Genomic DNA, 56708 nt, shown 5'->3' on the forward strand with positions numbered 1-56708 from the left:
CTCGCCAAACAGCGGGTCGCTGGAGTCATTCGAGACGATCTTCCATCAGGACCTCAACGGCGATGGGACGATCGGCCCTACTTCTGCCTCGGACGCGGCGACTGCACCTGATGCACCCGTTGTGCCTCCCCAATTGCTGGATCAATATTTCCGGAACGACTTCCTTTTTTTTGACGACGCGAGCGCCGGAGCGCTCGCCGCTTCTCAGCCCAGCCAAAGATCAGGCTTACTATTCAATCGCGCTGCGCACGATAGTTTCGCGTTCACGCCGACACTCGACCAAAGCAGCCTCTATCTCGTAGACTCAATGCACGCACTTCAATTCGATAGAGGTGCCGATTTGGTTTCCGTATTGACAATCATTTACGGTGATACGTCTGGAGGAGCCATCATAGACACTCCTGGTGACGCCACCACCCTCCAGCATTTTGCAATTGTGCATTTACTAGCGCATCAAGGCAATTTTCATTTCGTCTAGGGGGCACTCGTCACTATTTGAAGGCTACGCCTTCCTGGGAGGCAGAACCATGTAGGTCAGTCTCTTGAATGAAAGTTGGGAGAGTGCGACGAAAACGGCTCACGACCGCGGGGTTGGACCGCCCGGTGAAGTGGGAAGATTTGCGGGCTGGGTTGGATCATTGGTAAGCGTCGTTCCGCTCCTACCTTTTCTTGGCGTTTGTGATGGGCGAGTACGCGATCTCACTATCGCGGGATGGCCGGTAGTGCGCTTTTACGCCGGCTCGCGCCGGAGGTCGTCACACCTATCAGGTGGGCCGGCGCGAGGTCGATCTCTGCAATCGGGCCGCCGTGTTCAAACTGGTTGATCGGTTCGCTGGAGCCGACCAACGAGCCCTATGCGGCTGCCAAGATTGCGGGCATAAAAATGGCGGAGGCTTATCGGAGCCAGCCAAAACGTGGGACCTATTGAAAATAAGGGATAATTGTCCGATGATGTCGGGTGCGTTTCGTGCAAGTCGGGGCAGTAAACTTCATGCGTCCTGCAGTTTTCTTCGATCGTGATGGTGTCCTCAATGAGGATGACGGCTACGCTTGCGACCCGAATAAAGTGAGGTGGGTGGAGGGAGCCCAGCAGGCGGTCAAAGCAGTCAATGATGCCGGATATTTTGCCTTTGTCGTGACAAACCAATCAGGAATCGCCAGGGGGTTTTACGAAGAGCGGCATGTCCGAAATCTGCACGAATGGATGTCGTACGAGCTCGCCATTATCGGCGCGCACATCGACGCATTCGAATTTTGCCCTCACCACCCCGAAGGCCGGATTGCGCATTTTCGGACCCTCTGCAGCTGCCGCAAGCCGAAACCGGGAATGATCCTGACGCTGCTCGATCGCTATCCAGTAGACAAGCACATTAGCTTCATGATTGGCGACAAACAGAGTGATCTTGACGCGGCAAAAGCAGCCGGCATCGCTGGTTACCTGTTCGACGGACTGGACCTCCGGGCGTTTATTACTCCGCTCTTGGCATAAGATGTCGTTCCAACGCGGCCGGACGCGTTGAGTGATGCTCGCGATCGCGATCGTCCCTCCCTTTTGTAGCGATGTTCCTCCCTGACGAGACATAAGCTCGTCCGTGGGGATGTTGAAGAGCTCCGCGCTGGGATAGGGCCGATTTCGCGCTTCTTCGCGGAGCTAGCCGGCTATCGTAGTGAGCTGACGTTCGACAACTTGCGTCCGGACGGTACGGCGCAAGAGTTCTTTGATGTCCGTTGTCTCGAAGAACTGGGCTGACGCACGATGGCCTGACTTCAAGAGGCTTCAAGTCCAGGCACGACGAAGTCGGGCGCCTCATCCGAGAGCTAATAGTCGTAATCGCCTCGAACTCTGAATTTCCGCGCCAAGGCGGAGCGATTTGCAAACTCAAGCGTATTACTTGAGCGCGCGAGAATCCTTTCGCAATCCGCTTTCGGCCCTCGGCGATCTCATTGAAGCTATCCTGAGCGAAAACCCAAATGGCGAAGCTCGCGCTCGGAAGCTCAATCTTATTTTTCAGAGCGGCCAGCGCGGAGGTCCACCTACGAAGCGTTGGCTTCTGATCTCGCGAAGGAGCAACGTCCGTTTGGTTTGCGCGGCATTGAGGCCTTCGAAGAGGACCAAGATTTCGCGCGCCTGGACGTAGATTTCGGTGCTGATGGCGTTTTGATCGAAGCCATAGGCTGAGGCGCGCGTCACTTTCACTCGCGGCGATGGGATCAATCCGCCAGCTAAGGGCATTTTGCAGCGTATAGTATTCGGCTTGGTCTTCGAAGTCCGGATCGATCCAGACCATATCGATGCGCCGTAGGGCCGCTTCAATTGCCTTTTGGCGATAGGTTTCGAGCAACTTGTGCCGCAATGCGCGGTGGCGTTGGATTTCCCAGGACAGCTCGGCGACATCGATCGCAAGCAGCCACTCGATGGCGCATCGTGGCGCCAGATCTAAGAAGATCGCCTGCCGCAGGTCGTGGTAGTGGTCAAAGCTCTCGCCCGGCAGCAGCAAGGGCGGAGATGCCAACACCGGAAACTCGGCCGGTAGCGTATTGGCGGTCAGCTGCGGCGCGGTTTGGAACGGCCTACGTCATGTTTACCTCCGGATCGACGGGAGAACCCAAGGGCGTGGTTAAACGATTAAAAAAGCTCATAGTAATCAGCTGATCAGCGCGCGCTACAACACTGATGGTGATGACGGCATGGTCCTCTTGCAGAACGGGCGGCGCTTGCGCTTGTTTGGCCGTGGTTTGAGGTCGGGTAGATGAGTAGCAGTTCGCAACAGCCGCATCAGAATAAATAATGCGGACGACGTTAGCTGGCAGTTTTCTGCCACTTGGGGTCCCGGAAGCCGAGAGTGGTCAGGCCTTTGCGAAGTGTCTCGATCGAGATTTTGCTCGGAAATGGCATATAGCGTGGCGCCAGATCGCCAGGCTGGAAATAGCAAATGTCGTGCCGCTGGCCGCTTTCATTAAGCTTTTGAAGGCCTTGATTGACCCGGTAAATGGCTTGCTTCAGCGGGGGGAATGAGCGAAATCAGATACTCATACTCCTGCGGGGATCGATTGTACCGATGCTCACCGAAGGCTCCGAACAGCAAGTCTACCGCAAGCTCTTGGAGTGGCATTCGTCTGGGTATGCGCTGCGGCAGCTGCTTCGACAATTGGGGCACTCCGCGGATGATAGATCTGGAGTGGTAAACGCACCTTCGTCATCTCCAGATCACGTCGCCCTTGGCCTGACACGCTGATCCGGATCGCCCCCGGGAATTTTAATGCCCAGTTTGATACGCGCAAAATTAACACAATCGTCCGTAGCTTTACGGTCCTGTCGAGACCTCGCTCGCTCCGATGCGGCGAAAGAGGCCCGATCTTTGGTGAACACCAGCAAGGACAGCGCCCCTTCAATCAACGGTGTCATTGATGCTCCCGTCCATCCATTTGCTTCGGCGAGTATGGTCACGGACGTTTTGGGCGCAGCGATTGCCTCCGCACCCCGAAGAAGGGAAGAGCCGGGACTCTTAGCGAGCCTGGGGTCCATCGATGCTTCCCAGTTCGCGTCGCGCCCGCTCCCTGATCACATCCGGAATTTCCCTGTTATGTCCTCGCGCATCCGCTGCCGTAAGGGACAAGATTCGCGGGCATTTTTGACTTTCCCGCCAGAGCCGTTGCGGCTTTAACGACCGTTTCCCTGCAGAATTCCTGTTACGAGGGAATTGGGGTTTGAGTATCACCGCTCGTCTGCGATTACCTTGCCGTCGTTTGGCAGCGCGCCGGGGTTGACCAGCTGGACATTGCCGCCGAGTTTCGTCACCGCGCGCAAGGTGCCGGCGATCTCCGCCCGTAGCGCATCGCTCGCAGCCGCTGTTTCCGCGTGCAGCGTCATCGCATCGGCCTCGCCCTGGCGCGTGACGACGAGACGCAATCGTCCGAGCGCGGAGTGGCGCTTGCCGATCTCGGCGACTTGCTCGGGACGGACGAACATGCCCTTGACCTTCGTGGTCTGGTCAGCGCGACCCATCCAGCCCTTGATGCGCATGTTGGTGCGCCCGCATTTGCTCGGTCCCGGCAGCGCCGCGGTGAGGTCGCCGAGCGCAAGCCGGATCCAGGGATGGTGCGGATCGAGCGAGGTCACCACGATCTCGCCGACGTCGCCCGGCGCAACGGGATCGCCGGTGCCGGGCTTGACGATCTCCATGATCAGGTCCTCGTTCACGACCATGCCGTCGCGCGCTTCGGTCTCGAAGGCGATGAGGCCGAGATCGGCGGTGCCGAAGGCCTGGTAGGCGTCGATGCCGCGTGCCTTGATTTCGGCCTGGAGCGAGGGCGGGAAGGCCGCACCCGAGACCAGCGCGCGCTTGATCGATGAGACGTCGCGCCCCGAGCTTGCGGCGGCATCGAGCAGGATCTTCAGAAAGTCCGGCGTGCCGCTGTAGCCGACGGGACGGTAGGCCTCGATCAGCTCGAACTGCTGCTCGGTGTTGCCTGGCCCGGCCGGGATCACCGCGCAGCCGAGCGCGCGCGCCGAGGCATCGAAGATGAAGCCGCCGGGGGTGAGGTGGTAGCTGAAGGTGTTGAGCACGATGTCGTCGGGGCGGAACCCCGCCGCGAACAGCGCCCGGGCACCGCGCCAGGGATCGGCCTGCCGTCCTTCAGGCTCGAAGATCGGGCCGGGAGAGGTGAACAGGCGGGCGAACGATCCCGGGGCTGCCGGCACGACGCCGCCGAAGGGCGCAGAAGCCTTGTGCAGGGCGGGGAGTTCCGACTTGCGCAGCACCGGCAGACCCGCCAGCGCCGCCCTGGAGGTCACGGCGGCCGGGTCTATGCCCTTCAGTCGCTCGGCATAGGCGGGCGCGGCCATCGCGCCGCGCAGCACGTCCGGCAGGCGGGAGAACAGCTCCGTCTCGCGCACGGCCTGTTCGCGCGTCTCGAGGGCGTCGTAATGGGCGGTCATGGCTGGTCTTTCCGGGTTGGCATCCGTTGCGCGCCGCCGCCGGCATGGGTATCAGACGGCCAGTGTCGAGGCGTGGAGAGGACGCGATGGCAGACGAAGGCATCATTGCGGCGGGTGAGGCGGTGGACGTCGTCGCGCGCCTGAAGCGCCGCATGATCGACGAGGCGCTGCCGCTGTGGTCGTCCGTCGGCTGGGACGATGCGGCAGGCGGTTTCATTGACCGGCTGCAGCTTGACGGCACGGCCGACACGTCTGCGCCGCGGCGCGTGTTCGTGCAGGCCCGCCAGATCTGGTGCTACGCCAAGGCGGCGCAGATGGGTTGGTACCCGGAAGGGCGCGCCATCGCGCTGAAGGGGTTGCAGCACCTCTTGGCAAAGGCGAAGGCTCCCGACGGCAAGCCCGGCTATGTGCACCGGCTGACACCGGAAGGCGCGGTGCTTGATGCCCGGCGCGACGCTTACGACCACGCCTTCATCCTGTTTGCGCTCGCCGCCGTCTACGCGCTCGACCAGGACGCGCAAATTCGCGCCGAGATCGACGCGCTGCTGGCCTTCCTCGACGGCCACCTGCGCTCGCCGCATGGCGGCGTCCACGAGAGCCTGCCGGTCTCGCTGCCCCGGCGGCAGAACCCGCAGATGCATCTGTTCGAGGCGATGATCGCGTGTTTCGACGCAACGCACGACCTGTCGTTCCAGAACCGCGCCGGTGAGTTCTTCGCGCTGTTCCTTGCCAATCTCTATGACAAGCAGAAGCGCATCCTGACCGAGTACTTTGAGGAGGACTGGTCGAAGATCGAGCCGGTCAGCGTCGAGCCGGGCCATCAGGCCGAATGGGTCTGGCTGCTGAAAGGATTTGAACGCATCACGGGTTGCCCGACCGGACAGCGGCGCGCCGAGCTGCTGGCGACCGCGCTGCGCTATCGCGATGACGCCACCGGATGTGTCGCCGACGAGGGCGATGCCAACGGCAACATCCGCCGCGGCACGCGGCGGCTGTGGCCGCAGACCGAGATGGCAAAGGCGTGGATCGCGCAGGCCGAGTCCGGCGAAGCCGGCGCGGCGGATGAGGCGCGCGCGGCGCTGGTGCGGCTCGAACGGCATTATCTCAGCCATCCCGTGAAGGGCGGCTGGTACGACCAGTTCGATCGCGATGGCAAATCGCTGGTCGACACCATTCCTGCGTCGTCGTTCTATCATGTTCTGTGCGCAGTCACGGAAGCGGAGCAGGTGCTGGAGTAAGACTCTTTTGTTTGACGCGTTTTCTTCACGCGAACCGGTTCCCACTTCGCTCGAAAACGCTATGTCTAGAGCCACCGCTTGCGCCGCTTGAAGCTTTTGAGGTTCTTGAAGCTCTTGCGCTGATCGCCGGCGCCGCCGAGGTAGAATTCCTTGACGTCCTCGTTGTCGCGCAATTCGTCCGCGGTGCCGTCGAGCACGACCTTGCCCTGTTCCATGATGTAGCCGTGGCTCGCCACCGATAGCGCGGCGCGGGCGTTCTGCTCGACCAGCAGGATGGTAACGCCGAGGTCGCGGTTGATCTTCTGGATGATCGAGAACACCTCTTTCACCAGCAGCGGCGACAGGCCCATCGACGGCTCGTCCATCAAGATCATCTTCGGGCGCGCCATCAGCGCGCGGCCGATCGCAAGCATCTGCTGCTCGCCGCCTGAGAGATAACCGGCAAGCCCGGTGCGCTCCTTCAGGCGCGGGAAATAGCTGAAGACCATGTCGAGATCGGCATCGACCTCGCGATCCCTGCGGGTGAAAGCGCCAAGCTTGAGATTTTCGAGCGACGTCATGTCGGCGACGATGCGTCGGCCCTCCATCACCTGGAAGATGCCGCGGCGCACGATCTTGTCGGGATCGATGCCGGCGATAGGGGAGCCCTCGAACAGGATCTCGCCACGCGTGACCTCGCCGTCCTCGGTCTTGAGCAGCCCCGAGATCGCCTTCAGCGTGGTCGACTTGCCGGCGCCGTTGGCCCCCAGGAGCGCCACGATCGCGCCCTTGGGCACGTCGAGGCTGAGGCCGCGCAGCACCAGGATGACATCGTCGTAGACGACCTCGATGTTGCGCACGGCGAGGAGGGGCGGCGCGGGCACGGCGGTCGGGCTGGGGCGGGATGCTTCAATGGTTTGGGACATGAGTTTTCATTCTCCGCTGTCGTCACCCCGCCTTGTGCGCAATTGCGCACTGGGGCGGGTGACCCAGTATTCCAGAGACGCTCGACGTTCCCCGAGAGGCCGCGGCGTACTGGATCCCCCGCTTTCGCGGGGGATGACAGTTGTGCGTGCAGCGAGAGCTAAGCTCACCACCCCAGCAGTTCCGGCTTGCGCGGCAGCTCGATGGTCTTGACCTTCTCGAGCTTGATCGTGCCCTTGGCCATGAGATCGTTGAGGTCGCCGTCGGTCGCGCCCGAGATCTTGGTGCGATAGAGGTCGACCTTTAGCGTGCCGCGATGGTCCTTGTCGGTCCAGGTAGAGGGACTGCAGACGCCCTCCATACCTGCCGGCACCCAGTCCTTCTTCTGGTGGAAGCCCTTGGCGACATTCTCGCCGGTGGCGCCGCCGTTCTTGGCGGCCCAGTCGAGCGCTTCCTTCATGTAGAGCGCCGAACAGACGGCGGCGATGTAGTGCACCGGACGATACACCTTGCCGGTGGGGTCGGACATCTTCGAGATCTCCATCACCGTCTTCATGCCGGGCGCGTCGCCGCCCCAGCTCACTGCGGTGCGCAGCGGGAAGATCACGCCATTGGCGGCATCGCCGGCGGTCTTGGCGGCGTTCTCGTCCATGCCCCAGACATTGCCGAGGAACTGGATCTCGACGCCGGCGGTCTTGCAGGCCTTCATCACCGAAATGTTGGAAGCGGCGGTGTTGCCCAGATAGGCGTAGTTGGCGCCCGAGGATTTGAGGCTCAGGCACTGTGCGCTGTAGTCACCCGGCGCGAGCGCGAACACCAGCGGCGGCAGCACCTCGAAGCCGAGTTCCTGCGCCATGGCTTCGCCTGCGGCCTTCGGCGCGTTCGGATAGGGGTGGTTGGCGCCCATGTGCACGAATTTCGGCTTGCCGGCCTTGCCCTTGGCCTTCCAGTCCTCGGCCGCCCACATCAGCATCGCGCGCAGCGAATCCGAATAGCTCGGGCCGTAGAAGAAATTGTAGGGTGCGGGCTTGGCTTTGCCGCTGACGCCTTCGGGATCGGTGAGCGCGGCAGCATAGGAGCCGGACAGGTCGGGGATCTTGTCCTGGGCGAGGAAGCCGGTCAGCGCTTCTGTGTCCGCGGTGCCCCAGCCCATGATCGCGGCGACCTTCGAGTCCGACGCCGACCATTTCTTGTAGAGCGCGATCGCGCGCGGCACCTGGTAGCCGTAATCGTTGGTATCGACGTTGAGCTGCTTGCCGCCGACCCCGCCGTTCTTGTTGACCCAGGCGAAGGTGTCGGCGACGGCCTGGCCGTAGGGCGTGCCGACGTCGGAGGTGCCGCCGGAATAATCGGCGAGATGGCCGATCGCGATCTGCGCCTGCGCGCTCGCCGAGAATGCGGCGATCGCCAGCACGAGCGATGCAGGGCTCAAAAGGGATCTTGTCTTCATTGGTTGCCTCCTCCTGTTTATTCGTTGGTTAGAGAGTTGCCCGGGCTCAATGCGAGAACGGGTAGAGTTTCCAGTACGCCTTGATCTGTCGCCAGCGATGGGCGAGCCCGTCCGGCTCGAACATCAAAAACGCGATGATGATCACTCCGATCGCGATCTCGCGCAGGAAGGTGATGTTGGTGTTGAGGGACAGCGCCTTGTCGATCGCGCCGCCCTTCAGGTAGAGGCTGATGAATTCCATCGTCTCAGGCAGCAGCACAACGAAGGCGGTGCCCATCAGCGTGCCCATGATCGAGCCGGTGCCGCCGATGATGATCATGGCGAGGAACAGGATCGAGCGCTCGATGCCGAAACCTTCCTGCGAAACCACCAGCTGGTAATGCGCATAGAGCGCGCCGGCGATGCCGGCGAAGAAGGCGGCGAGGCCGAACGACAGCGTGCGGTATTTGGTGAGGTTGATTCCCATGATCTCGGCGGAGAGATAATGGTCGCGGATCGCCACCAGCGCGCGGCCATCGCGTGTGCGCATCAGATTGGTGACGAGGACGTAGCTCGCGATCACATAGGCCAGCACGACATAGAAATATTGCCTGTCGCCGCGCAGGGCGAAGCCGAAGATCGAGAACGGATTGGCGCTGGCCGGTACCGAGCCGCCGGTGAACCACTCCGCGCGGGAGAAGAAGTCGAGCAGGATGTATTGCGCCGCCAGCGTTGCGATGACGAGGTAGAGCCCCTTCAGTCGCGCCGCCGGGATGCCGAAGATCAGCCCGACCAGCGCGGTGACGACACCCGCAAGCGGGATCGCGAAGAACACCGGGATCGGCGCGTTGTTGGAGATGTAGGCCGAGGTGAAGGCGCCGAGCAGGAAAAAGGCGGCATGGCCGATCGAGATCTGGCCGGTGAAGCCGACCAGGATGTTGAGGCCGAGCGCCGCGATCGAGAAGATGCCGATCTGGATCAGGATGCTGAGCCAGTATCCGCCAAGGAATTGCGGCACGAGGCAGAGCAACAGCACACCGATGATCGCAAAGTTGCGGCTGGTCGTGGTCGGGAAGATCGTGGTGTCCGCCGCGTAAGAGGTGCGGAAATCACCAGCAGGGATGAGGGCAGGGCCGGCCATGGATCAGATCCGCTCGATGTCGTGGGTGCCGAACAGGCCGTAGGGCTTGATCATCAGCACGATGATGAGGACGTAGAACGGCGCGATCTCGTAGAGATTGCCCCAGTGCAGATACTCGCTGTCGACATATTGCGCGATGTTCTCGAGCAGGCCGATGATGATGCCGCCGAGCACGGCGCCACCAACGGAATCGAGCCCGCCGAGGATCGCCGCCGGGAACACCTTGATGCCGTAGGCCGCAAGCCCGGAGGACACGCCGTTGACGACAGCGACCACCACGCCCGCGACCGCTGACACGGTCGCAGAGATCGCCCATGCCATCGCGAACACGCTTTTGACGGAGATGCCGAGCGATTGCGCGACCTGTTGGTTGAACGCGGTGGCGCGCATGGCGAGGCCGTACTTCGAGGCGCGGAAGAACCAGGCCATACCGATCATCATGGCGACCGAAACCACGAGGCTCATGACATAGACGGTCTGGATCTGAAGCCCGAACAGGCCGACCGACTGGCTCTCGAACACGCGCGGGAACGGCTGCGGGTTGACGCCGAACATCCACTTCAACGTGGCCTGGAGCACGGTCGAGAGGCCGATCGTCACCATGATCACCGAGATGATTGGTTCGCCGATCATCGGTCTCAGGATCAGGACCTGGATCGCGATGCCGAACACGAACATGAACACCAGCGTCATCGGCATGCCGATCCAGAACGGCACCTGGTATTTCGCCAGCAGCGCCCAGCACACCCAGGCGCCGACCAGCAGCAATTCACCTTGCGCGAAGTTGACGACCTGCGTCGCCTTGTAGATCAGCACAAACGACATCGCGACCACGCCATAGAGCGTGCCGACCACGAGGCCGTTGACCAGGAGCTGGATGAGGAAGGCGGTGTTCATGCCGATGTCCGCGCAAAATGCCGAAGCGATGACGGTGTACCCTCTCTCCTTGTGGGAGAGGGTGGCTTCGCGAAGCGAAGCCGGGTGAGGGATTGTCTCGGCAGTGACGGTGTGGAGAAAGGACCCCTCACTCGAGTGAGGGTGTGGCTGATTGCGGAGATGCCCTCTCCCACAAGGGGAGAGGGCGCGTCGACGGGCGTCGCGCTCGTGGCTGACAAGAAACTCATTCCGCGGCCTCCGCCATGTGGCCATGTTCGCCGAGATCCACCACCCGCAGCGTCGTGCGCACGCGCTGCGTGGTGCCGTCCTGGAAGCGGATCACGGTGTCGACGGGGATGTCGGCGTCGCCGCGGTAGATCGCGTCGATGATGCCTTCGTATTTCTCGTTGATGACGCCGCGGCGTACCTTTCGGGTGCGGGTGAGCTCGCCGTCGTCGGCGTCGAGCTCCTTGTAGAGCAGCAGGAAGCGCGAGATGCGCTGGGCCGGCGGCAGCGTGGCGTTGACGGTCTCGACCTCTTTCTGGAGCAGCGCATAGACCTCCGGCCGCGAGGCGAGGTCGCTGTAGGTCGTGAACGAGAGCCGGCTCTTCTCCGCCCATTTCGAGATGATGGAGTAACGGATGCAGATCATCGCCGCGAGCGCGTCGCGGCCGGCCCCCAGCACCACGGCTTCCGCGATATAGGGCGAGAATTTCAGCTTGTTCTCGATGAACTGGGGCGAGAAGCGCTCGCCGCGCGAGGTCTCGGCGAGATCCTTGATGCGGTCGATGACGACGAGCTGCTTGTCATCGTTGAAGTAGCCGGCGTCACCGGACAACATCCAGCCGTCCTTGATGTCAGCGACGCTCGCCTCGGGGTTCTTGTAGTAGCCGAGGAACATATTGGGATGCCGCACCACGATCTCGCCGACGCCGTGGACGTCGGCATTGTCGATGCGGATCTCGACGCTGTCGGCCATCGGCACGCCTGTCGTGTCAGGGTCGACCTTGCCCTCGGGATGCAGCGTGTAGGCCCCTAACAATTCCGTCTGGCCGTAGAGCGTGCGCAGCGGCACGCCCATGGCCTGAAAGAACTTGAAGGTATCGGGGCCGAGTGCCGCGCCGCCGGTCGCGGCCGAACGCAGGCGGGTAAAGCCGAGACGGTCACGCAGCGCGCGGAACAGGATCGCGTCGGCAAAGCTCGAACGTCTGCCGTCTGCGAGCGCGGCGAGGCCGTTTTTCATGCCGATATCGAACAGGCGCTGCTTGAACGGCGTTGCGTCCATCACCTTGGCGCGGACGTCGGCGGCGATGGATTCCCAGACCCGGGGGGCGAACAACACGAACGTCGGCGCGATTTCGCGCAAATCGTTCATCATCGTATCAGGCTCTTCGACGAAGTTGATCTTCATCCGGCACAGCAGGCCTTTGCCGAGCACATAGACCTGCTCCATGATCCACGGTAGCGGCAGCACGGAGACGTATTCGTCGTCCGGCCCCTTCGGATCGAAGGCGAGATACGTCGCGCAATGGCCGAGCACACGGCCGGCGGCGAGCATGGCGAGCTTCGGGTGCGAGGTGGTGCCCGACGTGGTGCAGAGAATCGCGACATCCTCGCCCTTGGTGGCGTCGACGAGGCGATCGTACAGCTCCGGCTCCCGCGCGGCCCGGGCGCGGCCGAGCTCGGCGAATGTTTCCGCCGACATAAGCCGCGGATCGTCATATTTCCGCATGCCGCGCGGGTCGGAATAGATGATGTGCTTGAGCCGCGGCACACGCTCGGCAAGCGCGAGCAGCTTGTCGACCTGCTCTTCGTCCTCGGCGAAGACGAGCTGCGCCTCGCCATAGTTGAGGAGATAGGAGGCTTCCTCGTCCAGCACGTCGCGATAGAGCCCGAGGCTCAAGCCACCGATGGCGTGGGTCGCAACTTCAGCCGCGACCCAGTCCGGTCGGTTGTCGCCGATGATGCCGATGACGTCCTCGCGCCCCAAGCCCAACTCGATGAGGCCGAGCGCAAAGTCGCGTACGCGGGTGTGGTAGTCATTCCAGGTGAAGGCGCGCCAGAGGCCGAGATCCTTTTCGCGCAACGCGATTTCGTTGCCATGCTCCCTGGCATTGAGCCGCAGCATCTTCGGATAGGTGTCGGCCTGCGCGACCCGGCCCGCGTAATCCATCATGCCGCGCTCTCCTGCGCTGGCGGAGCATCGTCCGGATCGACCAGCACCTCGTCCTCCTCGCCGAGATAGGCGCGCCTGACGTGGGGATCGGCGAGCACGGCGGCCGGATCGCCCTCGGCGATCTTGCGGCCGAAATCGAGCACCATGACGCGGTGGGAGATGTCCATCACCACGCCCATGTCGTGCTCGATCATCACGACCGTCATCCCGAACTCCTCGTTGAGGTCGACGATGTAGCGGGCCATGTCCTCCTTCTCCTCGAAGTTCATGCCGGCCATCGGCTCGTCGAGGAGAATGAGGCGCGGCTCCAGCGCCATGGCACGGGCGAGCTCGACGCGTTTGCGCAGGCCGTAGGCGAGGGTGCCGGCTTGCGCCTTTCGCACTGACTGGAGATCGAGGAAGTCGATGATCTCCTCGACCTTGCGGCGGTGCTCGAGTTCTTCCTTGCGCGCGCCGGTGAGCCAGTACAGCGATCCCGTGAGGAAATTGTTCTTCAAGAGGTGATGGCGTCCGACCATGATGTTGTCGAGCACGCTCATGTGGTGGAACAGGGCCAGGTTCTGGAAGGTGCGGCCGATGCCGAGCGTGGGGCGCGCGTTCGGCGTCAGCCCTGTGATGTCGCGGCCGCGGTAGAACAGCTGGCCTTCGGTCGGCTTGTAGCGGCCGGAAATACAATTCACGATCGAGGTCTTGCCGGCGCCGTTGGGGCCGATGATCGAGAACAGCTCGCCATCATTGATGGCAAAGCTGACATCGGTCAGCGCACGGACGCCGCCGAATCGCAAGGACACGCCGCGCACTTCGAGACTGGTAGCCACCAACAAATCCCTCCCGGTGATGGCGCATTCAGCGGCGCTCTTCGTCCGTTCCCGTCGGGCGATCCTAGTACGGCCGTGCCGGTGAGGCCATGCAGCAGATGGTCTCCACCGGAGCCGCGCCGCTCTCGTTCCCGTTTGGGATCAAAAGCCGCATCGCCCGAGGTGGCCCTCAATAAGGGAAAGCGCTATCTTGAAATGTCTTCCGGCTGACAATTCTGCGACAAAGTTTTTCGGGTGGCCGGGGCCTTCGTCTTTCGTCGGATGGCTGTCGAAACGATCGTGTTGCAGTGCAGCAGAGGGATGGAGTGACGAGACGGTGCGGCTGGCTTCGGGGTCATGATTTCAGAGGATCAACTGAAGCGCGTCGCCGCCTGGTCGCGCGAGCTCACGGAAGCAGAGATCGAGGTCGCTCGCGCCGGGATCACGGAACGGTCCTACCGCACCGGCGAGACCGTGTTCATGCGCGGCGATACGTTCGGCTATTGGGCGGGCATGGTGAGCGGCCTGGCACGCATGGGCGGGGTCTCGCGCGACGGCAAGGAGACGAGTCTTGCGGGGCTGACGGCCGGGGCCTGGTTCGGCGAGGGCAGCGTGCTCAAGAACGAGCCGCGCCGCTACGACGTGGTCGCGCTGCGTGACAGCCGCGTCGCGCTGATGGAACGCAGCGCCTTCATGTGGCTGTTCGAGAACAGCGTCGGCTTCAACCGCTTCCTGGTGCGGCAGCTCAACGAGCGGCTCGGCCAGTTCATCGGCATGCTCGAGGTCAACCGCACGCTGGATGCCACCGCACGCCTCGCGCGCAGCATCGCCTCGCTGTTCAATCCGATCCTCTATCCCGAGTCGACCGCACATCTGGAGATCACCCAGGAGGAGATCGGGGCGCTCTCCGGCATGTCCCGCCAGAACGCCAACCGCGCGCTGAACCGCCTGGAGAAGGAGGGGCTGCTGAGGCTCGAATATGGCGGCGTCACCATCCTCGATGTCGAGCGGCTGCGCGGCTACGGGGACTAGAGCGTTTTCGAGCGAAGTGGATACCGGTTCGCGTCAAGAAAACGCGTCAAAACGAGAATCTAGAACGGGGCTCTAGCGCGCATTGGCGGGTGCGTGAACCGGCCAGAGGTCGGTGCGCCAGCGGATCGCGATCGCCAGCATCGCGATGAAGCCCGCGGCTGCATAGAGCGAACCCGTCGCGGAGTAGCCGATGATGTCGATCAGGCTGCCCGCCGCGAGCAATCCGATCGGCAGGCCGTAGATCACCATCATGCGCACGCCCATGACGCGTCCGCGCAGGTGGGCGCTGGCCGTCCGCATCAGGATCACGGCAGCCGAGATCATCGACATGCTCTGGGCGATGCCGGCGAGAACGAGGCAGGCCATCGCCACCGGCATGGTCCTGATCTCGACGAACACCAGCAGCATGGCGTACCAGGCCAGCGTCGCGCCGATGAGAAGCCGGGCAATGCGCAGTCCGCTGACCAGGCTGAGCGTGATGGAGCCGATCAGCGAGCCAACGGCGAAGCTCGCCGAGAGATAACCGAGGCCGGTCTGGTCGGTATGAAAGATTTCGCGTGCGATGTATGGCAATAATCCGCCGGTGAACGGGAAGGCCGTGAGATTAGCGAGGAAGGCGACGCACAGCGCCGCGCGCATTCCCGGGCCGCTCCAGGCGTAGACGATCCCTTCCTTGAGGTCGCCCAGCAATCGCGAGACCGCGTGGCTGTTGGCCGGAAGATCGCTCGTGGAGACGACCCGCTTCGGCCGGGTCAGGCAGAGCATGAGAAGCGCGGCCGCGAAGTAGAGACAGGCGATCGCGACATAGACGAGCCCAATGCCGAGGACGGCGAACAGCCCGGCGCCGGTCAATGCTCCGGCGATGCGCGCGCTGTCCTGGGTCGTGCGCGCAACGCTGATGGCGCCCACCAGTTGCTCGGCCGGCATGATCTCGGCAAGCAGCGCGCCGCGGACGCCGAGATCCGAGGGGCGGATCAGACCCATGATCGCGACGATGATCATCACGCTCAGTGGCGACAAATGACCCGTCAGCGCCAGAACCATGATGGTCGATGAGAGCACCGTATAGGCAAGACGCATCACGACCAGGAGATCGCGATGACCCATGCGGTCGCCGATCATGCCGAACACCGGCGCGACCAGGGTCCCGACGAACTGGAGCGATGCTAGCACGGTGAGCAGCAGCACCGAGCCGGTCTCGACCATGATGTACCAGCCGAGCACCAGCGTCTCCACTTCGAACGCCCACGAGGTGAGCAGATCGGACGGCCACTGGAAGCGATAGTTGCGGATGCGGAAAGGCGCGAGCGCGGATGGTCTTGCGGATGTGCTCAAGATGCGATGACGGGTTTCACGGCGATTCCCTGCCCTTTATTTTTATTGTTCTGTTCGACAGGGTAGCCCCGGCGATGCCCCTGTCAATTGGCGCTACCGCATGCCGCCATGCTTGCCGACGACGTACGGTGCGCCAGTACGCCGGTAGCATCGCTTCGTTGCCCAGCCGATACGGAGAGGTAGATTAGCCGCCGCTTGCTCTTCCGGCGCGCAGAGCCCATTCTGGTCTGCGCCCTGGACCCATCCGGGCGGTCCAGCAGATCGCGCCGTCGCGGCTTCCGCGAGGTCTTGGCCCATGAACTGCTCTTGCTGTGGTTTCGAGGTCCAGAGCGGCTTTGCCTTCTGCCCGAAGTGCGGCACGAAGCAGCCGAACGCGTGCCCGGGCTGCGGTTTTCCATGCGCGCCGGATTTCGCCTATTGCCCGAAATGCGGCGCCTTCGTCTCTGAGGTCCCGGCAGGCGGCGGGCAGGCATCGGCGCCGACGAGCCCGACGACGCTCCCGATCCGGTCCTCCTCTCCGCCGCTCGTGCCGGCGGAGGAGGCTCAAACCGCATTTCGACCTCAGTCGGATAAGATCGACAGCGAGGCGAACCGCCGCACCATCACCGTGCTGTTTGCCGACCTCAGCGGCTTCACCGCGATGAGCGAGCGGCTCGACCCCGAGGTCATGCAGACGCTTCAAAACGAATTGTTCGAGGAGTTGACGGCCGCGGTGCAAAGCTTTGGCGGCTTCGTGGACAAATTCATCGGAGATGCGCTGCTTGCTCTGTTTGGTGCGCCGGCGGCGCACGAGGACGACCCGGAGCGGGCGGTGCGCGCTGCGCTCGACATGATCGGCCGGACGGCGCGCCTCAGCGAACGCGCGAAGGCGTATGCAGGTTCACCGCTGCTGCTCCATGTCGGCATCAACACCGGGCACGTCGTCGCGGGCGGGCTTGGTGTGGGCGTTGCCAAATCCTATTCGGTGACCGGCGACACGGTGAATACCGCCCAGCGACTACAGTCGATGGCGGCTCCGGGCGAGGTGCTGGTCGGGCCGTTGACCCACCGTCTGACGCGGCATGCGTTCTCCTATGACTCGCTTGGCGAGGTCTCGCTCAAGGGCAAGATTGGCAGCGTACTGGTTCACCGCCTGAAGGAGGCGCTCGACACGCCACGTGCGGCACGAGGTCTCGACACGCTGGGCCTCAATGCGCCGTTGATCGGGCGCGACGCCGAGCTTGCGCGCATCATCGGCAGCCTTGATCGCGCGTGCGGCGGCGCGGCTCAACTGGTGCGGCTGGTCGGTGAAGCCGGCATCGGGAAAACGCGCCTGGTCAGCGAATTCGCCGCCCGCATCCGCGACCAGGATCGATTCGCTGGCGTGGCGATCCGGCAGGCGGCGTGCTCGCCGCTCGGCGAACAATCCTACGGCACTCTCGCCGCCGTGCTGCGCAGCGCCTATGGCATCGCGCAGAAGGCCGGCGCCGCAGAGGCGGAGGCGAAGGTCGCCGAAGCGCTGTCGGAGCTTGGCCTCGCGACCGACGAGGCCGAGCGCCTGATGCCCCTCTATCTGCACGTCCTTGGCCTCGGCGACCCCGACGACGTGCTCAGGCATGTCGAGCCCGAACAGCTCCGCCGGCAGATATTCTTCGCGATTCGCACCGTCTTCGAACGCCGCCTGGCAATGTCGCCGCTGCTGATCATCGTCGAGGATCTGCATTGGGCCGACGCGGTGTCGCTTGAAGCGTTGCGGTTCCTGATGGACCGACTGGAGCGGACGCGGCTCATGCTGCTGTTTACGCATCGGCCGATGCTGGAACTGGACCAGTTCGGTTCGAGCAGGATCAGTCACACAACCCTCCGGTTGCCACCGCTTGGCGACGCCGACGGACAAAGGCTGCTCGCGGCCTATTTCAGTCACGGTTGGGCTGAACCACCGGGACGTCTGTTCAGTCGAATCCTCGATCGTGCCGGCGGCAATCCGCTTTTCCTCGAGGAGATCATACGCGGCCTGATCGAAGCCGGCACCCTGGAGCGCGACGGCGCGCAGTGGCGGATGAAGTCGGATGAAGCCGCCGCCGATATTCCGGCAAGCATTCAGGCGTTGTTGCTGGCGCGCCTCGACCGGTTGCCGCATCAGGTGCGCCGCCTGGCACAGGAGGCCGCGGTGATCGGTCCGCGTTTTGATGGGGCCCCTCTCGCTGCGGCGGCAACCGAGCCGGCAAGGGTCGAAGCAGGGCTCGAGCTTCTGTGCGACGCGGAGATCATCGCGGAGATCGCGGGCTCGAACTCGATTTCGCTGCGGACCTACCGCTTCACGCAAACCATGCTTCAGGACGTGATCTATCAAAACCTGCTGCTGCAGCGCCGGATCGAGCTTCATGGGCGGATTGCTGGGGTGCTCGAGAGGCTCTATGGCAACGAGCCCGAGCGCCTCGAAGATCTCATACTGCTCGGACATCACTTCAGTCTGAGCGCGAGCAAGCCGAAAGGCGCGCGCTATCTGCGCGTGGCCGGCGATCGCGCACGCGCCAGCTATGCCAACGACGATGCCATCCGTCTCTACCAACAGGCCCTTGCCGTCCTGTTGACCGGCGGCGAACGGGAGCCGGAACGTCTGGTCCTGTACGAGCGGATTGCGGACCTCTGTGGCGCGGCTGGCCGCCGGAACACGGCAGAGGAGCACTATCAGAGCGCGTTGGAGGGCCACCGCGCCATACAGGACCGGATCGGCGAAGCGCGAATTCTTCGCAAGCTTGGCCGATTGCTGTGGGACGCCGGCAAGCGGATCATGGCAGAGACGCATTACGCCGAGGCGGCCAAGCTGCTCGGAGGGACCGACGCGCCAATCGAGTGGGCGCATCTCTTGCAGGAGCGCGGCCGTCTCGCGTTTCGGACGGGCGATCACGTTGCCGCTGCAAGATGGGCAGACGAGGCGCTCGGCTATGCACGGTCCGTACCGGTGGACGCGGACGAGCAGGCCGGGCTCGAGGCGGCACGTGCCATTGCGGAGGCCCTCAACACCAAGGGGGTTGCGCTGGCGCGGCTTGGACGACACGAGGAGGCGGTGCGCGAGGTAGAGCAAAGTGTTGCGACCGCCGAAACAGCCGGTCTCCTCAACGTAGCCTGCCGCGGCTACACCAATCTCGGTGTGCTCTACACGATTGTCGACCCGGCGAAAGCGGTCGAGGTCTGCCGGCGTGGACTCGATATCGCGCGTCGGATCGGGGATCTCGGTTTCCAGGCGCGTCTTCTCGCCAATTTTGCCGTTGCCTGTTGCACCTTCACGGATAGATGTACCGAAGAAGGGGTGCCGGCTGCCGAAAAGGCGATCGAAATCGACCGTGCGCTCGATCAGCGCGAGCATCTCTCCGTGCCCTTGATCGTGCTCGGGCAAATCCATCAATGCCATTTCCGCCCCGATCTGGCCACCCTCTGCTACAATGAGGCAATCGAGGTGGCGAACGAAACCGGCGAACCGCAGCAGCTCTTTCCATGCTATGATGGTCTCGCGACGCTGAGCCTTGATCGAGGCGACATGCCCGAGGCCGACCGATATTTCGCGCTGGCCCATGATGTCTGCGCCCGCCACGGGCTTGATCCCGCCGGGCTGATCGTACTGCCATTTCTTGACTAGGTCATATGAAGGAGTTCAACCATGCCGGAACTTCATGTCGATGGACCGCTTCAACCGGGCGATCGCGCACCGAACATCGTGCTGGACGCCATCACACGCGATGGAACGATCGCGCTCCAGGATTTTCGCGGGCATAGTCCGATATTGGTCGGCTTGTTTCGAGGGCTGCACTGCCCGTTCTGTCGGCGCCATATCGCGGCACAGGCTCAACTTGACGGCGCGCTGCGCGGAAAGGGCATCGAAAGTCTCACGGTCGTCAATACGCCGATTGACCGGGCGCGGCTCTATTTCCGCTATCACCCATTGCCCAACCTGCTCGCAGCGTCCGACCCCGAGCGGCTCTCGCATCGCGCGTTCGGCCTGCCCAATATCGAGTTCACGGAGAACGAGACCGAGTGGCCGCGCAAGGTCGGCATGGACGTGATCATGAACATGCAAGTCGACATTCCTGGAGAGTTGTCGGGGCCGATGAATCGTTTGGCGGCCGCCGAGCAGCTCAACAAGAAGGATGGCTACGAAATGATGGAGGCCGATCAACGCATGGCGGCAACCGGCCAGGGCCAGTTGTTCGGCCAGTTCCTGCTCGATCGCGAGGGGATCGTGCGCTGGACCTTTACCGAGGTTCCTGAAGGCGGCCATCGCATGTTCGGAGCTCCGAGCCCTCAGGAGTTGATGTCGGCTGCCTCGCAGCTGACTGGCTAGGCATCGTCGCCTGGTTGGCGGTGCAAGTGCTGCGCTCAACGCGCTGCAACCCGCGGGTTCCTTTCCGCCGGCGTTGTCGCCATCGCGGAGATCCGTAGCCGCGTGAAATACGCGTCAGTTTGAAAACGCGCCATTCCAGCTCATGACCCTGCAATGACTCAGGCACACGATGACCAACATCCAGGAGCGGCTCCTCGAAAGCAAGATGACCGAGATTGAGCAGGCCCGGTCCTGGAGCCCACGCGTCATCTCGAAATTTGAAACGCTTATCAGGAACGGTGACGATCTCTCCCTCTACCGGATCAATCCCCTGGCATTCGCGCGTGATCGCGCCATTACTGAGGCGGAAAGCATCGACCTGTTTCTCCATGCGACCAGGAGTGGGCTGTTCGAGATGAGTTGGGACGTTGTTTGTCCCCAGTCTGGCATGGTGCTCAATAGCTTTGGCGCTCTGCGCACCCTGAAGACCCATTACGTTTGCGGCCTCTGCGACGTCGGCGGTGAAACCGACCTCGACGATTTCATTGAGGTTACGTTTACGGTCTCGCCGCAACTCCGGCGGATTCCATTTCATGATCCTCATTCCCTCTCGATCGAGGATTTCCACTGGAAGCTTCGTTTCTCGGGCGAGGCGCGCATGCCCGGTCAGCAGGTCCGATTTCTCGATTTCCTGCATGGATTGGTTCGCGGACTGGCTTTCTTGTCGCCGGGCTCGACCACCTCTCTTCGCGCCGACCTCGGTCCCGGTGCCCTGGCCGGCGTCAACATCCAAACGCAGGCTGCATTCGTGGTCCCGGTCGCAGGCGAACCCGCAGCCGCGCCGACCGTCCTGCGAGTCGGATATGATGCGCGGCGCTTTTTGCCTTCGCTGTCCGTAGTCCCGCCTGGCCCCGTTGTGATCGACGTGGAGAACTCCGGCGCAGTGCGTGGCTCATTGCTCCTGATCAATTGGCCGCCTGAAGTCCTGGCCCAGACGACCAAGCCGACGCTGGAGTTCGAACCGTTCATGTCCGGCGGCATGTTACTTGCGCGGCACACCTTCCGCCGCCTGTTCCGCTCGGAACGCGTCGACGAGCGGGAAGGCCTCGGCATCCGGCAGGTGAGCTTGCTGTTCACGGATCTCAAGGGGTCTACCGCGATGTACGAGCGTCTTGGCGATCTGAATGCCTACGCCTTGGTCCGCGAGCATTTTGCCTTGCTGGGCGCGACCGTCCAGGCGCATTCCGGAGCCATCGTCAAGACGATCGGGGACGCCGTGATGGCGGTCTTCTCCCGCCCGACAGACGCGGTCTCCGCGGCGTTGCATATGCTCGGAGAAATCGAACGCTACAACAGCGAGCATGGTGACCCGAGCATCATCCTGAAGATCGGAGCGCATTGTGGCCCGTCGATTGCCGTGACCCTCAACGAAAATCTGGACTACTTCGGGCAGACTGTGAATGTTGCGGCGCGCGTGCAATCGTTGGCCGATGCCGGCGAAATCTGTCTCTCGGAAGCGCTTTATTCGGCGCCGGGCGTCAGCGACCTCCTTGCAGGTTACGCCATCGTTGAATTTGATGCGCCTCTCCGCGGTGTTGAAGGAAATGCGTGCGTCTATCGTGTCGTGCGTAGTTAGGATCTTGCTCCGGCAGGACCTGCTAGAGATTTCACGTCACCGGTACTTTGGGCTTCTTCTCCGCCAGCGCCACGGCCATCGCCGAGATCAGCGGGCGCATGAAATAGTGATCTTCCGCCGGTGCGATGTCCGTGCGCAGGCCATGCGCGGCGAGCTCCCCTGACACCGCAGGGCCCACCGACGCAATCAGCGTCCGCTCCAGCCCTGCGCGCAACTTCGCCTCACTGCCATGTGTCTTCGCGGCCTCCAGGAGGCGGCGGACCTGGCCAAGATTGGTCAGCGCGATGGAATCGATCCGCCCCTCGGCCATGTCGTCGATGGCGGCGACGATGTTGGCATCCGCTGCCTTGGAATCGTAGGCATAAGGCAACACGGCATCGACATCGGCGCCTTGCGCGGCAAGTGCGCCGGTCAGTGCGCTGTGGTCCTTGTCCGGATAAAGCTGAAGGCCGACGCGTCGTCGCTTCAGGTCGAGCCTGCCCAGCATTTCGATCACGCCCTCGGTGGTCGGCTTCTCCGTGGTCTGCTGCGCATCGAGGGAGATCTCGCGCAACGCCTTGCCGGGCTTCGGGCCGCGGGTGAATTTTCGCGCACTGGCGAGCGCCGCGATAAGGGGCTGGTCGAGCCCGCGGGTCCGCGCGAGCTTCATGATCCGCCGCAGCCCTTCGCCGGTCATCAGCACAAGGTCGTCGAGGGGCCTGTCGATGGCGCGGCGGATCCAGGCCTCGACCGGAGCGGGGTCCGGTGCATCGTGAATGGTGAACATCGGGCATTGCACGACCTCGGCGCCTTGCTCGGCCAGAAGCTTGGAAAACTGTGCCTCCTCGCGCGTCTCCAGGATCAGGATGCGGTAGCCGTTCAAGCGGTCGGCCATGGGTGTGCTCCGGTGATAAATTGCAATGGTCCGTTCATCCTGACTCCGCGGTCGGGATTGGCGCAAGGGCGGGGTCGGTGATAGAGCAGGGCGCAAATCGCGGGTCGTTCCGCACTCGCTGCACGAACCTTCATCAAGAGCCATGCCCGATCATCAATATGTCCTCACTCTGTCCTGCCCGGATCGCCCCGGCATCGTCTCGGCGGTGTCGACCTTCCTGGCCCACAATGGACAGAACATTCTCGACGCCCAGCAGTTCGACGACGTCGAGACCAAGAAGTTCTTCATGCGCGTGGTGTTCACCGCCGCCGACCTCGCCGTGGAGCTGTCGGCGCTGCAGACCGGCTTTGCCGCGATCGCCGAGCGTTTCGGCATGGAGTGGCAGATGCGCGACCGCGCGGCGCATCGCAAGGTGATGCTGCTGGTGTCGAAGTCGGATCACTGCCTGGTCGACATCCTCTATCGCTGGCGTACCGGCGAACTGCCGATGACGCTTGCCGCGATCGTCTCCAACCATCCGCGCGAGGTCTATGACGGGCTCGATTTCGGCAGCATCCCGTTCCACTACCTGCCCGTGACGAAGGAGACCAAGCGCGAGCAGGAGGCGCAGATCCTCGATCTCGTCGCGAAAACCGGCACCGATCTCGTGGTGCTCGCCCGCTACATGCAGATCCTTTCCGACGATCTCTCGGCAAAGCTGTCGGGGCGTTGCATCAACATCCACCACTCGTTCCTGCCGGGCTTCAAGGGCGCAAAACCCTATCACCAGGCCCATGAGCGGGGCGTCAAGCTGATCGGCGCCACCGCGCATTACGTCACGCGCGATCTCGACGAAGGCCCGATCATCGACCAGGACGTCGAGCGCATCAGCCATCGCGACACGCCGGAGGACCTCGTCCGCAAGGGCCGAGACATCGAGCGCCGCGTGCTGGCCCGGGCGATCCGCTACCATCTCGACGACCGCGTCATTCTCAACGGCCGCAAGACCGTCGTGTTCATGGATTGAGCTGTTTCACCTCGCCCCGCTTGCGGGGCGAGGGCGCGCATCGCCTCAGCGCACCGCGTTGCCCGACGTAGTCCCCGTCGTGCCCTTCTGCGCCTGCTCTTCCTTCTCGCGATCGGCCGCCGGCAGCAGCCGCTTGCGCTCGCGCTCTTTCATGTAGGCGTCGTATTGCGGCGTGCCCGGGCGCGGCGGAGCGTCGGCCGGCAGTCCGCCGGCCCATTGCGGGACGTAGTCGCCCATGCCGGCCGTGAGTTTTTCGTTGACCGTGCCGCAGCTGGACAGCCCCGCAGCGAGTGCGACGAGGGCGAGGACGGAGCGGAAAGGCTTTGGCATTGTATGAGCACGCGAATTCGGTCGTTGGACGCCAGGTCAGGCCGGCGCGTGAGTAGCCTTCAACAAGGTAAAATAGACTTATTCGAGGTAGGTAATTAGTTACCGATCTGTAGTGAACCGGGGCCTCACCGTTGTCCGAATTCTGTAAAAGAAAGACGAAATCCTCCATCCACGCGGCCGGTCGCTTTTCTAGACTGCGGCAACGGGGTCGCGACAAACTGGCTTGGTCGGCGGAGGGGCTTTTTCGTTGACAGGTCCATTTTATTTGTACAATCGTACAAATAGGAGCGGCCAAGATCGAGGTGCTCGGGTTACCCCGACGTAACTACGGCATCGCTCCCCGTCGTAGGCCAATCGGGACGCGCGGCTTGCGCCGAATGGTCGCCAAACGTCCGATTGACAATGAGGGCGCGAAAGACGCCATGTGACGCGACATCGCGCGCGCGTGAGCTAAGGTTGAGCCAAGGACCGGGCACTCGGTCCGGCGCATAAGAGGTCAGGAATGAAGGGGAGGGACATCTGATGTTCGAACGCAAGACATTTTCTTACAAGGTCTCTTGGACCGCAGCAGCGGCCGCCATCGCCGGCCTCACGGCCATCGTGCCGGCCAACGCCGAGGACACCGTCAAGGTTGGCCTGATCCTGCCGATGACCGGCGGCCAGGCCTCGACCGGCAAGCAGATCGAGAACGCGATCAAGCTCTACATGCAGCAGAAGGGCGACACCGTCGCCGGCAGGAAGGTCGAGATCATCCTCAAGGACGACGCGGCGATTCCGGACAAGACCAAGACGGCCGCGCAGGAGCTGATCGTCAACGACAAGGTCAATTTCATCGCGGGCTTCGGCGTGACGCCGGCTGCTCTCGCAGCCGCGCCGCTCGCCACGCAGGCCAAGATCCCGGAAGTCGTGATGGCGGCCGGCACCTCCATCATCACCGAGCGCTCGCCCTATATCGTGCGCACCAGCTTCACGCTGGCGCAGTCCTCCACCATCATCGCCGACTGGGCGGTGAAGAACGGCATCAAGAAGGTGGCGACGCTCACCTCCGACTACGCGCCCGGCAATGACGCGCTGAACTTCTTCAAGCAGAATTTCACCGCCGGTGGCGGCGAGGTGGTCGAGGAAGTCAAGACGCCGCTCGCCAACCCCGACTTCGCGCCGTTCCTCCAGCGCATGAAGGACGCCAAACCCGACGCGATCTTCGTGTTCGTGCCGGCCGGCCAGGGCGGTAACTTCATGAAGCAATATGCCGAGCGCGGCCTCGACAAGGCCGGCATCAAGGTGATCGGACCGGGCGACGTCACCGACGACGATCTGCTCAACAACATGGGCGACGCCGTTCTCGGCACGGTCACCGCGCATCTCTATTCCGCGGCCCACCCCTCGCAGATGAACAAAGATTTCGTCGCGGCCTACAAGAAGGCCTACGGCAACCGTCCGGGCTTCATGGCTGTGAGCGGCTATGACGGCATTCACCTCATCTACGAAGCCCTGAAGAAGACCAATGGCGACACCGACGGCACCAAGCTGGTTGAAGCCATGAAGGGCCAGAAGTGGGAGAGCCCGCGCGGCCCGATCTCGATCGACCCCGAGACCCGCGACATCGTGCAGAACATCTACATCCGCAAGGTCGAGAAGGTCGATGGCGAGCTCTACAACGTCGAGTTCGCGACCTTCGAAGCCGTCAAGGATCTCGGCAAGACCAAGAAGTGACGCGCGAAAGCGCGTCATCCCGGGGCGCCTCAGTGCGAACCCGGGATCTCGCGAGCCACTCTCTGCGTCATGCCCGGGCTTGTCCCGGGCTTCCACGCAAAGCCCAGACAAGAACGTGGATGGCCGGGACATATGTTCGAAGACGCATTTCGTGCTTTAGCCCCGGCCATGACGATAACTCCAAGCTGAGACGATGACCTCTATCCTCACCAACCTGTTCGATGGCGTTGCCTACGGCATGCTGCTGTTCGTGCTCGCTTGCGGGCTCGCGGTCACGCTCGGCCTGATGAACTTCGTTAATCTCGCCCATGGCGCTTTCGCCATGGCCGGCGGCTATGTCTGCATGGTGCTGGTCAACCGGATGGGCTGGCCGTTCTTCGCCGCGTTGCCGCTCGCTTTCGTCTCGTCAGCGGCGATCGGCATATTGCTGGAGCGTACGCTCTACCGCCATCTCTATACGCGCAGCCATCTCGACCAGGTGCTGTTCACCATCGGTCTTACGTTCATGTCGGTCGCGGCCGTCGACTACATCCAGGGCTCGTCGCGGGTGTTCATCAACTTGCCGGCCGCGCTGCAGGGCCAGTTCGACGTGTTCGGCGTCGGCATCGGCCGCTACCGGCTGATGATCATCGTGATCTGCGGCCTGCTCACCGTCGGTCTCCAGCTGGTGCTGGCCAAGACCCGCTTCGGCAGCCGCCTGCGCGCCGCGGTCGATGACCCGCGCGCTGCGAGCGGCCTCGGCATCAACGTGCCGCAGGTGTTCGCTTTCACGTTCGCATTTGGATGCGGCCTCGCAGGCCTTGGCGGTGCGCTGAGCGCCGAGATCCTCGGCCTCGATCCGTATTTCCCGCTGAAGTTCATGATCTACTTCCTGATCGTGGTCACCGTCGGCGGCTCCTCCTCGATCACGGGCCCGTTCCTGGCCTCGCTCCTGCTCGGCATCGGCGACGTTGCCGGCAAATATTACGTGCCGAAAATGGGACCCTTCGTGATCTACACCATGATGATCGTGATCTTGATCTGGCGCCCGAACGGCCTGTTCGGCCGCACGGCCGCGCGTTGAGTTTGCCGATGAACGCTTCTTCCGACGTCGGTTATCACGCCCAGCGACAGGCGCGCTGGCACTATGGCGAAGTGGCCTTCTGGCTCGTTGTGCTGGCCTGCGGCTTCGCATTTCCCACGCGCTATCTGATCATGACCGACATCCTGCGGCTCGCGCTGTTCACGATGTCGCTCGACCTCATCCTCGGCTATGCCGGCATCGTCTCGCTCGGCCACGCCGCCTTCTTCGGCGTCGGCGCCTATGCGGCGGGGCTTCTTGCGCTTCACGGCATCGTCAACGAACCGGTGCTCGCGCTGATCGTCGCAGGCCTTGCGGCGATGGTGCTGGGCTTTGCCACCAGCTTCCTGGTCATTCGCGGCGTCGATCTGACCCGGCTGATGGTCACGCTCGGCATCGCGCTGCTGCTGGAGGCACTCGCCGAACGTTTCTCCAATATCACGGGAGGCACCGACGGGCTGCAAGGCATCGAGATGCAGCCGATCTTCGGCGAGATCCCGTTCGACATGTTCGGCAAGACCGGCTTTTTCTACTCGCTGGCCGTGCTGTTCCTGTTGTTCCTGTTCGCCCGCCGCGTCGTGCACTCGCCGTTCGGCCTGTCGCTGCGCGCGATCAAGAACAATCCGCTGCGTGCCGCCGCCATCGGCATTCCGGTCAACCGCCGCCTGATCGCGATCTACACGCTCGCGGCCTTCTATGCCGGCATCGCGGGTGCGCTTTTCACCCAGACCACGGCGATCGCCTCCCTCGACGTGTTCGCCTTCGAGCGCTCGGCCGATTTGATGCTGGTGCTCGTCATCGGCGGCACCGGTTATCTCTATGGCGGCCTGATCGGGGCCGTGATCTTCCGCATGCTCCAGGAATTGTTCTCCACCATCACCCCGCAATACTGGCAGTTCTGGATCGGTCTCGTGCTGGTCGTGATCGTGCTGATTGGCCGCCAGCGCCTGCATCGTTGGGTGCTCTATGTGCCGAACCTGATCATCAAGCAGGTCGCAGGCCGTAAAGCGGTCGTCGCCGTGCCGGAGAGCGACGCATGACCATCGCGCTCGAAACGCAAAACCTCGAAAAGCAGTTCGGCGGCCTGCGCGTCACCCGCGATCTGTCGTTGAAGATCGAGCAGGGCGCTCGTCACGCGCTGATTGGCCCGAACGGCGCCGGCAAGACCACGGTGATCAACCAGCTCACCGGCGTGCTGAAGCCGAACTCGGGCCGTATCCTGCTCGAAGGCCAGGACATTACGGATTTGCCGGTGCACAAGCGCGTGCTGCGCGGTCTGTCGCGCACCTTCCAGATCAACCAGCTCTACCCCGACCTGACCCCGCTCGAGACCATCGGCCTCGCCGTCTCGGAGCGCCTCGGCCATGGCGGCGACTGGTGGCGGCGGATGGGCACGCGGAGCGACGTCAATGGCGAGATCGCCGATCTCCTGAGCCGCTTCCATCTGCTCGACGTCATGAACGAAGAGACCGTGACGCTGCCTTACGGCAAGCAGCGCCTGCTCGAGATCGCGGTCGCGATCGCCGCCAAGCCGCGCATGCTGCTGCTCGACGAGCCCGCCGCCGGCGTGCCCGAGAGCGAACGCCATGACATTCTCGCCGTGGTCGGCGCGCTGCCGCGCGACGTCACCGTGCTCCTGATCGAGCACGACATGGACCTCGTCTTTTCCTTCGCCGACCGCATCTCGGTATTGGTCTCGGGCGCGCTGCTCACCGAAGGTCCGCCCGACGTGGTCGCGCGCGACCCGCAGGTCAAGGCCGTCTATCTCGGCGAGGAGGCGGTCAATGTCTGACCTGCTCGCGATCGACGCACTTCGTGCCGGCTATGGCGAGGCGGTGGTGCTGCCCAACATGTCCCTGCGCCTCGCCGAGGGGCAGGTGCTTGCGCTGCTGGGCCGCAACGGCACCGGCAAAACCACGCTGATCAACTCCATCGTCGGCGTCACCCGCCGCTTCTCCGGCTCAGTGGCGCTTGCCGGCACCGACGTGACGAACTTGAGGGCGGACCAGCGGGCGCGCGCCGGCATCGGCTGGGTGCCGCAGGAGCGCAACATTTTCCGCTCGCTCACGGTGGAAGAGAACATGACGGCGGTGGCGCAGCCCGGCCCCTGGACCGTGGAGAAGGTCTACGAGATGTTCCCGCGGCTGAAGGAGCGGCGGAGTAATTTCGGCAACCAGCTCTCCGGCGGCGAACAGCAGATGCTGGCGATTGGCCGCGCGCTGACCCTCAATCCGAAGGTCCTGCTGCTGGACGAGCCGACCGAGGGTCTTGCCCCCATCATCGTCGAGGAGCTCCTGAAAGCGATCGGGGCCATCACGCGGGCGGGCGGCATCTGTTCGATCATCGTCGAGCAGAATGCCCAAAAGATTCTGGGGCTCGCCGACCGCGTTGTGATATTGGAACGCGGAACGATCGTCCACGACGCCCCGAGCGCCGCGCTGAAGGCCGACCCGTCGGTCCTGGAGCGCCACCTCGGCGTCGCAGGGGCGGCGGCCCACTAAAAAATCCTCGGGAGTCCAAGAATGCAGCGAACCAAAGCCCCCTTCCGCGCCGACGAGGTCGGCAGCCTCCTGCGTCCCGCCAAGATCAAGGAAGCCCGCGCGAAGCTCGAAAAGGGCGAGATCTCGGCCGACGATCTGCGCAAGATCGAGGACATGGAGATCGAGAAGGTCGTGCACAAGCAGGCTTCGGTCGGCCTGAAGCTCGCGACCGACGGCGAATTCCGCCGCTCCTGGTGGCATTTCGACTTCCTGGCCAAGCTCACCGGCTGCGAAATGTTTCACCCGGACACGGGCATCCAGTTCGCGGGTGTCGAGACGCGGCATGACGCGGTCCGCGTGATCGGCAAGCTCGATTTCCCCGACGACCACCCGATGCTGGACCACTTCCGCTTCCTGAAGAAGTCCGCCGATCAGGCTCACGTCACTGCCAAGATGACGATCCCGTCGCCCGCGGTGCTGCACTTCCGCGGCGGCCGCAAGGCGATCTCCAAGGATGTCTATCCCGATCTCGATGCCTTCTACGAAGACCTCGGCAAGACCTACCGCAAGGCCGTGAAGGCGTTCTACGACGCCGGCTGCCGCTATCTCCAGTTCGACGACACCGTGTGGGCCTATCTCTGCTCGCAGGACGAATTGCAGAAGGCGCGCGAGCGCGGCGACAATCCCGAAGGCTTGCAGCAGATCTACGCGCGCGTCATCAACTACGCGCTGGCCGAGAAGCCCGCCGACATGGTGGTGACGACGCATGTCTGCCGCGGCAATTTCCGCTCGACCTGGATCTCCTCGGGCGGCTACGAGCCTGTGGCCGAGACCATGCTCGCTGGCACCAATTACGACGGCTACTTCCTCGAATACGACAGCGACCGTGCCGGCGGCTTCGAGCCGCTGCGCTTCCTGCCCAAGGGCGACAAGGTCGTCGTGGTCGGCGTCATCACCTCGAAGTTCGGCGAGCTCGAGAAGAAGGACGACATCAAGCGCCGTCTCGAAGAGGCCGCCAAGTTCGCGCCGCTGGAGCAGCTCGCACTGTCCCCGCAATGCGGCTTCGCCTCGACCGAGGAAGGCAACATCCTCTCCGAGGAAGAGCAGTGGGCCAAGCTCAGCCTCGCGGTTGAGATCGCGAAGGAAGTGTGGGGCCAGTAAGGCTCCGCTTGTTCCGCTGTCATTCCCCGCGAAGGCGGGGAATCCAGTACGCCGCGGCTTGTCCGTATTACATCGCGTTCTCTGGAATACTGGGCGGATTCAAGCGTTCGTCGCCACACTCAGCGAAGGAGGTTGCGATGGAGAACCGTATGCGGGCAGGTCGGCCTCGAGAGGTCTTGCGAGAGGATTATAGACCGTTCTGGACTGCGATTGGCTCGGGGCGATGGAGCGCGGATGCTGCGGTTGAGGCCGGGGTGTCGCCGACGGTCGGAGTACGCTGGTTCCGGAGGGCGGGCGGTATGCCGCCAACACATTTATCGCGGTCGTCAAAACCTCTATCGGAGCGCTACTTCTCGTTCGCCGAACGTGAGGAGATCGCCATCTTGCGCGCGCAGGGTCATGGGGTGCGAGCCATAGCTCGTCAGCTCGATCGGCCTCCATGCACGACCTCTCGTGAACTCCGGCGCAATGTGGCGCGCCGCCACGGCGCTCCAGAGTACCGAGCGACCACGGCACAATGGCACGCTGATCGGTCCGCCCGACAGCCCAAGTCGGCGAAGTTGGCAATCAATCCGGCCCTGCGGGATTATGTGCAGGACAGGCTTGCCGGTATGATCGCCAAGCCGGACGGGGAGTCGCTCGCTGGCCCGAAGGTCGTGTGGAAGGGGCGCCGGGCTGTGCATCGGCAAAGCCGGCGCTGGGCGACGGCATGGAGCCCGGACTGGGACGCATGAGGCGATTTCTGATCCGGCTCCTGATCTTTGGGTTGCTTGGCCCCGCGGTTATATACGCAAGCATTTACCTGACCGTGCGCACGGCCGAACGGTGGTGGTGGCCTCAGCCTTCGATCTACTGGGTGGAGCTGACGCCATTTCTGCTCTCCGCGTTTGTTGATGGCGCCTTGCAAAACTTGAGCGCTTCGCAGCGGCTAGTGTTCACGGCAAGCGCCACCTTCATGGCCTCCGATCTGGCATGCGCTCTCGCGTACGGCGGGTTTGGCGCTTGGATGTTTGGCCTTTATACGCCGGTCATTGCTGCTGTGTGTTCTGTGGTCGCATCGGGCACAGATATAGAGGACGGCGGTTTCATCGGCGATTGATAACGTGGCTTTTCAATCGTCCGCTGGGTCAAAAGCTGACCTCGGCAGCTACGGGCCATGTGTGGACATCGCGCTTGGTGTCAATCACAGGATTACTAAAGAAAAGAGAGAGCGCACTGTCACATGCGCCCCCACCGGAGATTTCGGCCGAATCCTTACTGACCCTCTTTATGCTTCAATAATCTCTTGGATCCCTTTCTTCACCGCTTCGAGATTCAAAGAAGCAGGGTCCCGCATCGGCGAATAGTCGACGGCCGTCAACGGTCAGTATCAGTACCGGGGATATCCGCCACAAATGTAGTTGCCGTAGGCGTCGTAGCAATTGCGTTGATTGTAGTAGGCGGCGGAACCGACGGCGGCCGCACCGAGCGCCGCCGCTCCTACCGCTACCCCGGGACGATAGGCGTAGGCGCCACGATAGCCACGATAACCGCCATGGTAGCCGCCCCGATAGCCGCCGCGAACAGCCACGGCCCGACCGCCTCCCGGACCGCGAACCGCGACCGCCCGGCCGCCGCCGGCGCGGTAGCCGCCGCGAGCGTCTGCCGGTTGTGGATCGAAAGTGCTGGCGATCAGCACGAGGCCGGCGATGACAACAAGACCTTTGGCAAGGAGACCTTTACGAAGCATGCGTCTTCTCCGTGGGTTGCGGGGGAACAGGATCGCACGGCGGTTCGCCAGTGTTCGAGTTTCCCTCAATGTCGCCCCCGATGCCGCGTTTCCCGTGTCGATGATGTCGTCGCGACAGGGAGTTGCCAAGCGGAAGTGTCGGCGTGGACTGTGGTCGGGCGCGTAAATCCATAACGATGAACTCGCGTCTTCGTTCGGTGCCGATGGTAGTTTTCCTCCTCGGTCCGACAAAACGGTCCGAAAGATGGGTCCCACCGCCGAGCGCGGCTTTGATATTCGTCGGATCGACGATCTGGGCAAAGCGGTGCTGGGGCGACCGCTGGCGTTGATGAGTACGCGCCATAGATTGTCGCAAGCTGCTCACCTTTGAACACCTTGAGCGCGAGGATCTTGTTGCAGGCGTCGATCATCTGGTCGGCCGGCGTGGTCTCGGTGGTGCAGAGCGGCCCGAGCTGGCTGCGCGCCTGCGCGAAGGCGGGTGCGGCCCACGGGGTTGCGGCGAGCAGGCAGAGCGCGACGAGCAGGCGGCGCATGGCGGTGGTCCCTTGAAGGAGAAGCGCTTGTTTGTTGCCCGGCGGTGCGCCGGGGTTCACGCGCTCGTCATTGGACATGGGGTAAAGCGGGAGGAGGGTATTCCCTCAGTGGGCAGATTTTGCTACGACGCTGGTTCCCAACATCGCTGCCCACCGCTTTCCCACTCATGAAGAACGACGAAATCCTGAGCCAAATCACCGAGTTCTGCCGCAAGGCGGACATGGCGGAATCGACGTTTGGCCGGCGCGCGGTGAACGATGGGAAGCTGGTCCATCGCCTGCGCGAGGGAAAGCGCATCACGATCGACACGCTGGAGCGGATCCAGGCCTATATCGCCGCATCGACGACGGGCGGCCTGCCGCCGCCGCGGGGGCTCCAGGTCCCTCCGGAAAAGCGTGATCCGCGCGGCAATTTCCGTTTCTTCGAGAACCGGCAGAAGTACCTGCTGTTCGTCCACACCTGCAGCGAGAAGCGGGTGGTTGCCGAGCGCGTCGCGCTGGAGCTCGCCAGCATCCATCCTCGCCCACCGGCCCTGCGTATCTTCGACGCGGGCGTCGGCGACGGCACGGTGCTGGCCCGGGTGCTGCGCGCCACGCACCAACGCTACCCGCACATGCCGTTCTATGTGGCGGGCAAGGAGCTCAGCCTCGAGGACTTGCGGCTGACGCTGGAGAGGGTCCCGGACCGCATTTTCGAGCACCCGGCGTCGGTGTTCGTGTTCACCAACATGTTCTACTCCGAGGCGCCCTGGCTCACGCCGGCATCGCCTGCGGCGGCGGCCGCCACCGTCTGGCACGAGGTTCCGCTACGGGGCGCCTCATCGGGAGAGTTCGAGCAGCAGATCGCCGAGCTGAGGCCGTTCCTGGAGCAGAACTGGCGCGCCGCGATCAGCCCGCGCACAGCCATGCCGCTCTATGAGCGGCCCGTCGTCCTGGTGCTCTATCGCGAGGACCACAGGTTCCTGCTGGATTCGACCATTCCGCGGCCGGGCCAGACCGAGGCCAATTTCGACCTGGTCATTGCATCCCAGCCCTACCGCGCCCTGTCCTCGGTCAATTTCCGGGCAAAGCGGATCATTGCACCGCTGGCGCGGGCGCTTCGGCCCGGCGGGCGGCTGATCGGTATCCACTCTCATGGTCACGATCCCGGTATGGAAATGATCCAGGCGATCTGGCCTGGAGAAAATCCTTTCTCGGTCAGCCGTCATGAGCTATTGCGCGCGGTAAAGTATGAGCTTGGGTCGTTGGGCCGCGACCTAAATTTTAATGCTTATGCGGACAACCGTTCGATCTTCAGGTATGATATGGAAGCGCTGCCCAACGAGGTGACGGGTACCATCGGAACCTCGACGGCCTTTGCAGCGTGGAATGCGGCGGTGTATGTGGCGCAGATCGAGGACGACCGATTGACAGAAATGACTCAAAACGGCCGCACTCTGGATGCTGCCCGGGACGTGCTGCGGAAGTACAACGGGCTCTGGTTTCTCGACGAGTCCTACGTCATCTCGCGACGGCGTGATTGACATAATCCAAGGTTAAACATCGCAAACGCCCGCCAGGTTAACGGCGGAACAAGGGGTTACTGATGCGCGCGTCCTATCTCTTCACCAGCGAATCCGTGTCCGAGGGCCATCCCGACAAGGTCTGCGACCGGATCTCCGATGAAATCGTCGATCTGTTCTACCGCGAAGGGCCGAAAGCCGGCATCGATCCGTGGCAGATCCGCGCGGCCTGCGAGACCCTGGCGACCACCAACAAGGTGGTGATCGCCGGCGAGACCCGTGGTCCGGCATCCGTCACCAACGAGCAGATCGAAGGCGTCGTGCGCGCCGCGATCAAGGATATCGGCTACGAGCAGGACGGCTTCCATTGGGAGAAGGCCGACATCGAGATCCTGCTGCACCCGCAGTCCGCCGACATCGCGCAGGGCGTCGATGCGCTGCAGCCGGGCGAGGTCAAGGAAGAAGGCGCGGGCGACCAGGGCATCATGTTCGGTTACGCCACCAACGAGACGCCTGATCTGATGCCGGCGCCGATCTTCTACGCCCACAAGATCCTGCGCCTCATCTCGGAAGCGCGTCACTCCGGCCGCGAGAAGGTGCTGGGTCCGGACTCCAAGAGCCAGGTCACCGTGCAGTACGAGAACGGCAAGCCGGTCGGCGTGCGCGAGATCGTGGTGTCGCACCAGCATCTGGTCGAGGACATCTCGTCGAAGCAGATCCGCGATATCGTCGAGCCCTATGTCCGCGAGGCGCTGCCGAAGGACTGGATCACGCCGAAGACCATCTGGCACATCAATCCGACCGGCAAGTTCTACATCGGCGGCCCCGATGGTGACTCCGGCCTGACCGGCCGCAAGATCATCGTCGACACCTATGGTGGCGCGGCCCCGCACGGCGGCGGCGCGTTCTCCGGCAAGGATCCGACCAAGGTCGACCGTTCGGCGGCTTACGCGGCGCGCTACGTTGCCAAGAACATCGTTGCCGCCGGTCTCGCCGACCGCTGCACGCTGCAGCTCGCCTACGCCATCGGCGTGGCGCGTCCGCTGTCGATCTACATCGACACCCACGGCACCGGTAAGGTGTCGGAGGACCAGCTCGAGAAGGCTGCGGCCAAGGCGATGGATCTCACCCCGCGCGGCATCCGCAGCCATCTCGACCTCAACCGTCCGATCTACGCGCGCACCTCGGCCTACGGTCATTTCGGCCGCACGCCCGACAACGAGGGCGGCTTCTCCTGGGAGAAGACCGACCTGGTCGAGGCGCTCAAGCGCGCGCTCTGACCGCCAACGTCATTCCGGGCGCCGCGACAGCGGCGACCCGGGACCCGTATCCATCGTGTCGAGATTCCGGGTTCGCCTCTTTAGGGCGACCCGGAATGACCAATTCAGCAACAGGACCTCCGCTATGAATGCGAAGCCCGGCTTCACTGACTACATCGTCAAGGACATTTCGCTCGCCGATTTCGGGCGCAAGGAACTCTCGCTCGCCGAGACCGAGATGCCCGGCCTGATGGCCACCCGCGAGGAGTTCGGCCCGAAGCAGCCGCTGAAGGGCGCGCGCATCGCCGGCTCGCTGCACATGACGATCCAGACCGGCGTGCTGATCGAGACGCTGGCGGCACTCGGCGCCGACATTCGCTGGGTCTCCTGCAACATCTATTCGACGCAGGACCACGCCGCGGCGGCGATCGCAGCCGCCGGCATTCCGGTGTTCGCGGTCAAGGGCGAGACGCTGAAGGATTACTGGGACTACACCGCAAAGCTGTTCGACTGGCACGGCGGCGGTCACCCGAACATGATCCTCGATGACGGCGGCGACGCCACCATGTACGTCCATCTCGGCCTGCGCGCCGAGAACGGCGACACCGCCTTCCTCGACAAGCCCGGCTCGGAAGAAGAGGAAGTCTTCTTCGCGCTCCTGAAGAAGCAGCTCAAGGAAAAGCCGAAGGGCTACTTCGCCGAGATCGCCAAGAGCATCAAGGGCGTTTCCGAAGAGACCACCACGGGCGTGCATCGTCTCTATGACATGCAGAAGGCCGGCACGCTGCTGTGGCCAGCGATCAACGTCAACGACAGCGTCACCAAGTCGAAGTTCGACAACCTCTATGGCTGCCGTGAATCGCTGGTCGACGGCATCCGCCGCGGCACCGACGTGATGATGTCGGGCAAGGTTGCGATGGTCGCGGGCTTTGGCGACGTCGGCAAGGGTTCGGCCGCCTCGCTGCGCCAGGCCGGCTGCCGCGTGATGGTCTCCGAAGTCGATCCGATCTGCGCGCTGCAAGCCGCGATGGAGGGCTACGAGGTCGTGACCATGGAAGACGCCGCCCCGCGCGCCGACATCTTCGTCACCGCGACCGGCAACAAGGACATCATCACCATCGAGCACATGCGCGCGATGAAGGATCGCGCCATCGTCTGCAACATCGGCCACTTCGACAACGAGATCCAGATCGCGGGTCTGCGTAACCTGAAGTGGACCAACATCAAGCCGCAGGTCGACGAGATCGAATTCCCCGACAAGCACCGCATCATCATGCTGTCGGAGGGCCGCCTCGTGAACCTCGGTAACGCCATGGGCCATCCGTCCTTCGTGATGTCGGCTTCCTTCACCAACCAGACGCTGGCGCAGATCGAGCTCTTCGCCAACAACAAGGACGGCAAGTACAAGAAGGAAGTCTACGTGCTGCCGAAGTCGCTGGACGAGAAGGTCGCACGCCTGCATCTCGCCAAGATCGGCGTCAAGCTCACCGAGCTGCGCAAGGACCAGGCCGACTATATCGGCGTGAAGCAAGAAGGTCCGTACAAGTCGGACCACTATCGCTACTGAGATCGCATCCAGCTGCGACACGAAGGCCCCGGAGCGATCCGGGGCTTTTTTTGCAGCCTCGTTGTGCTACGCTCGGAGGTAGAGCCAGAACAAGCCCGCCACTTCTGAAGCGGGGGGCCGCGTTTCCCACGTTCATTGTCAAATGCATATGGAGGGAATGCGATGTCCAGCGAAGCCAACGTTCAGTTGCTCAAGGAAGCCTATCATCGGTGGAACGACGCGGCAGCGTCGACTATTGGTTCGACAGCGTCATCGGCGCGCAGATCAAATTCAACTCGCTTCCACAGGGGGCTCCGGCGGTGCCCTTTGCCAAGTGTTATGACGACCGCGCCCAGCTGCGTGGCTATTTCGACGGTCTGCTGGCCGACTGGAGCATGCAGTACTACACTATGAATGAATACGTCGCGCAGGGCGACGCTGTCTTCGCGCGCGGCAAGTGCGCCTGGACCAACAAAAGGACCGGGAGGGTCGCTGAGACCCCGAAGGTCGATTTCTGGCGCTTCAAGGACGGCAAGGCGATCGAATTTTACGAGTACTTCGACACAGCCCTTGTCTATGACGCCGCCACCGCCTGACGGTTGCAATTCGGCGCGCCGCCGCCCATCCTGTGCCGGGGGAAGAACGCCATGACCGAAGCCAAAGAACATTTCGATGTCCTGATCGTCGGTGCCGGCCTGTCCGGCATCGGCGCGGGCTATCATCTTCAGAGCAAGTGCCCGGGCAAGAGCTACGTCATCCTGGAGGGGCGGGACTGCATCGGCGGCACCTGGGACCTGTTTCGCTATCCCGGTGTCCGCTCCGACAGCGACATGTTCACCCTCGGCTATTCGTTCAAGCCGTGGACCGATCCGAAGGCGATCGCCGACGGGCCGCAGATCCTCAACTATGTGCGCGAGACCGCAGCCGAGAACGGCATCGAGAAGCACATCCGCTTCCGCCATCGCGTCAAGCGTGCGGCGTGGTCGACGAGTGAGGCGCGCTGGACCGTCGAGGCCGAGCGCATCACCGGCGAGGGCGCGACCGAGCTCGTGCGCTTCACCTGCAATTTCCTGTTCATGTGCTCGGGCTATTACAAATACGAGGCGGGCTACACGCCGGAGTTCAAGGGCGCGGCGGATTTCGCCGGCCGCATCGTGCATCCCCAGAAATGGACCGAGGACATCGACTACGCAGGAAAACGCGTCGTCGTGATCGGCTCGGGCGCAACCGCGGTGACGCTGGTGCCGGAGCTGGCCAAGAAGGCAGCGCAGGTCACCATGCTGCAGCGCTCGCCGACCTACGTGGTGTCGCGCCCGGCGCAGGATCCCGTCGCCAACAAGTTGCGTCGTAATCTGCCGACGCGGCTCGCCTATCATGTCATCCGCTGGCGCAACGTGATGTGGGGCATGTTCTTCTTCCAGCTCAGCCGCCGCCGTCCTGCGAAGGTGAAGGAGCTGGTGCTCAAGGCCGTGCAGATGGCGCTCGGCCCCGACTACGACGTCGCGACCCATTTCACGCCGCGCTATAATCCCTGGGACCAGCGGTTGTGCCTCGTGCCCGACGGCGATCTGTTCAAGGCGATCCGCGAGCAGCGTGCCTCCGTTGTCACGAGCGAGATCGACAATTTTACGCGCGACGGCATCCGCCTGAAGGACGGTAACGAACTCGCGGCCGACATCATCGTAACAGCGACGGGGCTGGTGCTCCAGGTCGTCGGCGGCCTCGAGATCAGCGTCGACGGTCGCGCCGTCGATTTCGCCAACACGCTGACCTACAAGGGCATGATGTATGCCGACGTGCCGAACATGGCGTCGGCCTTCGGCTACACCAACGCGTCCTGGACGCTGAAATGCGATCTCACCTGCGAATATGCCTGCCGGCTCATCAACTACATGGACCGGCACAATTTCCGTCAGTGCATGCCGCACAATGACGACCCCTCGATCACCGCGCAGCCGTCGCTCGATTTCACCTCGGGCTATGTGCAGCGCTCGGTCGCGAAGATGCCGAAGCAGGGCTCGAAGCAGCCATGGCGGCTGTACCAGAATTACGCGCTCGACATCGTCTCCTTGCGCTTCGGCAAGATCGACGACGGCGTGATGCAGTATTCCTGATCACGTCATCGGCCCGCTTTATGCCTTGCGCGTGGTGAGCGCGAGCCCAAGATCGATCGCAAGCGCGAGCACCACGGCGGCGCCGCCAAGTCCGAACAGGACCAGATAGTCGCCGTCGGTCTGCGCGTAGATCCAGGAGAAGCCGTAGGCGGCCGCAGCCTGGAACAGCGCAAAGCTCGTGGTGGCGTGGCTCCATGTCGCGCGCTGCTGCTCGGTCGAGTGCGGCACGAGCTCGTGAATGCGTCCGAGCACCAGCGGCACGATACCGGGTGTGAAGCCGCCGACCACCACGCTCGACACGATCAGCGAAATCGGCGCGGTGCTGACGGTCGGCAGCAGCACGGCAGCCGCCTCGATCAGGAACGCCGCGCGCAAGGCCGGGCCAAATCCCGAGCGGTCGCCAAGATGTCCGGTGACGAGCGGGCCGATGATGGCGCCGAGGCCGTAGAGCACCCAGTAGCGCGATCCTGCGGCAATGCCCTGGCCGAGGCCGCGCGCCACGAAGTCGATGATGAAGACCATGTGCGGCACCAGGGCCACCGCGTTGAGGCCATACTGGACTAGCAGCGCGCGGACCGCGGGCGAGGCCTGATAGGACTTCGCGTGATGCGAAGGCGAGGCATCGCTCCTGGCCTCCGCAGGCCAGTTCCACCAGCTTGCGATCGTTAGCACCGCCGAGAGCACGCCGAGGCCGTACCAGCTCTGCTGCAAGCCTTGTTGCAGGAGCAGCGGCACCAGCGTGCCCGATGCAGCGACGCCAAGGCCGACGCCGGCAAAGATCACGCCGCCGACGGTGCCGCGCCGAGCGGCCGATACGTGCGGCAGAATGACCGAGGCCGCCAGCACCATGATAATTCCGCCGGTGAGGCCTGAGAGGAAGCGCCAGGCGAAGAACCAGGTGAATGACACCGGGGTTGAGCTCGCGAAGAAGGAGAGGGTGGCAAGCAGCATCATCGCCCGCAGCGCGCAGACTGCGCCGATGCGCGTGGCCAAGGCGCGTGCCGCGAGCGCGCCAGTGAGGTAACCGGCGAGGTTGGCGGCGCCGAGATAAACCACATCGGATGCGCTGAACCACTTTGCGGCGATCAGCGCCGGGATCAACGGCGTGTAGGAAAAGCGGGCGAGCCCAAGTCCGACCAGTGATGCGGACAATCCAGCCACGGCGTATCGCCAAGCCTGCCGCGCGGTCGATTGCGATTCCGATCCCGGCCGCTGATGCGGCCGGGAGTGGTGTCCAGTGTTTGCATTGAGTTCAGTCATGTCATCCTCCTGCGCGCGGTCGCGCACGGATCATCCTGTCTTTGCGGCGCGGCGGCGCCGGAAGTCCTGCACGGGCAGGCCGCCCCAGCCCCAATTGTCGGTGTCGACTTCCTCGATCACGACGAAGGTGGACTCGAGCGGCTTGCAGAGCACGTCGAGCAGGAGCTGGCTCGATCCCTTGATCAGCGCGGCCTTCTCCTCCGCCGTGAGCGACGCCGCTCCCGGCGTCGTTCCTTCGCGGGTCACTTGAATGGTGACGATGGGCATGGTGTTTCTGCGCTCAGTGGCCGGCGCTCTGGCCGCCGTCGACGTGCAGGATCTCACCGGTTACGAAGGACGCACCCTCGAGATAGAGCACGGCATCGACGATGTCGGACATCTCACCCATGTGGCCGACCGGGTGCAGCGCGCCGAGCTGGGCGTGCGTCGCGACCGGATGCATCGGCGACTTGATGATCCCAGGCGACACCGCGTTCGCGCGGATGCCGCGCTTGGCATATTCGATCGCGAGCGACTTGGTCGCGGCGTTCAGCCCGCCCTTGCTCAGCGAGGCAAGCACCGAGGGCACATTGGAATTCGCCTGATCGACCAGCGTGGTCGTGATCTGGACGATGTGGCCAGAACCCTGCTTCTCCATCTCGGCGATGGCGAGCTGCGTAATATTGAAGAAGCCTGCGACGTTGGTGCCCATCACCGCCGCATAGTCCTCGGCCGTGTACTGCGTGAACGGCTTTGCGACGAAGATGCCGGCATTGTTGACCAGCGTGTCGACGCGGCCGAAGCGGGCGACGGCCTGCGCGACCACGCGTTCGGCGGTGCTCCGGTCGGCGATGTCGCCGGGAATGGTGAGGATATCGTCGTCGCCGGACGACTTGACGGAGCGCGCCGTTGCGACGACGCGATAGTTCCGATTGCGAAAACCCTGGACCAGGGCGGCACCGATGCCCTGCGAAGCACCGGTGATGATCGCGACCTTCTGCTCGATACCCATGATAGGCTCCTGTTGTTGGCCTGCGCAGGCCGGCTGCGGCGCAGCGGCTGGCTTGGTCGTTGAGGTACGCCGCGACGGCCCGGCTGCGAATACACGTTGTCCGGCAGACACTGTTACGTGGCGCGAACGAATGCCGGACCGGCCTTTGGCGGCGGTTGTCGCGGCGGGGGCGAACGCCTAGCTTGTCACCGGAATTTGATGGGGCGGCGGGAAGGCATGGATCGTCTGGATGCGATGAAGGTGTTCGTCCTTGCGGTGGACGAGGGCAGCCTGGCTGCCGCGGGGCGCAAGCTCGGCCGCTCGCCGGCGGCGGTCAGCCGCGCCATCGCCTTCCTCGAGAAGCGGGGCGGCGCCGAGCTGCTGCACCGGACGACGCGATCGATCAAGCTGAGCGAGGAGGGAGAGCGCTATGTTGCGATCTGCCGCCGCGTGCTCACCGAGCTGGAGGAGGCCGATGACATCGCGGCGGGACCGCGCACGGCACCGCGCGGCCTGCTCACGATCACTGCCCCCGTGGTGTCGGGAGAGATGGTGCTGCGGCCGATCCTCGATGCATTTCTCGATGCTTATCCGACTGTGTCGGCCAAGCTCCTGTTGTTCGACCGTTCGGTCAATCTGATCGAGGAGGGCGTCGATGTCGCGCTTCGCATCGGTCCTCTCGCGGATTCGGCGATGGTCGCGATGCGGGTCGGCGAGATCAGCCGCGTCGTGGTGGCCGCGCCGCGTTATCTGAAGCAGCATCCGCGCATCACGGAGCCCGGCGATCTCGCCAAGCACCAGATCGTGGCGATGGCGCACCTCCCCAATTCCTGGACTTTTGCGCCGCAGGCCGGCTCATCGGCAGCCAGGACAGTCCAGTTCACCCCGCGGCTCGTCGTCAACAGCACCTATGCGGCGGTGGCGTCCGCTGTTGACGGGCGCGGCGTGGCGCGGATGTATTCGTACCAGGTGGCGGAGCAGGTTGGGCGCGGCGAGCTCGAGATCGTGCTGGCCGGCGACGACGATCCGGAGATGCCCGCGCACTTGATCTGCCCGCAGGGCCGGCTCTCGGTGCCCAAGGTACGGGCCTTCACCGACTTCGCCGTGCCCCGGCTGAAGAAGCAGTTTGCGCTGCTGAAGAAGAGCCTCGGTGCACGCTAGAGATTGCGGCCGTGCGGCGACTGGCATGCGTTGTTTTGCGTATACGGCCGCCGCGCTGAATCGGCGATGGTTCCAAAACGGTTAACGCCGATTTAACGGATGAGTCCTAGCCTGTCTCGGCCGGGGTTACTCGCAAGGCCGAGGTGAGCCCAATGGAAGCCCAGAAGATCGCGGTCGACGCCGTCGTCGCGCTGACCGATTGCGACCGCAGCGCTGTCGTCGCCTTCATCCGCCAGCTCTATCTCGCCGGTGTTACCGACCCCAAGCGCCTGACTTTCAAAGGCCTCCAGGCGCTGTCGCGGGCGTGACCGGCACGCGCGCATTCGAATCTATTGCGCCTTGACGGTCGGATCGCTGATCCGGATCGAGGTGACGCGGTTCTCGCGCACTTCGAAAGAGAAAGGCCAGGGCCTGTAGCCCCAGAGCTCGGTCTTCGTTTGCCGGCGGCAGCTTGCGGTGCAGTTCGCCAAGCACGGCCTTGAGGGACGCCTCCGAGATGCCGACGCCGAGCGCGCCCATGCGCTGGCAGGCAAAGCTGAGTATGTGGGGATCGGGCGGGGTGATGCGCTTACCGGCTTCGACCTTGCAGGCGAACGTCTGGCCCGCTCGTATCCACTGGCCGCGAAGCTCAGGCTCCGGGGTCTTGCCGCCCTGCGGTCGCGACGGAGCGCCTTGGCCGTTCACCGATGCGGACATTCCGAGCAGAAACAGCGCGAGCGCAGAGCCCGCCAACGACCGCCATATCCCCAGACACGCCCCGACTTTCCAGCCCTGAAACCAGGATAGCATGCCGCAAACCGACCGCAACGCCGGGATTGGCGGCGGGTCAGCTACGATTTCAAATTGTGCGCGGCACGGCTCGGAACGTCCCAATCACAACCGGCGGAACAGCCTCAGGATGCACGCCAATATCTTGCAGCTCGGGCCGCGTCGGAGTAGATCACGTCCCCGGCTGGGTCACTGGGGAACGGGGAAATGTTGAAACAGCTTTTTGCGCCGCAACTTGTCATTCTCTATGTGCTTGCGGCCTCGACAATTTACGTTCACTTCCGCGGCAAGCAACGGTTGCGCTTCGCGCGCCAGCTCGGTGATCACTCGACCTATCTCGCGCCCTACAATGTGCTGATGTATGCGGGCTCGGCGGTGCCGAACAGGCCGGTGATCCCCGTCGAGCAGTTTCCGGAGCTTAAGCCCCTCAGCGAGAATTGGGAGACCATTCGCGACGAGGCCGTTCGCCTGTTCGACGAAGGTTTCATTCGCGCAGCAGCGAAGAACAACGACTGGGGCTTTTACTCGTTCTTCAAGAGCGGCTGGAAGCGGTTTTACCTGAAATGGTATGACGACTTCCTGCCCTCGGCGCGCACGCTGTGTCCGAGGACGGTGGAGCTGCTCAACGCGATCCCGAGCGTGCACGGCGCGATGTTCGCGATGCTGCCGCCCGGTGGCAAGCTCGGTGCCCACCGCGATCCCTTCGCCGGCTCGCTGCGCTACCACCTCGGCCTCGTCACGCCGAACTCGAACAAGTGCCGCATCCTGGTCGATGGCGTCGAATGCGTCTGGCGTGACGGCGAGGCCTTCATGTTCGACGAGACTTTTATTCACAGCGCGGAGAATGCGACTGACGTCAACCGCATCATCCTGTTCTGCGACGTCGAGCGCCCGATGAAGTACGGCTTCATAACCGCGATCAACCGCTGGGTCAGCCATCACATTGTCAAGGCGTCGGCGACCCAGAATGTCGATGGCGAGAGCGTCGGCGTGCTCAACAAGGTGTTCGGCAAGCTCTACGAGATCCATCTCGGCAGCCGCAAGGTCAAGGAATGGAACCGCAACGTGTACTACACGCTGAAGTACTCGCTGACGGCGCTGATCCTCGGTCTGATCGTGTTGTCGGCGCTGCGGTGAGCGTGTTGTCACGTTGCAAATGAAAAGCCCCGGAGCAAGCTCCGGGGCTTTGTCTTTACGGGCCTGACCGCACTGTCACGCAGGCTTGGCGCCAGTGTTGATGATCGAGCCGACATGCTGGCCGCGCAACGCCGCGGAGATCCGGCCGGGAACGAGGCCGTTGACGACCTGCACGCGCCCGATGTGCCGCGCATTCGCCATCACCTCGAGCAGTGCAGGATCGAACGGCAGCGTGCCCTTCAGCTTCGCAAGCTCAGAGAAACTCGTCTCCTTCAGCAGCTCTGCCTTCTTGCCATCGACGCCATTAGGATCAGTGCTGTAGACGCCGTCGACGTCCTCCACGATCGTGAGGGCCGCGGCCCCGAGCGCGTCGGCGAGCAGGAACGCGCCGGTGTCGGCGCGATGCAGCGGGATGCGCGCGGTCGGGAATTCGTGATGGTGATAGGGCGGGAAGGCGCTGCCGACGACCGCACGCGCCGCGCTGAGGTGGATCGCGAGCTGGCTCGCGATGGTTGGGTGCTCGACATAGGAGACACCTTCCGGCGCGAGCAGGCTCGCAAGGATGTGACCGTTCTGGCCGGCCTCGCTGGCGGCGAGCGGCGCCAGCGAGCCGACTGGCAGGCCGAGGTCGAGGCCGACACTGTAGAGGTGCCGCGCACGAATGCCGGCGCCGGTCAGGATGAGCAGGCGATGCTCCGGCAGCAGTGCGCGCAGCTCGTCGACGAGCGGAAGGATCGCATCATGACCTCGGTCCATGATGCGGCCGCCGATCTTGATGACCTGCAGCCAGGGCAGCAGCTTGATCGGGCGATTGCCGGCGACGGGGCGGGTGAGATCGCTGTCGAGCAAGGTCTGGCGCGCGAGCGGCGAGGCGACGTGCTTGATCTGGTTGGTGTCAGCCATGACGGTGCGCCCTTCAGCTCGCGGTGATGATGGTGCCGACATGCTCGCCCGCGAGCGCGCGGGTAAGGTTGCCGGGGACGAGGCCGTTGATGATCTGCACCTCGCGGACGTGGCGCGAGGCGTTGAGCAGATCGAGCACCGGGAATTCGAGGATCGAGTCCTGAAGGCCCTTGGCCTTCATCTCCGCCACTGAGATCTTCGGGATGAAGGTCGCGTTCTTCGACGTCTTCGGGTTCGCGGTGTAGAGGCCGTTCTCGTCCTTCACATAGATCATCGCCTTGCAGCCGAATTGCTCGGCCACGAGGAAGCATCCGGCATCGGTGCGATAGGGCGGGATCACACCCTCGGCTGCAGGCCGCATCCACAGGCTATAGGGCGGCATGCCGCTGAAGATCACCGCGTTCACCTCGGCGAGGAACAGCGGCACGGACGACAGTCCGGCGCTGCTGACGGCGGAGATGCCGTGCTTGGCGAGCAGCTGCCCGAGCATCGCGGCGTTCTGGTCGGCGACCGAGGCGCCGAGCTGCGAGAGCACGCCGGCCGGCAAGTGAAGCCCGGCCGCGATCGAATACAGATGCCGCGCGCGGGTGCCTGCGCCGGTTCCGATCAGGAGCTTGTGCGCCTTGCGGGCGGCGACGATCTCCTCGACGACCGGATAGACCGCGGCCCGGCCGCGATCGATCATGCTCTGGCCGCCGATCTTGATGACCGTGGCGTCGGGCAGGATCCGGAAGTCCGCTGCTTTCTCCGCTGCTGCGACCAGCTGCGGGTCGGTGAGCGAGCGCTGCATCAACAGCCCCTCGAGCTCCGTGATCGTGTTCGACATCCGAGACATCCTCTCGCTTCTTGATGCGGTCTCTGCGGCGGACCCTCCGGCCCTCGCGAATCTTGCTGCACTCTTCGGTCCATGGCAACAAGGTCGCCGCGCTTTAGCGGCCAAACATGGAGCAGGCAATGGCCCCGTTGCCAGTTGCGAACACCGAGACCGTGCAATTCTTCCGCGCGTGGCTGGATACCTTCTCAGGCTATGTCCGCGAGGTCGACTACGCCTCGGCGAGACCGCTCTTCCATCCGGATGTGCTGGCCTTCGGCACGCACAACGATGTCATCCCCGGCCTCGACCAATGGGTCTCGACGCAGTGGGACAACGTCTGGCCGAGGACGGCCGACTTCCGTTTCGTGCTCGAGCAGGCCTCGGTCCTGGCCTCACCTGACGGCACGATGGCGACCGTGATCGCGCCCTGGACGAGCACGGGCTACCATCCCGACGGCAGCGCATTTCCACGCCCCGGCCGGGCGACGATGGTGTTTTCGAGGAATGGCGATGGCTGGCTGTGCGTGCATTCGCACATGTCGCTCAATCGCGGTGTGCCGCAGGCGAGCCATGCCAATCGGCCGGTGAAGGCCTGGTAGATCGCGATCACATGTTCGACATGCAAAAGGCCCCGGACACGTCCGGGGCCTTTCGATTTTCAGTCGTTGCGCAGCTTACTCAGGCTGGCCGATGTTCACCTTCAGCGTGCCGACGCCGTCGACGCCGCATTCGAGCTTGTCGCCTGGCTGGAGCTGCGACACGCCGGCCGGCGTGCCCGTCATGATGATATCGCCGGCGGCGAGCTTCACCTGCTGCGAGAGCTGCCAGATGATCTCGGGCACGTTCCAGATCAGCTCGGTCAGATCGCCCTTCTGGGCTTCCTTGCCGTTGACGGTGAGCCAGATCTTGCCCTTGGCGGGATGGCCGATCTTCAAGGCCGGCTGCACTGCGGAGCAGGGGGCCGAGCCGTCGAACGACTTGCCGATCTCCCACGGACGCTCCTTCTTGCGCGAGGCGATCTGAAGGTCGCGGCGGGTGAGGTCGATGCCGACGGCGTAACCGTAGACGTGGTCGAGCGCCTTGTCGGCGGGGATGTTGAGGCCACCGCTCTTCATCGCGACGATCAGCTCGACCTCGTGATGCAAATCCTTGGTCAGCGGCGGATAGGGAATGGTGGCGCCGTCGGGCACCAGCATGTCGGCGTGCTTGGCGAAGAAGAAGGGCGGGGCGCGCTCGTCATTGCCCATTTCGCGGATGTGCTCGAGATAATTGCGGCCGACGCACCAGATGCGGCGCACGGGATAACGGCCGCTTTCGCCAATGACGGGAAGCGAAGCCTGGGGCGGAAGCGGGATGACGTAGGAGGCGGCGTTCATGGAGCGGTCTCGCTGCTCTTGGTGGGGTGAAGGGAACTCTATGCGGTTGCGCTGATCGGCGCCAGAGCACCGGCATCGTGATGCTGCAGGCGGAAGAACGAGGCGTAGCGGCCGCCGCGGCGCAGCAGCTCGTCGTGCCGGCCCTGCTCGACGATCTCGCCGCCCTCGACCACCAGGATGCCATCTGCGTGCATGATGGTGTGCAGGCGGTGCGCGATCACGATCGTGGTGCGGTTCTGGCAGAGATGCTCGATCGCTTCCTGCACCTGGCGCTCGGACTCCGAATCGAGCGCGGCGGTGGCTTCGTCCAGCAGGATGATCGGCGCGTTCTTAATCAGCGCGCGCGCCACCGCGATGCGCTGGCGCTGGCCGCCGGAGAGCTGCGTGCCGTGCTCGCCGACCGGCGTGTCGTAGCCGAGCGGGAAGCCCATGATGAAATCATGCGCGCAGGCGGCTTTCGCGGCATCGACGATTTGCTCTTCGGTCGCGCCTGGCTTGCCGAAAGCGATGTTGTTGCGGATGGTGTCGCGGAACAGATAGACGTCCTGCCCGACATAGGCGGTCTGGGCGCGCAGCGACTTGCGGGAGACCGCGCCGATCGACTGGCCGTCGATCACGATGTCGCCTTGCGTCACCTCGTAGAAGCGCAGCAGCAACCCCAGCACGGTCGACTTGCCCCCGCCCGAGGGGCCGACAAGCGCTGTGACCCTGCCGGGCTCGGCCACGAAGCTCATGCGGTTGAGCACGGTGTCATTCGAGCGATAGGAAAAGCTGACGTCGCGCAGTTCGATGCGCGCGTCGGACAGCTTCAGTGCCGGCTTGTCGTCGTCGGAATACTCGCTGGCCGGGCTGTCGATGATCTCGAGCAGCATGCGCGCGCCGACGAGCTGGCTGTTGAGGTCGATGTTGAGCCGCGCCAGTCGCTTGGCCGGCTCGGTCGCCATCAGGAAGGCGGTCATGAAGGAGAAGAACGCGCCGGGCGTGGCGTTGAGCGCGACGACGCTGTAGCCGCCATAGAGCAGGCAGCCGGCGACCGCGAAGCCGCCGAGCATCTCCATCAGCGGGTTGGAGCGGTTGGCGACGCGGGCCATCTTGTTGGCGTTGCGCTCGACGATCGCGATGTTCTCGTCGATGCGCTTCTGCATGGTGTCTTCGAGCGTGAATGCCTTCACCGTGCGGATGCCCTGGAGCGATTCCTGCATCGTCTCCAAAATGTCGGCGGTGCCGGTGAACTGGTTGTAGGCGAGGCCCTTGATGCGCTTGACCAGCTTGCGCAGCACCAGCATCGCCGGCGGCACCGCGACGAGGCCGATGAACGACATCAGCGGATCCTGCCACACCATCACGCCGATCATGGCGAGCAGCATCAACAGGTCGCGCCCGACGGCGTTGACCAGCATGTTGAGGACGTCGGTGATGGATTTGGCGCCGGCCGTCAGGCGCGCCAGGAATTCCGACGAATGCCGTTCGGAGAAGAAGCCGACGCTCTCGCGCATCAGTTTTGCGAAGAGCTGGCGCTGGTTGGTGGCGAGGATCGCGTTGGAGATCTTGGTCAGGATCACCATGTGGCCGTAGGTCGCCACGCCCTTGATAAAGAGCAGGATCACCGTGAGCCCTGAGAACATCGCGATGCCCGGGACGTTCCTGTCGACATAGGCCTGGTTGATGACCTGGCCGAGCACGTAGGTCGCGCCCGCGGTCGATCCGGCGGCAAGCGCCATCAGCGCGAAGGCGACGAGGTAACGCCGCCAGTAGACGATCCCCTGTTCCGTGACCAGGCGGCGAATCAGGATCGCTGCCGTGTAGGGATCGTCGGTGATTTTCTTTGGAAACTGGGCCATCCGGTGTCCATTGACGGGGCAAGCAAGAGCCTGCCCGCGCGTCAGGGATCGAAGGGCCTCTGTGCCCGCTAAAGCCGCGCTTTTCAAGCCCAATTAAGGGCTTGCGCCGGGATGGAATCTAGGCCGAGGCGGCGTGGCGGAGCTCGCCATGGCGCTCGCGGAACAGCTTGTCCTCCCAGGCCAGCGCATGCGCTGCGATGGTCTCCAGGTCGTCGTATTGCGGCTTCCAGTCGAGCAGGCTGCGGATGCGGCTGGTGTCGGCGACCATGGTCATGATGTCGCCGGGCCGGCGCGGGGCGTATTGCACGGCGAAGCTGCGCCCCGAAACCCGGCGCACCGCGTCGATGGTCTCCAGCACCGAATAGCCGCGGCCATAGCCGCAATTCAGCGTCGTCGAGGCCCCGCCGTTGCGCAGGTAAGCGAGTGCCGAGCGATGGGCCTGCGAGAGGTCCGTGACGTGGATGAAGTCGCGGATGCAGCTGCCGTCCTGGGTCGGATAGTCGGTGCCGAACACGTCGATCTTGGCGCGCTGGCCGGTCGCGGCCTCGACGGCGATCTTGAGCAAATGCGTTGCGCCGACGGTGGCCAGCCCGATGCGCGCCTGCGGATCGGCGCCGGCGACGTTGAAATAGCGCAAGGTCACGTATTGCATGCCGTAGGCGGTGGCGACGTCGTGCAGCATGATCTCGGTCATCAGCTTCGACGAGCCGTAGGGCGACAGCGGCCGCGTCGGCGCATGCTCGGGGACCGGCCCCTGGTCCGGATTGCCGTAGACGGCGGCGGTCGAGGAGAAGATGAAGCGGCCAATGCCGCGCTTGACCGCGACGTTGAGCAAATTGCGCGCGGTCATGAAGTTGTTGCGGTAGTAGCCGAGCGGGTCGCGCATCGAGTCCGGCACCACGACGGAGCCCGCGAAATGGATGATGCTCTCGATGTTGTGTTGGGCGATCACGCCCTCGACCAGGTTCTCGTCGCCGGCGTCGCCAATGAACAGCGGCACGCCCTCCGGCAGATAGGCGGAGAAACCGGTGGAGAGATCGTCGATCACAACGACGTCCTCGCCGGCTTCCACCAGCGCGAGGACCGTGTGACTTCCGATATAACCGGCGCCGCCGGTGACTAGCACAGTCATGATCTCACCCGTCTTCGATCAACGCGCCAAGTTAACGTTTGCGCGGTGAAGAGGGGGTTTCGGCGCAGCTGAACTGGTCACTATGCTTAATGTTGCGTATAGGGGGCCAACGAAGCGGAGCATGACGTGGCGAATTCCCCGGGCGATCTACAGGTGATCGTGCCAAATCTGCACAGGCGCTATTCCGGGGTCACCGCGACCAACCGGATGGTGGCACCGCGGCTGGCCAAGCTGTATCGCGCCGCATGGTTCGGTTCCGATGCGCCGGAGGGGATTGCGCGCCTGAGCGCTGCGGATTTCCTGAAATTGTGGCGCCGCAAGCAGCCCTTGATCTGGCACGCGCGCCGCAACAACGAGATGATCGCGGGTGTCTTGTTGCGCGCGCTCGGCTGGCCATTGAAACTGGTCTTCACCTCGGCGGCGCAGCGGCATCACAGCTGGATCACGCGCTGGCTGATCCGGCGCATGGACGCGATTATCGCGACCTCAGATATCTCGGCCTCGTTCCTGAAAGTGAAGGCGACCGTGATCCCGCATGGCGTCGACACCGAAATCTATGCGCCGCCGACAGATCGCGCCGCGGCGTTCGCTGAAAGCGGATTGCCCGGCGGCTACGCCATCGGCTGCTTCGGCCGCGTGCGTGCGCAGAAAGGCACGGACGTGTTCGTCGATGCGATGTGCCGGCTGTTGCCGCGCTATCCCGATTGCGCCGCAGTCATCGTCGGCCAGGTCACGCCCGAGCAAACTCCCTTCGCCAATGACCTGAAGAAGCGCATCGAGGCCGCTGGCCTGCAATCGCGCATCGTCATCACCGGTGAGCTGCCGATCGAAGCGGTGCAGCGCTGGTATCAGCGGCTGACGATCTATGCCTTCACCTCGCGCAACGAGGGATTTGGCCTGACGCTGATCGAGGCGATGGCCGCCGGCAGTGCGCTCGTCGCTGCGCGCGCTGGGGCGGCCGAGCTCGTCGTCGAGGATGGCGTCACCGGCGTGCTGATCCCGACAGGTGATGCCGATGCGCTGGCTGCGGCGCTCGAGCCGCTGATGCGCGATGTGGCTGCGGCGACGGCGATGGGCGAGCGCGGGCGGGCGCGGGTGCTCGAACGATTCAGCCTCGATGCCGAGGCGGCGCGGATCGGCGAGGTCTATCGTCCGCTGCTCTGAGCCCGCTTCTCGGGGCCGCAAACAAAAATCTCGCAGAACAACCCCATGCACAGTAGCCGGTGCCAGCGGAATCAATGGCTTGGAGACGTGTGCATATTTTATGCGGATTTTACGAAATGAGATTGACTCGTCGGGCAAAACACCGGCATGATGTCATCATCGGCACAGCCTCGACGGCCTCCACCTGGATCGTCCATCCAGGTTTCTTCAAGCTCTGGCGGTCGGCTTCACATTGGGCAGCGCACATACGGCATTTGCACCGGCACCGGCTCCTTGGAGCTGAGCGTGATGTTATTCTCGCCGGAGAATGTCAGATCGAATGTCACGTCTGAAATCGCGACGCCGTCCGAGCACGACGCGATCAGTCGCATGTTCGGCCCGTCTTCGCGCAATGATTTGACGGTGCATTTTTCAAATGTGCCGGTGATTTGCTTTCCCTGGACGATCAAGCCGCCGGCGTGGAGATCAGCATCTTTCTTGAAGGCAAGCCTGTTGTTCTCTTTGGTGAATATGTCGCCACAGGCCGAGGCGTCGATTGACCAGGCTCCGTTCAAATCCGCAGCCTGTATCGAGGCCGATTGCGTCACGAGAAGTAATGCCGTCACCAGGGAATTGAAGGTCTTCATGAAACTCTCCGACTAAATGGGCAATGTCGCTGAATCAGCCTCTTCGACGCCGAGGAGGCGCAGTAAGACGTGGTCCTTCGTATCGGTCCTGAGCAGCGTTTAGTTGCGATGAACTGGCGAACCTGTTGTTGATCCAGGTCAAAGGACCTGCAGAGCACTCGTCCTACGGCCGGGTGCAGCGTAACACGATGGCGAGCGCGCCCTGTTAGAATCAGACAGGTCGCCGAACATATCCGGCGGCCTCCGCGCTTGCCGTGGTTGGCGGGGCGGCGCCCCGGCTGAAGCGCGATGGGATCAGGATAAATCGTCATCGCGCCTCAGGATATTGCTTGAGCACGATGTTCCCGGAAAACGGCTTAGCGCTTTCCGGATCAGGCTTCAGAGATCGATGCTGACGGCGATGTTGCGGCCCTTAAGCTCGGCAATCTTCATTCCTTCAGCCTGCACTTGCGCGAACTCCGGGTCATTTGCCACGGCTTCCTGCACTTTGCCGTAGACTTCCCAATTGGCGTAGCGCGTCGAGACCAGCAACTCTCCTGCCCACTGGCCAGTGTGGAAGCGGGAGAGCCGAAGAAATTCGGCGCCATGCTTCTCAAAGATCTTCTTTGCTTGTCTGACGATCTTGACCATGTCCTCGGGTTTGTCGGTCTTGAAGCGGGCGAATTGAACGATCGGCATGAGTTACCTCCATCGTTGTGTAAACTGTCCAAGAGGCATGTATCGAGCGACGTTTGAGGAGTTAAACCTCCGTTCGCATCTCGATGAGGATTCGTCTTGGCCTACGTGATCCTGGTTCACCCTCGACAAGTGGCAACGACGCTGCCCTTTCTGCGCCGTGCGCTTGGATGTCTTTGCGCTTGGGTGTCTTCATTGCCGATGACCGGGCGTCCGACTGGCACGGCCGTACTCTCCTCATTACAGCCGCTGCCATCGTGCGGCCGCGCGCAATGCCCGGTCGAGACCTCCGCAAGCCATGCCGGCTTCATCAATCGACCAGCCGTTCTTGGAGTTGCGCATCGTCTGGTACTTCGGCGACATGTGCGTGACGATGTGCCGATGCCGTGAAGGCGAAAATCGAGGCGGCGAGAACGACGATGGCAAAATAGGCCGTGTTTGATGATTGTCATGAATGGGACGGCCCGGATACGGGCCGTCCAGCGGCTGAGGCGATGTGCATCAATGATGGCTCAATAGTCGCCTTTCGGGAGTCAAGCGGTCCCGACTAAAGCGCGATGAGATCGCGCTTAGGTTGTTGTTTGAGCATGATCCCCGAGTACCCGCTGCGCAATTCCCACCACCTCGGACGCCGCGATATCCCGCATGCAGCGGTGGTCGTTCATCCGGCAGATCGTGCTCTGGCAGGGCTGGCACGACAGCACGCTCTTGTCCTGGACCACGGTCGCGGCAAGGCCGTTGAGGGGGGCCCAGAGATAGGGGCTGGTCGGGCCGAAGATGCCCATGGTCGGCGTGCCCAAGGCGGCTGCGATGTGCATCAGGCCGGAATCGTTGGAAATGGCGACGCCGGCGGCGGCCATGGCGAGGACGCCATTGCGAAGGTCGTTGCCCGTGAGGTCCCGCACCCCCGGGCCACCCGCCGCGACGATCTCTTGGGTCAGGCCTTTTTCCGCGGGGCCACCGACGACCCAGACTTCCAGCCCACGCTCGACCAGCAAGCGGGCTGCCTCCGGGTAGTAGGGCCAGCGCTTTGAGACACCGACCGAGCCGGGGGCTAGCGCGACGGCGGTGCCGGCGCTGAGGCCATTGGCCTGCCGCCAGCGGACGATCTCGTCGGCCGGGACCCGCAATTGCGGCACCGGCCATTCCGTCGGCAGCGGTGCGCCGTCGGGCTGCGCCAGGGCGGCATTCTTGTCGATGAAGCGGGGGAGCTTCCTTTCGCCCCAGCGCCAGCGGTTGAGCAGGCCGAACCGGAACTCGCCGACGAAGCCAACCCTTTCAGGGATGCCGGCCAGCGCCGGTGCGATGGCAGCCTTCCAGGTCCTCGGCAGGACCAGCGCGGTGCCGTAGTTCCGCTCGCGCAGGAGTTTCGCCAGGCCGAGCTGGCGGCCCACGGCGAGCTGGCTGCGCGGCAGGTCCCAGACGATCCCTTGGCGCACTCCGGGCATGTAATCGACCAGCGGCGCGCACAGGGAGGTGGTGAGGAGATCGACCGGCCGGTTGGGCCAGCGCTCGTTCAAGACCCGGACAACGGTATGATTCCGGACGAAATCGCCGATCCACATGTAGGGGATGATCAGGATCGGGCGCGTGTCGCTCCGATCTGCATCTCCCCTAAATTGCGAATCTTGATTCATTTGTTAATGGGACCGGGGCCGTGCTGATTGTGGCGGTTCGGTTACCTGCTCCAGGCCGGCAGGTAAAGCCGGGACAGCGCCCGATCCAAAACCGCTTACACTTTGGCGGATCATGCGCTAGGGCAGGACCGGGCCGTGAAATCGGGCAGGACAAAACCTGGCAGGGTAGGTGGAATGTTGCTGGTGACCGGCGGGGCCGGTTTTATCGGATCGAATGTCGTGGCTGCGCTGAACGAGGCCGGCCGCAGCGACGTCGTGGTCGGCGACCTGCTCGGCAGCGACGGCAAATGGCGGAACCTCGCCAAGCGCCAGCTTGTGGATATCGTCCCGCCGGCCGAGCTGCTCGGCTGGCTGGAGGGCCGCAAGCTCGAGGCCGTGATCCATCTCGGGGCGATTTCCGAGACCACCGCGACCGACGGCGACCTCGTGATCGAGACCAATTTCCGCCTGTCGATGCGGCTGCTGGACTGGTGCACGGCGAATGCGGTGCCGCTCGTCTACGCGTCCTCGGCGGCGACCTATGGCGACGGCGAGGCTGGCTTCGACGACGACGCCTCGCTGCCGGCGCTGAAGAAACTGCGGCCGATGAATCTCTACGGCTGGAGCAAGCACCTGTTCGATCTAGCCGTCGCCGAGCGCGTCGCGCGCGGATACAAGCTGCCGCCGCAATGGGCGGGACTGAAATTCTTCAACGTGTTCGGCCCCAACGAATACCACAAGGGTTCGATGATGAGCGTGCTGGCGCGCCGCTTCGACGATGTGAGGGCGGGCCGTGTCGTGCAATTGTTCAAGTCGCACCGCGAGGGCATTGCCGACGGCGATCAACAGCGCGATTTCATCTTTGTCGACGACGTCGTGCGCGTGATCATGTGGCTGCTGGCGACGCCATCCGTCTCCGGACTCTTCAATGTCGGCACCGGCAAGGCGCGCAGCTTCAAGGATCTGATGTTGGCTGCCTATGCCGCGCTCGGCACCAGGCCCAACATCGAATACATCGATATGCCCGAGCAGATCCGCGGCAGCTATCAATACTTCACCCAGAGCGAGGTCGATCGCCTGCACCGCGCCGGCTATAACGGCGGCTTCACGACGCTCGAGGATGCGGTGAAGGCGTATGTCGGGGATTACCTCGACCGCCCCGACCGCTTCCGCTGAGGTTTCAGGATCATGGCGACCCCCATTCTCGATTTCGATGCACTTGCGCAAGACATCGCGCGCCGCACGGTGCTGTGCATCGGCGACATCATGCTGGACGAGTTCGTCTATGGCGAGGTGTCGCGGATCTCGCCGGAAGCGCCGACGCCGGTGATCGTGGCCCAGCGCAGCGAGATACATATCGGCGGCGCCGGCAATGTCGCGCGCAATATCGCGTCCCTCGGCGCGCGCTGCATCTTCGTCGGCCTCGTCGGCGAGGACGATGCGGGCAAGCGGCTCGGCTCGGCGCTGGCCGAACATGTCGGCATCGAAAGCGTGCTGGTGTGCGACCCGTCGCGGCCGACGACGCGCAAAGTCCGGTTCGTGTCCGAGCATTTCTCCACGCACATGCTGCGCGCGGATTGGGAGCAGGCGGTGCCTGCCTCCGATGACATCGAGAGCAGGCTGATCGAGGCGATCGTGCCGCAGATCGTGCGCGCCGACATCGTGCTGCTGTCCGACTACGCCAAGGGCGTCCTGACCGCACGCGTGATCCGCCACACCATCGATGCGGCGCGAAAACTCGGCAAGCCGGTGATCGTCGATCCCAAGAGCCTGAACTGGGCGATCTATCGCGGCGCCACGCTGCTCACGCCCAATCGCAAGGAATTCTCGGAGGCCACACGAAGTCGCGCCGACAGGCCGCAGAGCATCGTCGACGCCAGCGAGGACGTGATGCGGCTCGCCGATTGCGAGGCGATCCTGGTCACGCAAGGCGAGCACGGCATGACGCTGGTGCCGCGCCACGGCGAGGCGGTTCATGTTCCCGCTTTCCCGACGAAGGTGCGCGACGTCTCCGGCGCGGGTGACACGGTCGCGGCGGCGCTCGCGGTCTCGCTTGCCGCAGGCGCGGACTGGGATACGGCGCTGCGCATGGCTAACGCCGCCGCCGCCGTCGCCGTCGGCAAGCGGGGCACGGCCAGCGTGAGCGCGGCCGAGCT

General features: G+C 63.6%; 49 protein-coding genes and 3 pseudogenes (1 of these 52 running past the window's edge). 28 read left to right on the plus strand and 24 right to left on the minus strand.

Annotated features, from left to right (window positions below; translation table 11 throughout):
- Both JQ627_RS27925 and JQ627_RS27930 read left to right on the plus strand, forming a co-directional pair.
- Positions 1-478 (plus strand): annotated as a pseudogene (locus tag JQ627_RS27925) (hypothetical protein); the annotation flags it as partial.
- A gap of 513 nt (positions 479-991) precedes the next feature.
- Positions 992-1489, plus strand: a complete 498-nt coding sequence (locus JQ627_RS27930; RefSeq protein WP_212487484.1) for an HAD-IIIA family hydrolase — start codon at positions 992-994, stop codon at positions 1487-1489.
- A 2226-nt stretch (positions 1490-3715) separates the two neighbouring features.
- Here the strand turns inward: JQ627_RS27930 and JQ627_RS27935 are convergent.
- Positions 3716-4939 carry a phenylacetate--CoA ligase family protein gene (locus tag JQ627_RS27935; protein WP_212487485.1) on the minus strand — a complete coding sequence of 408 codons (1224 nt, stop codon included), beginning with the start codon at positions 4937-4939 and terminating at the stop codon, positions 3716-3718.
- Positions 4940-5025: 86 nt separating this feature from the next.
- Between JQ627_RS27935 and JQ627_RS27940 the strand changes: the two genes are divergently transcribed.
- Complete coding sequence (locus JQ627_RS27940) at positions 5026-6177, plus strand: AGE family epimerase/isomerase (RefSeq protein ID WP_212487486.1); 1152 nt, start codon at positions 5026-5028, stop codon at positions 6175-6177.
- 65 nt (positions 6178-6242) lie between these two features.
- Here JQ627_RS27940 and JQ627_RS27945 read toward each other — a convergent pair whose 3' ends face one another.
- From JQ627_RS27945 to JQ627_RS27970, 6 genes are all read right to left on the minus strand, one after another.
- On the minus strand, positions 6243-7082 hold the full coding sequence (locus tag JQ627_RS27945; protein WP_212487488.1) for an ABC transporter ATP-binding protein: 840 nt from the start codon (positions 7080-7082) through the stop codon (positions 6243-6245).
- 164 nt (positions 7083-7246) lie between these two features.
- Positions 7247-8530: an ABC transporter substrate-binding protein gene (locus tag JQ627_RS27950; RefSeq protein ID WP_212487491.1), complete on the minus strand. Its 1284-nt coding sequence runs from the start codon at positions 8528-8530 to the stop codon at positions 7247-7249.
- A gap of 46 nt (positions 8531-8576) precedes the next feature.
- Positions 8577-9650 carry a branched-chain amino acid ABC transporter permease gene (locus JQ627_RS27955; RefSeq protein WP_212487493.1) on the minus strand — a complete coding sequence of 358 codons (1074 nt, stop codon included), beginning with the start codon at positions 9648-9650 and terminating at the stop codon, positions 8577-8579.
- Between the two features lie 3 nt (positions 9651-9653).
- Positions 9654-10547, minus strand: a complete 894-nt coding sequence (locus tag JQ627_RS27960) for a branched-chain amino acid ABC transporter permease (RefSeq protein ID WP_212487495.1) — start codon at positions 10545-10547, stop codon at positions 9654-9656.
- 223 nt (positions 10548-10770) lie between these two features.
- Positions 10771-12702: a long-chain fatty acid--CoA ligase gene (locus tag JQ627_RS27965; RefSeq protein ID WP_212487497.1), complete on the minus strand. Its 1932-nt coding sequence runs from the start codon at positions 12700-12702 to the stop codon at positions 10771-10773.
- On the minus strand, positions 12699-13520 hold the full coding sequence (locus JQ627_RS27970; protein WP_212487500.1) for an ABC transporter ATP-binding protein: 822 nt from the start codon (positions 13518-13520) through the stop codon (positions 12699-12701). The genes JQ627_RS27965 and JQ627_RS27970 overlap by 4 nt, the downstream gene beginning before the upstream one ends.
- 336 nt (positions 13521-13856) lie before the next feature.
- Between JQ627_RS27970 and JQ627_RS27975 the strand changes: the two genes are divergently transcribed.
- Positions 13857-14531, plus strand: a complete 675-nt coding sequence (locus JQ627_RS27975; protein ID WP_028160237.1) for a Crp/Fnr family transcriptional regulator — start codon at positions 13857-13859, stop codon at positions 14529-14531.
- Positions 14532-14603: 72 nt separating this feature from the next.
- Here JQ627_RS27975 and JQ627_RS27980 read toward each other — a convergent pair whose 3' ends face one another.
- Entirely contained in the window at positions 14604-15866 is a 1263-nt protein-coding gene (locus tag JQ627_RS27980; protein WP_212487502.1) for an MFS transporter, read from the minus strand.
- Positions 15867-16161: 295 nt separating this feature from the next.
- Here JQ627_RS27980 and JQ627_RS27985 point away from each other — a divergent pair, with 295 nt between their 5' ends.
- The 3 genes from JQ627_RS27985 to JQ627_RS27995 all read left to right on the plus strand — a co-directional run bounded on the left by JQ627_RS27985 (position 16162) and on the right by JQ627_RS27995 (position 21802).
- Positions 16162-19485 carry an adenylate/guanylate cyclase domain-containing protein gene (locus JQ627_RS27985; protein WP_212487504.1) on the plus strand — a complete coding sequence of 1108 codons (3324 nt, stop codon included), beginning with the start codon at positions 16162-16164 and terminating at the stop codon, positions 19483-19485.
- 21 nt (positions 19486-19506) lie between these two features.
- Positions 19507-20187: a redoxin domain-containing protein gene (locus JQ627_RS27990; protein ID WP_212487506.1), complete on the plus strand. Its 681-nt coding sequence runs from the start codon at positions 19507-19509 to the stop codon at positions 20185-20187.
- Between the two features lie 169 nt (positions 20188-20356).
- Positions 20357-21802, plus strand: coding sequence for an adenylate/guanylate cyclase domain-containing protein (locus tag JQ627_RS27995; RefSeq protein ID WP_212487508.1), 1446 nt, complete (start codon positions 20357-20359; stop codon positions 21800-21802).
- A gap of 31 nt (positions 21803-21833) precedes the next feature.
- On the opposite strand, the gene JQ627_RS28000 is transcribed toward JQ627_RS27995, so the two are convergent.
- Complete coding sequence (locus JQ627_RS28000; protein ID WP_212487510.1) at positions 21834-22676, minus strand: uroporphyrinogen-III synthase; 843 nt, start codon at positions 22674-22676, stop codon at positions 21834-21836.
- A gap of 142 nt (positions 22677-22818) precedes the next feature.
- Between JQ627_RS28000 and purU the strand changes: the two genes are divergently transcribed.
- Positions 22819-23682: a formyltetrahydrofolate deformylase gene (gene purU, locus JQ627_RS28005; RefSeq protein ID WP_212487511.1), complete on the plus strand. Its 864-nt coding sequence runs from the start codon at positions 22819-22821 to the stop codon at positions 23680-23682.
- Positions 23683-23727: 45 nt separating this feature from the next.
- Here purU and JQ627_RS28010 read toward each other — a convergent pair whose 3' ends face one another.
- The gene (locus tag JQ627_RS28010) at positions 23728-24012 is read right to left on the minus strand and encodes a hypothetical protein (protein WP_212487513.1); all 285 of its coding nucleotides are present in this window, start codon (positions 24010-24012) and stop codon (positions 23728-23730) included.
- Positions 24013-24534: 522 nt separating this feature from the next.
- On the opposite strand from JQ627_RS28010, the gene JQ627_RS28015 reads away from it, so the two are divergent.
- The 8 genes and pseudogenes from JQ627_RS28015 (at position 24535) to JQ627_RS28050 (ending at position 31525) form a co-directional block, all read left to right on the plus strand.
- On the plus strand, positions 24535-25725 hold the full coding sequence (locus tag JQ627_RS28015; RefSeq protein ID WP_212487515.1) for an ABC transporter substrate-binding protein: 1191 nt from the start codon (positions 24535-24537) through the stop codon (positions 25723-25725).
- Between the two features lie 193 nt (positions 25726-25918).
- Positions 25919-26788: a branched-chain amino acid ABC transporter permease gene (locus JQ627_RS28020; protein ID WP_212487516.1), complete on the plus strand. Its 870-nt coding sequence runs from the start codon at positions 25919-25921 to the stop codon at positions 26786-26788.
- A gap of 8 nt (positions 26789-26796) precedes the next feature.
- Complete coding sequence (locus JQ627_RS28025) at positions 26797-27825, plus strand: branched-chain amino acid ABC transporter permease (protein WP_212487518.1); 1029 nt, start codon at positions 26797-26799, stop codon at positions 27823-27825.
- Positions 27822-28577, plus strand: coding sequence for an ABC transporter ATP-binding protein (locus JQ627_RS28030; RefSeq protein WP_212487520.1), 756 nt, complete (start codon positions 27822-27824; stop codon positions 28575-28577). Before JQ627_RS28025 ends, JQ627_RS28030 begins: the two co-directional genes overlap by 4 nt.
- Positions 28570-29286, plus strand: a complete 717-nt coding sequence (locus tag JQ627_RS28035; protein ID WP_212487522.1) for an ABC transporter ATP-binding protein — start codon at positions 28570-28572, stop codon at positions 29284-29286. The genes JQ627_RS28030 and JQ627_RS28035 overlap by 8 nt, the downstream gene beginning before the upstream one ends.
- A gap of 21 nt (positions 29287-29307) precedes the next feature.
- Entirely contained in the window at positions 29308-30426 is a 1119-nt protein-coding gene (locus JQ627_RS28040; RefSeq protein ID WP_212487524.1) for a cobalamin-independent methionine synthase II family protein, read from the plus strand.
- Positions 30427-30725: 299 nt separating this feature from the next.
- Positions 30726-31148 (plus strand): annotated as a pseudogene (locus JQ627_RS28045) (transposase); the annotation flags it as partial.
- An 8-nt stretch (positions 31149-31156) separates the two neighbouring features.
- Positions 31157-31525, plus strand: coding sequence for a hypothetical protein (locus tag JQ627_RS28050; RefSeq protein ID WP_212487528.1), 369 nt, complete (start codon positions 31157-31159; stop codon positions 31523-31525).
- A gap of 270 nt (positions 31526-31795) precedes the next feature.
- On the opposite strand, the gene JQ627_RS28055 is transcribed toward JQ627_RS28050, so the two are convergent.
- Positions 31796-32155 carry a hypothetical protein gene (locus JQ627_RS28055; protein ID WP_212487530.1) on the minus strand — a complete coding sequence of 120 codons (360 nt, stop codon included), beginning with the start codon at positions 32153-32155 and terminating at the stop codon, positions 31796-31798.
- 341 nt (positions 32156-32496) lie between these two features.
- Positions 32497-32688 (minus strand): annotated as a pseudogene (locus JQ627_RS28060) (peptidase C14, caspase catalytic subunit p20); the annotation flags it as partial.
- Between the two features lie 167 nt (positions 32689-32855).
- Here JQ627_RS28060 and JQ627_RS28065 point away from each other — a divergent pair.
- From JQ627_RS28065 to JQ627_RS28085, 5 genes are all read left to right on the plus strand, one after another.
- On the plus strand, positions 32856-34211 hold the full coding sequence (locus JQ627_RS28065) for a hypothetical protein (protein ID WP_039152389.1): 1356 nt from the start codon (positions 32856-32858) through the stop codon (positions 34209-34211).
- Between the two features lie 62 nt (positions 34212-34273).
- On the plus strand, positions 34274-35470 hold the full coding sequence (gene metK, locus JQ627_RS28070) for a methionine adenosyltransferase (protein ID WP_212487532.1): 1197 nt from the start codon (positions 34274-34276) through the stop codon (positions 35468-35470).
- Between the two features lie 124 nt (positions 35471-35594).
- Positions 35595-37016 (plus strand): adenosylhomocysteinase, encoded by a 1422-nt coding sequence (gene ahcY, locus JQ627_RS28075; protein ID WP_014493887.1) that lies wholly within the window; start codon positions 35595-35597, stop codon positions 37014-37016.
- 209 nt (positions 37017-37225) lie between these two features.
- Positions 37226-37591: a nuclear transport factor 2 family protein gene (locus JQ627_RS28080; protein ID WP_312015814.1), complete on the plus strand. Its 366-nt coding sequence runs from the start codon at positions 37226-37228 to the stop codon at positions 37589-37591.
- A 51-nt stretch (positions 37592-37642) separates the two neighbouring features.
- A complete protein-coding gene (locus JQ627_RS28085; RefSeq protein ID WP_212487534.1) occupies positions 37643-39109 on the plus strand; it encodes an NAD(P)/FAD-dependent oxidoreductase in 1467 nt (488 codons plus the stop codon).
- An 18-nt stretch (positions 39110-39127) separates the two neighbouring features.
- On the opposite strand, the gene JQ627_RS28090 is transcribed toward JQ627_RS28085, so the two are convergent.
- Genes JQ627_RS28090 through JQ627_RS28100 form a run of 3 tightly spaced genes read right to left on the minus strand, consistent with a single transcriptional unit; the run spans position 39128 to position 41360 of the window.
- Entirely contained in the window at positions 39128-40369 is a 1242-nt protein-coding gene (locus JQ627_RS28090; RefSeq protein ID WP_212487536.1) for an MFS transporter, read from the minus strand.
- A gap of 30 nt (positions 40370-40399) precedes the next feature.
- Complete coding sequence (locus JQ627_RS28095) at positions 40400-40636, minus strand: 4-oxalocrotonate tautomerase family protein (RefSeq protein WP_212487539.1); 237 nt, start codon at positions 40634-40636, stop codon at positions 40400-40402.
- 13 nt (positions 40637-40649) lie between these two features.
- Entirely contained in the window at positions 40650-41360 is a 711-nt protein-coding gene (locus tag JQ627_RS28100; protein ID WP_212487541.1) for an SDR family NAD(P)-dependent oxidoreductase, read from the minus strand.
- A gap of 216 nt (positions 41361-41576) precedes the next feature.
- On the opposite strand from JQ627_RS28100, the gene JQ627_RS28105 reads away from it, so the two are divergent.
- The gene (locus tag JQ627_RS28105) at positions 41577-42500 is read left to right on the plus strand and encodes a LysR family transcriptional regulator (protein WP_212487544.1); all 924 of its coding nucleotides are present in this window, start codon (positions 41577-41579) and stop codon (positions 42498-42500) included.
- Between the two features lie 152 nt (positions 42501-42652).
- Complete coding sequence (locus JQ627_RS28110) at positions 42653-42808, plus strand: hypothetical protein (RefSeq protein WP_018317399.1); 156 nt, start codon at positions 42653-42655, stop codon at positions 42806-42808.
- Here the strand turns inward: JQ627_RS28110 and JQ627_RS28115 are convergent.
- Entirely contained in the window at positions 42777-43232 is a 456-nt protein-coding gene (locus tag JQ627_RS28115) for a hypothetical protein (protein WP_249143445.1), read from the minus strand. The genes JQ627_RS28110 and JQ627_RS28115 overlap by 32 nt on opposite strands.
- A 243-nt stretch (positions 43233-43475) precedes the next feature.
- Here JQ627_RS28115 and JQ627_RS28120 point away from each other — a divergent pair, with 243 nt between their 5' ends.
- Positions 43476-44405 carry an aspartyl/asparaginyl beta-hydroxylase domain-containing protein gene (locus JQ627_RS28120; RefSeq protein ID WP_212487545.1) on the plus strand — a complete coding sequence of 310 codons (930 nt, stop codon included), beginning with the start codon at positions 43476-43478 and terminating at the stop codon, positions 44403-44405.
- Between the two features lie 75 nt (positions 44406-44480).
- On the opposite strand, the gene JQ627_RS28125 is transcribed toward JQ627_RS28120, so the two are convergent.
- Entirely contained in the window at positions 44481-45308 is an 828-nt protein-coding gene (locus JQ627_RS28125; protein ID WP_212487546.1) for a molybdenum storage protein subunit alpha, read from the minus strand.
- Between the two features lie 13 nt (positions 45309-45321).
- Positions 45322-46134 carry a uridine kinase gene (locus tag JQ627_RS28130; RefSeq protein ID WP_212487547.1) on the minus strand — a complete coding sequence of 271 codons (813 nt, stop codon included), beginning with the start codon at positions 46132-46134 and terminating at the stop codon, positions 45322-45324.
- Between the two features lie 128 nt (positions 46135-46262).
- Between JQ627_RS28130 and JQ627_RS28135 the strand changes: the two genes are divergently transcribed.
- Positions 46263-46721, plus strand: coding sequence for a nuclear transport factor 2 family protein (locus tag JQ627_RS28135; protein ID WP_212487548.1), 459 nt, complete (start codon positions 46263-46265; stop codon positions 46719-46721).
- 75 nt (positions 46722-46796) lie between these two features.
- Here JQ627_RS28135 and JQ627_RS28140 read toward each other — a convergent pair whose 3' ends face one another.
- The 3 genes from JQ627_RS28140 to galE form a co-directional block, all read right to left on the minus strand.
- Positions 46797-47498 carry a fumarylacetoacetate hydrolase family protein gene (locus JQ627_RS28140; protein WP_212487549.1) on the minus strand — a complete coding sequence of 234 codons (702 nt, stop codon included), beginning with the start codon at positions 47496-47498 and terminating at the stop codon, positions 46797-46799.
- Between the two features lie 38 nt (positions 47499-47536).
- A complete protein-coding gene (locus JQ627_RS28145) occupies positions 47537-49339 on the minus strand; it encodes an ABC transporter ATP-binding protein (RefSeq protein WP_212487550.1) in 1803 nt (600 codons plus the stop codon).
- 118 nt (positions 49340-49457) lie between these two features.
- Entirely contained in the window at positions 49458-50471 is a 1014-nt protein-coding gene (galE, locus tag JQ627_RS28150) for a UDP-glucose 4-epimerase GalE (RefSeq protein WP_212487551.1), read from the minus strand.
- Positions 50472-50597: 126 nt separating this feature from the next.
- Here galE and JQ627_RS28155 point away from each other — a divergent pair, with 126 nt between their 5' ends.
- Positions 50598-51635 (plus strand): glycosyltransferase family 4 protein, encoded by a 1038-nt coding sequence (locus tag JQ627_RS28155; RefSeq protein WP_212487552.1) that lies wholly within the window; start codon positions 50598-50600, stop codon positions 51633-51635.
- 227 nt (positions 51636-51862) lie between these two features.
- Here the strand turns inward: JQ627_RS28155 and JQ627_RS28160 are convergent, their stop codons facing one another.
- From JQ627_RS28160 to waaF, 3 genes are all read right to left on the minus strand, one after another.
- Positions 51863-52261, minus strand: coding sequence for a hypothetical protein (locus tag JQ627_RS28160; protein ID WP_212487554.1), 399 nt, complete (start codon positions 52259-52261; stop codon positions 51863-51865).
- A 378-nt stretch (positions 52262-52639) separates the two neighbouring features.
- Entirely contained in the window at positions 52640-52939 is a 300-nt protein-coding gene (locus tag JQ627_RS28165) for a hypothetical protein (protein WP_212487556.1), read from the minus strand.
- Between the two features lie 566 nt (positions 52940-53505).
- Positions 53506-54573: a lipopolysaccharide heptosyltransferase II gene (waaF, locus tag JQ627_RS28170; protein ID WP_212487558.1), complete on the minus strand. Its 1068-nt coding sequence runs from the start codon at positions 54571-54573 to the stop codon at positions 53506-53508.
- A gap of 174 nt (positions 54574-54747) precedes the next feature.
- On the opposite strand from waaF, the gene rfaD reads away from it, so the two are divergent.
- Positions 54748-55728, plus strand: coding sequence for an ADP-glyceromanno-heptose 6-epimerase (gene rfaD, locus JQ627_RS28175; RefSeq protein WP_212487560.1), 981 nt, complete (start codon positions 54748-54750; stop codon positions 55726-55728).
- A gap of 12 nt (positions 55729-55740) precedes the next feature.
- On the plus strand, positions 55741-56708 hold the 5' portion of the coding sequence (gene rfaE1 / locus JQ627_RS28180) for a D-glycero-beta-D-manno-heptose-7-phosphate kinase (protein WP_212487562.1). Its footprint extends 517 nt past the window's final position; the window shows 968 of its 1485 coding nt (coding positions 1-968); its start codon is at positions 55741-55743; its stop codon lies beyond the right edge, outside the window.

The sequence above is a fragment of the Bradyrhizobium liaoningense genome (assembly GCF_018130785.1).
Taxonomy (GTDB): Bacteria; Pseudomonadota; Alphaproteobacteria; order Rhizobiales; family Xanthobacteraceae; genus Bradyrhizobium; species Bradyrhizobium liaoningense_A.

Bases quoted from the DNA above. Each gene is read 5' to 3' on its own strand.
- JQ627_RS27930 (WP_212487484.1), top strand. From the start codon at position 992: ATGCGTCCTGCAGTTTTCTTCGATCGTGATGGTGTCCTCAATGAGGAT.
- JQ627_RS27935 (WP_212487485.1), bottom strand. From the start codon at position 4,939: ATGACCGCCCATTACGACGCCCTCGAGACGCGCGAACAGGCCGTGCGC.
- JQ627_RS27940 (WP_212487486.1), top strand. From the start codon at position 5,026: ATGGCAGACGAAGGCATCATTGCGGCGGGTGAGGCGGTGGACGTCGTC.
- JQ627_RS27945 (WP_212487488.1), bottom strand. From the start codon at position 7,082: ATGTCCCAAACCATTGAAGCATCCCGCCCCAGCCCGACCGCCGTGCCC.
- JQ627_RS27950 (WP_212487491.1), bottom strand. From the start codon at position 8,530: ATGAAGACAAGATCCCTTTTGAGCCCTGCATCGCTCGTGCTGGCGATC.
- JQ627_RS27955 (WP_212487493.1), bottom strand. From the start codon at position 9,650: ATGGCCGGCCCTGCCCTCATCCCTGCTGGTGATTTCCGCACCTCTTAC.
- JQ627_RS27960 (WP_212487495.1), bottom strand. From the start codon at position 10,547: ATGAACACCGCCTTCCTCATCCAGCTCCTGGTCAACGGCCTCGTGGTC.
- JQ627_RS27965 (WP_212487497.1), bottom strand. From the start codon at position 12,702: ATGATGGATTACGCGGGCCGGGTCGCGCAGGCCGACACCTATCCGAAG.
- JQ627_RS27975 (WP_028160237.1), top strand. From the start codon at position 13,857: ATGATTTCAGAGGATCAACTGAAGCGCGTCGCCGCCTGGTCGCGCGAG.
- JQ627_RS27985 (WP_212487504.1), top strand. From the start codon at position 16,162: ATGAACTGCTCTTGCTGTGGTTTCGAGGTCCAGAGCGGCTTTGCCTTC.
- JQ627_RS27990 (WP_212487506.1), top strand. From the start codon at position 19,507: ATGCCGGAACTTCATGTCGATGGACCGCTTCAACCGGGCGATCGCGCA.
- JQ627_RS27995 (WP_212487508.1), top strand. From the start codon at position 20,357: ATGACCAACATCCAGGAGCGGCTCCTCGAAAGCAAGATGACCGAGATT.
- JQ627_RS28000 (WP_212487510.1), bottom strand. From the start codon at position 22,676: ATGGCCGACCGCTTGAACGGCTACCGCATCCTGATCCTGGAGACGCGC.
- purU (WP_212487511.1), top strand. From the start codon at position 22,819: ATGCCCGATCATCAATATGTCCTCACTCTGTCCTGCCCGGATCGCCCC.
- JQ627_RS28010 (WP_212487513.1), bottom strand. From the start codon at position 24,012: ATGCCAAAGCCTTTCCGCTCCGTCCTCGCCCTCGTCGCACTCGCTGCG.
- JQ627_RS28015 (WP_212487515.1), top strand. From the start codon at position 24,535: ATGTTCGAACGCAAGACATTTTCTTACAAGGTCTCTTGGACCGCAGCA.
- JQ627_RS28020 (WP_212487516.1), top strand. From the start codon at position 25,919: ATGACCTCTATCCTCACCAACCTGTTCGATGGCGTTGCCTACGGCATG.
- JQ627_RS28025 (WP_212487518.1), top strand. From the start codon at position 26,797: ATGAACGCTTCTTCCGACGTCGGTTATCACGCCCAGCGACAGGCGCGC.
- JQ627_RS28030 (WP_212487520.1), top strand. From the start codon at position 27,822: ATGACCATCGCGCTCGAAACGCAAAACCTCGAAAAGCAGTTCGGCGGC.
- JQ627_RS28035 (WP_212487522.1), top strand. From the start codon at position 28,570: ATGTCTGACCTGCTCGCGATCGACGCACTTCGTGCCGGCTATGGCGAG.
- JQ627_RS28040 (WP_212487524.1), top strand. From the start codon at position 29,308: ATGCAGCGAACCAAAGCCCCCTTCCGCGCCGACGAGGTCGGCAGCCTC.
- JQ627_RS28050 (WP_212487528.1), top strand. From the start codon at position 31,157: ATGAGGCGATTTCTGATCCGGCTCCTGATCTTTGGGTTGCTTGGCCCC.
- JQ627_RS28055 (WP_212487530.1), bottom strand. From the start codon at position 32,155: ATGCTTCGTAAAGGTCTCCTTGCCAAAGGTCTTGTTGTCATCGCCGGC.
- JQ627_RS28065 (WP_039152389.1), top strand. From the start codon at position 32,856: ATGAAGAACGACGAAATCCTGAGCCAAATCACCGAGTTCTGCCGCAAG.
- metK (WP_212487532.1), top strand. From the start codon at position 34,274: ATGCGCGCGTCCTATCTCTTCACCAGCGAATCCGTGTCCGAGGGCCAT.
- ahcY (WP_014493887.1), top strand. From the start codon at position 35,595: ATGAATGCGAAGCCCGGCTTCACTGACTACATCGTCAAGGACATTTCG.
- JQ627_RS28085 (WP_212487534.1), top strand. From the start codon at position 37,643: ATGACCGAAGCCAAAGAACATTTCGATGTCCTGATCGTCGGTGCCGGC.
- JQ627_RS28090 (WP_212487536.1), bottom strand. From the start codon at position 40,369: ATGACTGAACTCAATGCAAACACTGGACACCACTCCCGGCCGCATCAG.
- JQ627_RS28095 (WP_212487539.1), bottom strand. From the start codon at position 40,636: ATGCCCATCGTCACCATTCAAGTGACCCGCGAAGGAACGACGCCGGGA.
- JQ627_RS28100 (WP_212487541.1), bottom strand. From the start codon at position 41,360: ATGGGTATCGAGCAGAAGGTCGCGATCATCACCGGTGCTTCGCAGGGC.
- JQ627_RS28105 (WP_212487544.1), top strand. From the start codon at position 41,577: ATGGATCGTCTGGATGCGATGAAGGTGTTCGTCCTTGCGGTGGACGAG.
- JQ627_RS28110 (WP_018317399.1), top strand. From the start codon at position 42,653: ATGGAAGCCCAGAAGATCGCGGTCGACGCCGTCGTCGCGCTGACCGAT.
- JQ627_RS28120 (WP_212487545.1), top strand. From the start codon at position 43,476: ATGTTGAAACAGCTTTTTGCGCCGCAACTTGTCATTCTCTATGTGCTT.
- JQ627_RS28125 (WP_212487546.1), bottom strand. From the start codon at position 45,308: ATGGCTGACACCAACCAGATCAAGCACGTCGCCTCGCCGCTCGCGCGC.
- JQ627_RS28130 (WP_212487547.1), bottom strand. From the start codon at position 46,134: ATGTCGAACACGATCACGGAGCTCGAGGGGCTGTTGATGCAGCGCTCG.
- JQ627_RS28135 (WP_212487548.1), top strand. From the start codon at position 46,263: ATGGCCCCGTTGCCAGTTGCGAACACCGAGACCGTGCAATTCTTCCGC.
- JQ627_RS28140 (WP_212487549.1), bottom strand. From the start codon at position 47,498: ATGAACGCCGCCTCCTACGTCATCCCGCTTCCGCCCCAGGCTTCGCTT.
- JQ627_RS28145 (WP_212487550.1), bottom strand. From the start codon at position 49,339: ATGGCCCAGTTTCCAAAGAAAATCACCGACGATCCCTACACGGCAGCG.
- galE (WP_212487551.1), bottom strand. From the start codon at position 50,471: ATGACTGTGCTAGTCACCGGCGGCGCCGGTTATATCGGAAGTCACACG.
- JQ627_RS28160 (WP_212487554.1), bottom strand. From the start codon at position 52,261: ATGAAGACCTTCAATTCCCTGGTGACGGCATTACTTCTCGTGACGCAA.
- JQ627_RS28165 (WP_212487556.1), bottom strand. From the start codon at position 52,939: ATGCCGATCGTTCAATTCGCCCGCTTCAAGACCGACAAACCCGAGGAC.
- waaF (WP_212487558.1), bottom strand. From the start codon at position 54,573: ATGAATCAAGATTCGCAATTTAGGGGAGATGCAGATCGGAGCGACACG.
- rfaD (WP_212487560.1), top strand. From the start codon at position 54,748: ATGTTGCTGGTGACCGGCGGGGCCGGTTTTATCGGATCGAATGTCGTG.